Source organism: Rhodococcus sp. 1163 (assembly GCF_002091985.1).
GTDB lineage: Bacteria > Actinomycetota > Actinomycetes > Mycobacteriales > Mycobacteriaceae > Rhodococcoides.
The window spans coordinates 1-57671 of the sequence record NZ_MKKX01000030.1; the positions used below are offsets into that span (position 1 = coordinate 1).

Annotated in this window: 48 protein-coding genes (1 of these 48 running past the window's edge); 30 read left to right on the forward strand and 18 right to left on the reverse strand. The window is 63.4% G+C overall.

The genetic code is table 11. From position 1 onward, the window contains the following. Window positions 1-44: 44 nt before the first annotated feature. Together BJD99_RS12200 and BJD99_RS12205 are read left to right on the forward strand one after the other, a co-directional pair. Entirely contained in the window at window positions 45-1289 is a 1245-nt protein-coding gene (locus BJD99_RS12200) for an IS4 family transposase (protein WP_084347123.1), read from the forward strand. Between the two features lie 400 nt (window positions 1290-1689). Next, entirely contained in the window at window positions 1690-3081 is a 1392-nt protein-coding gene (locus tag BJD99_RS12205) for an MFS transporter (RefSeq protein ID WP_084347124.1), read from the forward strand. A gap of 11 nt (window positions 3082-3092) precedes the next feature. On the opposite strand, the gene BJD99_RS12210 is transcribed toward BJD99_RS12205, so the two are convergent. Next, the gene (locus BJD99_RS12210) at window positions 3093-4769 is read right to left on the reverse strand and encodes a helix-turn-helix domain-containing protein (RefSeq protein ID WP_084347125.1); all 1677 of its coding nucleotides are present in this window, start codon (window positions 4767-4769) and stop codon (window positions 3093-3095) included. Window positions 4770-4963: 194 nt separating this feature from the next. Here BJD99_RS12210 and BJD99_RS12215 point away from each other — a divergent pair, with 194 nt between their 5' ends. The 9 genes from BJD99_RS12215 to BJD99_RS12255 all read left to right on the forward strand — a co-directional run bounded on the left by BJD99_RS12215 (window position 4964) and on the right by BJD99_RS12255 (window position 12621). Next, window positions 4964-5410 carry a heme-binding protein gene (locus tag BJD99_RS12215; RefSeq protein ID WP_084347126.1) on the forward strand — a complete coding sequence of 149 codons (447 nt, stop codon included), beginning with the start codon at window positions 4964-4966 and terminating at the stop codon, window positions 5408-5410. 143 nt (window positions 5411-5553) lie between these two features. After that, the gene (locus BJD99_RS12220; protein WP_084347127.1) at window positions 5554-6273 is read left to right on the forward strand and encodes a TenA family transcriptional regulator; all 720 of its coding nucleotides are present in this window, start codon (window positions 5554-5556) and stop codon (window positions 6271-6273) included. 101 nt (window positions 6274-6374) lie between these two features. Beyond that, window positions 6375-6710: a Rieske 2Fe-2S domain-containing protein gene (locus BJD99_RS12225; protein WP_084347128.1), complete on the forward strand. Its 336-nt coding sequence runs from the start codon at window positions 6375-6377 to the stop codon at window positions 6708-6710. A gap of 29 nt (window positions 6711-6739) precedes the next feature. Next, entirely contained in the window at window positions 6740-7975 is a 1236-nt protein-coding gene (locus BJD99_RS12230) for an NAD(P)/FAD-dependent oxidoreductase (RefSeq protein WP_084347232.1), read from the forward strand. Continuing rightward, window positions 7972-9417, forward strand: a complete 1446-nt coding sequence (locus BJD99_RS12235) for an aldehyde dehydrogenase family protein (RefSeq protein WP_084347129.1) — start codon at window positions 7972-7974, stop codon at window positions 9415-9417. Before BJD99_RS12230 ends, BJD99_RS12235 begins: the two co-directional genes overlap by 4 nt. 30 nt (window positions 9418-9447) lie before the next feature. Beyond that, window positions 9448-9804, forward strand: coding sequence for a non-heme iron oxygenase ferredoxin subunit (locus BJD99_RS12240; protein ID WP_084347130.1), 357 nt, complete (start codon window positions 9448-9450; stop codon window positions 9802-9804). Window position 9805: 1 nt separating this feature from the next. Next, entirely contained in the window at window positions 9806-11398 is a 1593-nt protein-coding gene (locus BJD99_RS12245) for a gamma-glutamyltransferase family protein (protein ID WP_084347131.1), read from the forward strand. Between the two features lie 7 nt (window positions 11399-11405). Continuing rightward, window positions 11406-11828 (forward strand): RidA family protein, encoded by a 423-nt coding sequence (locus BJD99_RS12250; RefSeq protein ID WP_084347233.1) that lies wholly within the window; start codon window positions 11406-11408, stop codon window positions 11826-11828. A gap of 4 nt (window positions 11829-11832) precedes the next feature. Further along, window positions 11833-12621, forward strand: a complete 789-nt coding sequence (locus tag BJD99_RS12255; protein ID WP_256895639.1) for a YoaK family protein — start codon at window positions 11833-11835, stop codon at window positions 12619-12621. On the opposite strand, the gene BJD99_RS12260 is transcribed toward BJD99_RS12255, so the two are convergent. Together BJD99_RS12260 and BJD99_RS12265 are read right to left on the reverse strand one after the other, a co-directional pair. Beyond that, window positions 12618-13052 carry a hypothetical protein gene (locus BJD99_RS12260; protein ID WP_084347132.1) on the reverse strand — a complete coding sequence of 145 codons (435 nt, stop codon included), beginning with the start codon at window positions 13050-13052 and terminating at the stop codon, window positions 12618-12620. The genes BJD99_RS12255 and BJD99_RS12260 overlap by 4 nt on opposite strands. An 83-nt stretch (window positions 13053-13135) precedes the next feature. Beyond that, complete coding sequence (locus BJD99_RS12265) at window positions 13136-13822, reverse strand: TetR/AcrR family transcriptional regulator (RefSeq protein ID WP_256895640.1); 687 nt, start codon at window positions 13820-13822, stop codon at window positions 13136-13138. Window positions 13823-13958: 136 nt separating this feature from the next. Between BJD99_RS12265 and BJD99_RS12270 the strand changes: the two genes are divergently transcribed. The 5 genes from BJD99_RS12270 to BJD99_RS12290 are packed head-to-tail and all read left to right on the forward strand — an operon-like array spanning window position 13959 to window position 20449. Further along, a complete protein-coding gene (locus BJD99_RS12270) occupies window positions 13959-15197 on the forward strand; it encodes a cytochrome P450 (protein WP_084347133.1) in 1239 nt (412 codons plus the stop codon). Continuing rightward, window positions 15194-16003 carry an SDR family oxidoreductase gene (locus BJD99_RS12275; protein WP_179142311.1) on the forward strand — a complete coding sequence of 270 codons (810 nt, stop codon included), beginning with the start codon at window positions 15194-15196 and terminating at the stop codon, window positions 16001-16003. Before BJD99_RS12270 ends, BJD99_RS12275 begins: the two co-directional genes overlap by 4 nt. After that, window positions 16000-17376, forward strand: a complete 1377-nt coding sequence (locus BJD99_RS12280) for an aldehyde dehydrogenase family protein (protein ID WP_084347135.1) — start codon at window positions 16000-16002, stop codon at window positions 17374-17376. Before BJD99_RS12275 ends, BJD99_RS12280 begins: the two co-directional genes overlap by 4 nt. Window positions 17377-17432: 56 nt before the next feature. Next, window positions 17433-18785 carry a DUF1254 domain-containing protein gene (locus BJD99_RS12285; RefSeq protein WP_084347136.1) on the forward strand — a complete coding sequence of 451 codons (1353 nt, stop codon included), beginning with the start codon at window positions 17433-17435 and terminating at the stop codon, window positions 18783-18785. A 56-nt stretch (window positions 18786-18841) separates the two neighbouring features. Beyond that, a complete protein-coding gene (locus BJD99_RS12290) occupies window positions 18842-20449 on the forward strand; it encodes an ABC transporter substrate-binding protein (RefSeq protein WP_143542135.1) in 1608 nt (535 codons plus the stop codon). A 22-nt stretch (window positions 20450-20471) separates the two neighbouring features. On the opposite strand, the gene BJD99_RS12295 is transcribed toward BJD99_RS12290, so the two are convergent. Both BJD99_RS12295 and BJD99_RS12300 read right to left on the reverse strand, forming a co-directional pair. Further along, a complete protein-coding gene (locus BJD99_RS12295) occupies window positions 20472-21329 on the reverse strand; it encodes a phytanoyl-CoA dioxygenase family protein (RefSeq protein ID WP_084347236.1) in 858 nt (285 codons plus the stop codon). A gap of 75 nt (window positions 21330-21404) precedes the next feature. Next, window positions 21405-22037 (reverse strand): TetR/AcrR family transcriptional regulator, encoded by a 633-nt coding sequence (locus BJD99_RS12300; RefSeq protein WP_179142312.1) that lies wholly within the window; start codon window positions 22035-22037, stop codon window positions 21405-21407. A gap of 282 nt (window positions 22038-22319) precedes the next feature. On the opposite strand from BJD99_RS12300, the gene BJD99_RS12305 reads away from it, so the two are divergent. Next, entirely contained in the window at window positions 22320-22652 is a 333-nt protein-coding gene (locus BJD99_RS12305; protein WP_084347139.1) for a hypothetical protein, read from the forward strand. A gap of 128 nt (window positions 22653-22780) precedes the next feature. On the opposite strand, the gene BJD99_RS12310 is transcribed toward BJD99_RS12305, so the two are convergent. Next, window positions 22781-24349 carry an AMP-binding protein gene (locus BJD99_RS12310; protein WP_084347140.1) on the reverse strand — a complete coding sequence of 523 codons (1569 nt, stop codon included), beginning with the start codon at window positions 24347-24349 and terminating at the stop codon, window positions 22781-22783. A 438-nt stretch (window positions 24350-24787) separates the two neighbouring features. Between BJD99_RS12310 and BJD99_RS12315 the strand changes: the two genes are divergently transcribed. From BJD99_RS12315 to BJD99_RS12325, 3 genes are all read left to right on the forward strand, one after another. Beyond that, the gene (locus BJD99_RS12315) at window positions 24788-26176 is read left to right on the forward strand and encodes an MFS transporter (protein WP_084347237.1); all 1389 of its coding nucleotides are present in this window, start codon (window positions 24788-24790) and stop codon (window positions 26174-26176) included. 154 nt (window positions 26177-26330) lie between these two features. Beyond that, window positions 26331-27095 (forward strand): SDR family NAD(P)-dependent oxidoreductase, encoded by a 765-nt coding sequence (locus BJD99_RS12320; RefSeq protein WP_084347141.1) that lies wholly within the window; start codon window positions 26331-26333, stop codon window positions 27093-27095. Further along, entirely contained in the window at window positions 27092-27985 is an 894-nt protein-coding gene (locus BJD99_RS12325; RefSeq protein WP_084347142.1) for an SDR family oxidoreductase, read from the forward strand. The genes BJD99_RS12320 and BJD99_RS12325 overlap by 4 nt, the downstream gene beginning before the upstream one ends. A gap of 20 nt (window positions 27986-28005) precedes the next feature. On the opposite strand, the gene BJD99_RS12330 is transcribed toward BJD99_RS12325, so the two are convergent. The 4 genes from BJD99_RS12330 to BJD99_RS12345 all read right to left on the reverse strand — a co-directional run bounded on the left by BJD99_RS12330 (window position 28006) and on the right by BJD99_RS12345 (window position 32150). Beyond that, entirely contained in the window at window positions 28006-28968 is a 963-nt protein-coding gene (locus BJD99_RS12330) for an alpha/beta hydrolase (protein WP_143542136.1), read from the reverse strand. 50 nt (window positions 28969-29018) lie between these two features. Beyond that, window positions 29019-29642 carry a TetR/AcrR family transcriptional regulator gene (locus BJD99_RS12335; RefSeq protein WP_084347143.1) on the reverse strand — a complete coding sequence of 208 codons (624 nt, stop codon included), beginning with the start codon at window positions 29640-29642 and terminating at the stop codon, window positions 29019-29021. Continuing rightward, the gene (locus tag BJD99_RS12340; protein WP_084347144.1) at window positions 29639-30967 is read right to left on the reverse strand and encodes an NAD(P)/FAD-dependent oxidoreductase; all 1329 of its coding nucleotides are present in this window, start codon (window positions 30965-30967) and stop codon (window positions 29639-29641) included. The genes BJD99_RS12335 and BJD99_RS12340 overlap by 4 nt, the downstream gene beginning before the upstream one ends. Window positions 30968-31028: 61 nt before the next feature. Continuing rightward, entirely contained in the window at window positions 31029-32150 is a 1122-nt protein-coding gene (locus tag BJD99_RS12345; protein WP_084347145.1) for a phosphotransferase family protein, read from the reverse strand. 316 nt (window positions 32151-32466) lie between these two features. Between BJD99_RS12345 and BJD99_RS12350 the strand changes: the two genes are divergently transcribed. Then, window positions 32467-33516 (forward strand): TIGR03857 family LLM class F420-dependent oxidoreductase, encoded by a 1050-nt coding sequence (locus tag BJD99_RS12350; protein ID WP_084347239.1) that lies wholly within the window; start codon window positions 32467-32469, stop codon window positions 33514-33516. Window positions 33517-33604: 88 nt separating this feature from the next. Here the strand turns inward: BJD99_RS12350 and BJD99_RS12355 are convergent, their stop codons facing one another. Further along, entirely contained in the window at window positions 33605-35377 is a 1773-nt protein-coding gene (locus BJD99_RS12355) for a DUF4012 domain-containing protein (protein WP_084347146.1), read from the reverse strand. A gap of 369 nt (window positions 35378-35746) precedes the next feature. On the opposite strand from BJD99_RS12355, the gene BJD99_RS12360 reads away from it, so the two are divergent. The 5 genes from BJD99_RS12360 (at window position 35747) to BJD99_RS12380 (ending at window position 49530) form a co-directional block, all read left to right on the forward strand. Then, the gene (locus BJD99_RS12360; protein ID WP_256895641.1) at window positions 35747-36244 is read left to right on the forward strand and encodes a sugar transferase; all 498 of its coding nucleotides are present in this window, start codon (window positions 35747-35749) and stop codon (window positions 36242-36244) included. A 255-nt stretch (window positions 36245-36499) separates the two neighbouring features. Then, the gene (locus BJD99_RS12365) at window positions 36500-46387 is read left to right on the forward strand and encodes a non-ribosomal peptide synthetase (RefSeq protein WP_256895642.1); all 9888 of its coding nucleotides are present in this window, start codon (window positions 36500-36502) and stop codon (window positions 46385-46387) included. Beyond that, window positions 46384-47289, forward strand: a complete 906-nt coding sequence (locus BJD99_RS12370; protein ID WP_084347148.1) for a cyclopropane mycolic acid synthase family methyltransferase — start codon at window positions 46384-46386, stop codon at window positions 47287-47289. The genes BJD99_RS12365 and BJD99_RS12370 overlap by 4 nt, the downstream gene beginning before the upstream one ends. Before the next feature lie 64 nt (window positions 47290-47353). After that, window positions 47354-48859 (forward strand): polysaccharide biosynthesis tyrosine autokinase, encoded by a 1506-nt coding sequence (locus tag BJD99_RS12375; protein WP_084347149.1) that lies wholly within the window; start codon window positions 47354-47356, stop codon window positions 48857-48859. Between the two features lie 8 nt (window positions 48860-48867). Next, on the forward strand, window positions 48868-49530 hold the full coding sequence (locus BJD99_RS12380; RefSeq protein WP_084347150.1) for a hypothetical protein: 663 nt from the start codon (window positions 48868-48870) through the stop codon (window positions 49528-49530). A 93-nt stretch (window positions 49531-49623) separates the two neighbouring features. On the opposite strand, the gene BJD99_RS12385 is transcribed toward BJD99_RS12380, so the two are convergent. The 6 genes from BJD99_RS12385 to BJD99_RS12405 form a co-directional block, all read right to left on the reverse strand. Continuing rightward, the gene (locus tag BJD99_RS12385; RefSeq protein ID WP_143542137.1) at window positions 49624-50193 is read right to left on the reverse strand and encodes a hypothetical protein; all 570 of its coding nucleotides are present in this window, start codon (window positions 50191-50193) and stop codon (window positions 49624-49626) included. Then, on the reverse strand, window positions 50190-50978 hold the full coding sequence (locus BJD99_RS12390; RefSeq protein ID WP_256895643.1) for a MerR family transcriptional regulator: 789 nt from the start codon (window positions 50976-50978) through the stop codon (window positions 50190-50192). The genes BJD99_RS12385 and BJD99_RS12390 overlap by 4 nt, the downstream gene beginning before the upstream one ends. A 68-nt stretch (window positions 50979-51046) precedes the next feature. Next, entirely contained in the window at window positions 51047-51196 is a 150-nt protein-coding gene (locus BJD99_RS20970) for a hypothetical protein (RefSeq protein ID WP_179142314.1), read from the reverse strand. Window positions 51197-51220: 24 nt separating this feature from the next. Then, complete coding sequence (locus tag BJD99_RS12395) at window positions 51221-51610, reverse strand: STAS domain-containing protein (protein WP_179142315.1); 390 nt, start codon at window positions 51608-51610, stop codon at window positions 51221-51223. A gap of 167 nt (window positions 51611-51777) precedes the next feature. After that, window positions 51778-52209: a PPOX class F420-dependent oxidoreductase gene (locus BJD99_RS12400; RefSeq protein ID WP_084347153.1), complete on the reverse strand. Its 432-nt coding sequence runs from the start codon at window positions 52207-52209 to the stop codon at window positions 51778-51780. 67 nt (window positions 52210-52276) lie between these two features. Then, window positions 52277-53032, reverse strand: a complete 756-nt coding sequence (locus tag BJD99_RS12405; RefSeq protein WP_084347154.1) for an IclR family transcriptional regulator — start codon at window positions 53030-53032, stop codon at window positions 52277-52279. 75 nt (window positions 53033-53107) lie between these two features. Here BJD99_RS12405 and BJD99_RS12410 point away from each other — a divergent pair, with 75 nt between their 5' ends. Together BJD99_RS12410 and dmpG are read left to right on the forward strand one after the other, a co-directional pair. Next, a complete protein-coding gene (locus tag BJD99_RS12410) occupies window positions 53108-54052 on the forward strand; it encodes an acetaldehyde dehydrogenase (acetylating) (protein ID WP_084347155.1) in 945 nt (314 codons plus the stop codon). Then, a complete protein-coding gene (dmpG, locus tag BJD99_RS12415; protein WP_084347156.1) occupies window positions 54049-55083 on the forward strand; it encodes a 4-hydroxy-2-oxovalerate aldolase in 1035 nt (344 codons plus the stop codon). The genes BJD99_RS12410 and dmpG overlap by 4 nt, the downstream gene beginning before the upstream one ends. A gap of 72 nt (window positions 55084-55155) precedes the next feature. Here the strand turns inward: dmpG and BJD99_RS12420 are convergent, their stop codons facing one another. Next, window positions 55156-55746: a TetR/AcrR family transcriptional regulator gene (locus BJD99_RS12420; RefSeq protein ID WP_084347157.1), complete on the reverse strand. Its 591-nt coding sequence runs from the start codon at window positions 55744-55746 to the stop codon at window positions 55156-55158. A 90-nt stretch (window positions 55747-55836) separates the two neighbouring features. Between BJD99_RS12420 and BJD99_RS12425 the strand changes: the two genes are divergently transcribed. Together BJD99_RS12425 and BJD99_RS12430 are read left to right on the forward strand one after the other, a co-directional pair. Further along, window positions 55837-57300 carry an NAD(P)/FAD-dependent oxidoreductase gene (locus BJD99_RS12425; protein WP_084347242.1) on the forward strand — a complete coding sequence of 488 codons (1464 nt, stop codon included), beginning with the start codon at window positions 55837-55839 and terminating at the stop codon, window positions 57298-57300. Between the two features lie 5 nt (window positions 57301-57305). Further along, window positions 57306-57671: the 5' portion of a protein-tyrosine phosphatase family protein gene (locus BJD99_RS12430; protein ID WP_084347158.1), read on the forward strand. Its footprint extends 54 nt past the window's final position; only the first 366 of its 420 coding nucleotides appear in the window; its start codon is at window positions 57306-57308; its stop codon lies beyond the right edge, outside the window.

Here is a 57671-nt window from a genome sequence, read left to right on the forward strand (position 1 = left end):
CAATACCGTTTACTTAGAATGACAGGGGTGTTATTCTTTGAGTCATGCCACGTGTGGGATGGGTGAAACCAGATGATTCTCAGCGGTTGACGGACCATATTTCGTTGGGTGTGTTGACGCGGGTGTTTCCACCGGATGTGGTCGACGAGGTGTTGGTCGAGTGTGGCCGAGTGGAGCAGCGGTCGCGATTGTTGCCGGCGCGAGTGGTGGTGTATTACGTTCTGGCACTGGGATTGTTCTCCTCCGATTCGTACGAGGAGGTCATCCGCAAGTTGGTTGCAGGTCTCGAGTGGGCCTCTGGTTGGTCGCACCAGTGGACGGTTCCGACGAAAGCGGCACTGTTTCAGGCTCGCAGACGGTTGGGGTCCGAGGCACTGAAGATGTTGTACGCCAGAGTTGCTCAACCGTTGGCTGATCGCAATGTCGCAGGCGATTTCTATCGTCGATGGCAGTTGACCAGTATCGACGGGTTGACTTTGGATGTACCCGACACCGCAGTGAATGTGGAGTATTTCGGTCGACCACCGTCCTCGCGTGGCGGTGGACGTGGTGGGGCATTCCCACAGGTTCGCGTCCTGGGACTGGCCGAGTGTGGCTCGCACGCGATCATCGACGTGGCACTGGGGCCGTACAAACAGGGCGAGCAGACCCTCGCCCAATCGGTGACCACATCGATGACAGCGGGAATGCTGGTACTGGCCGACCGCGGCTTCTTCAGCTACTCCCTGTGGAATCGATGCGCCGGGACCGGAGCCGATCTGGTGTGGCGAATGAAGTCGAACGCGATACTGCCCGTCGAGACACGCTACGCCGATGGATCTTTCGCCTCACACATCTATCCTGGCACGACCGCACGCCGCAACGACCGCGACGGTGTCGCGGTCCGCGTCATCGAATACACCCTCGGCACCACCGATCCCGATACGAGCACCGACACTGCGATCGACGACGTCGAGCAACGCACCTACCGCCTGCTGACTACGATCACCGACCCGCAGGACGCACCCGCCGACGAGGTCGCCGAACTGTATGCCCAACGATGGGAAATCGAGACCGCATTCGACGAGCTGAAAACCCACCAGCGCGGACCAAGGGTGGTCCTACGATCGAAAACCTCCGACGGCGTCCTCCAAGAAGTTTACGGACATCTCTGCGTGCACTACGCCATCAGATCTGTAATGCATTCCATAGCAGACCATTCCGGACGAGATCCAGACAGGATTTCGTTCACCCGGACCCTACGGGCCGCTCGCCGCAGCACGACGAGCCACCCGGGTTTTTCCCCCTGACACCCACACCGACGCCCACCGCCGCGTCACAGCAGAAGTCGTCCGCGAACTACTGCCCATCCGAACCCACCGAGCAAACCCCCGCGTCGTCAAACGGAAGATGTCCGTATTTCACGTCAAACACCCACACCACCGAGGCGCACCACGCATCGACCGCCGACCCCGTGTCCTCGCTGCGCAGTCCCTACCACCACCGTAAGTAAACGGTATTGAGGCTAGGTGTGCAATGTGACCGAGTTTTTTCATTCGGTCACGCTATCGTGACAAACACGTTAAGTAATCGAATAACGCCAAAATCAAATCCTTGATCTATGGTTACCCTAACCTTTGCGAAGTGTTCGAATTCGATCCATCCATGAAATATTGGAGCGATCCCTCGTCACGATAGAAACGGACACATATGAAGGATTCGAATCTCGACTTTGCCGATGGGACAACCCGATCCGAGTCCGACCTCGGCATCGGCACCAGCCCGGCACTGGCCGCGTTGCTCATCGGAACCTTCGTCGGAACCGTCAGCAACAACATCGTCAACGTTCCCCTCAACGCGATTCTTCGTGAGTACGACGCTTCCCTCGGCAGCGGCATTTTCGTCGTCGTCGGCTTCCTACTGACCTTCGCCGCGGCAATGCCGTTGGCAGGGTGGGTAGGGGATCGATTCGGCCGACGCCGCGTGTACTGCGGAGCGCTACTGGGCACCGCGGTGTGTTCACTCGGCGCCGCGTTGGCCCCGTCGTTGCCGATCCTGGTTGCCTGGCGATCGTTGGGCGGGATCGCTGCAGCCGCGTTCGCGCCGGCCGTGATGGGCCTGATCGCGTGGCTGTTCGGCCCGGCTCGTCGCGGCCGAGCCGTCGGCGCCTGGGCCGCCGTCAACGGCATCGGCCAGGCGATGGGTCCGTCGATGGGCGGGGTGATCAGCGACTGGTGGGGGTGGCGTTGGACTTTCGTGCCCCTGATTCCCATCGCCGTCATCGGATACGCGGCGACGATGAAGTGGATCCCGAAGTACCCGGGTCGGAAGATGACCCTCGACGGGTGGGCCGCAGCAGCACTGACCGTCGGTGCTGCTGTCGTCTTTCTCGGTATCACCGCAATTCCCCAGGAAAGTGTTCCGCTGTGGGCGTCGGCGGCGGTGCTGACCTTGGGCCTTGCGCTACTGGTGTTCTTCGTCTTTCGTACTCGAAGAAGCGCGAACCCTTTCGTCCCGATCCACCTGATCCTCGAATCACGCTTCCTCCGAAGCTCTCTCGCAGCCTTCGTGCAGATGTTCGCGCTCGGATCGATGCTGCTGGCCGTGCCGCTGTACCTGACCGGCGCGGGCGCGTCGACGTCGAAAGCCGGATTGTTGCTCTTCGTTCTTCCCGTCACCATGACCGTGGCGGCAACCGTGGTCGGCCGCGTCATCGACCGGGTGGGGCCCCGCATCATCATGCGTTCGGGTCTGATCGTGTTGGTGTGCAGCCAAATCGGATTGGCGGCACTACTGCGGCCGTCGTGGGAGCTTCCGGATGCGGCGTTGGCGGCGATCCTGGTGCTGGCGGGCCTCGGCATTGCGATGGTGCAAACCCCGGCTGCGGCAGGCTCCACCCGCTCCCCGGCAGGTGCAGTGGGAACGGGCCTGGGTGTGTTCAACCTGATCCGGTTCGGCGGATCCGCCGTCGGCGCAGCGTGGGTCGGGATCGCGCTGCACGCGGGCGCGTCGTCCTACGTCCTGCTGTTCGGTGTTGCCGCAGTGGTCGTTTCGGCAGGATTCGCCAGCTCGTTCGCAGGCAGCAACCCGGTCGAGTCGTGAGGGCGTGAAGTTCAGGCCCGCGGGGGTACCTCGCGGGCCACGTTCTCCCGAACCGAGGACAACAGGTCGAGCCGGAGGGCGAGCCAAACGATGAACTGCGTCTCGGGGCGGCGGATGTCCATCCCGATGATCTTCGATGCGCGGTCGAGTTTGGAGATGATGGTGTTGCGGTGGATCTGCAACCGTCGTGCCGCAGCATTGAGATTTCCGCCCGTTTCGAGATACGCGAACAGGAATTCCTCGATATCGTTCGACGCGTTGTTGGCCCGGAGCGGTTCGAGGACGTCGGCGATCAATCGGCGGCTCTCCTCGGTTCCCGACGCGGACTCGAGGACACTGAAGCCTCGGAGGTTGCGATACGCGACCGAGCCCGACAGGTTGAGCCGCGTGGCGATACCGAGCGCAACCCGCGCCTCGCGGTAGCTCTCGCCGATGTTAACCGCACCGTGGGCCACCCGGCCGTGCGCGATGGGAATCGGCCGCTTCAAACGAGATTCGAGATCACGGGAGATGGCGTCGGCGTAGTCCGAAATCTCCATGTCGCAGTCGGGCCGGATCGTCCTGATCACTACCAGCACGTCGCCGATGACCGTGACGTGCGATTGGACGTCGGGATGGGGGAGTACCAGCGCGGCGTAGCGGGCGAGCCGCATCAGGCTGGCGCTCGGGCCGTCCTGCGATCGTGAGATCAAACCCGGCGCGACGAACACCATGTAGTCCAGGTCCAGGTCGATATCGTGCAGCGCCGCCCGCGTCCGAAGATCGAGTTCGTTGGCGAAATTATGGTGCACGAGGGCCTGAACGAAGTCGCCACGCGCACGTTCCTCTGCCTCGTCGACACTGCGTTGACGCAGCATCTCCGTCCCGATGATGGTGCCGGCCTGTTCCACGACCACCGAGTACTGAGCAATATCGTGCCTGCGCGCCTTGTCCGCTTCGACGAGGACGACGATCCACCCCTCGTGCCGACCGGCGAGATGCATCGCCCCGGCAACGGCCACCGCGTAGGGCGAGTCCGTCAGCTCCACCACGCGCACATCGTGCCCATCGTGGCCAACGTGCACCTGCTTTTCACCCCGGGCGGGGAGCGCCTTCGCTAGATGGTCCAGCAAGGCAACCTCATTGGGTGACGTCGTGTCCTCGAACCCGGACGTGGCGATGAGCATCCCTCGAACATCGAGCGCCAACGCATGATTGGAGGTGAGCTTGGATATCTCGCGGATCAGCATCGGCAAGCCCGCCCCGCGGTGCAACAGGGTCACCAACGAGCGGTGCACCATCACCCCGTACCGCATGACGTGCGCCTGTTGGGTCAATGCTCGCTCGGCGAGAAGCCGGTTCATCGCCGTGAAGCCGACGGGAAAGCCGATCTCGAACACCGGCACGTCGTCCGGCCCTCGACAGTTCTCCGGTGCGGCACCATCGATGATGAGAATCGCTGCGCCCCTTGCGGCGAGCGAACGCCAATCGCCGCGGTAACTCGCCAGTGTCTCCGGACGTACATAGACAGCCACGTCGACGAGGGAGTCGGGGCGACTCATCACCTCATCCCACGGCAGACACCAGGTGACCGGCCGATCGAGGTGATCTGCGCCCGACAGCAGGCGCCCATTGGCAAAGAGCGGTTCCTCGAGGAGACCTCGAACCGACAACCGTTCGCTTTCGGCATGATCGCCAGGATCGTTCAAGGTGACTCCCTTTCGGTCTTGGCCCGAATGCGCAGGTTCGAAGCAGTATGACCGACATAGTAACCATGCGGCACGTGCACAATGACCCGATTCGACCCTTCCGGATAGTCACTATGTCCAGGGCCTTCTGGCGTCGACGCTGGTAGAAATCCGTACTACAACCTCCACAGCACCCGAACCGAGGAGACGCTCACATGCATCGAATTCACCGAATCACCCTCGACGACGCCCTCCCCATCCTCGCCGCCGGGCGAGCCAAGGCCGACGAGCTCGGCGTCAAGCAGACGCTGTGCGTCGTCGACGACGGTGCCAATGTCATCGCGCTGCACCGCTTGCCCGGTGCCCGCATCACCGGCGTCGACATCGCCATCGCCAAGGCCTTCACCGCAGCCGGCCACGAGCGGGCCACGCACCTGTTCAACGAGGAACCCGACGGCCCTGCACTTCCCGGTAACGAGGCCTTCGGCATCTCACACATGCTCCCCGGCAAGTTCGCGATCTTCGTCGGCGGATTCCCGCTCTCGTTCGAGGGACAGATCGTCGGAGGCGTAGGAATCAGTGGAGGAAACGGCAAGCAGGACAAAGCTGTTGGCGCCGCGATGCTCGCAGAGTTCGACGCGTTGACCGCTGCCTACGTCTGACTCTGGACACACTGCACACGAAATCGATTGATATCGAGTCGTTTTGACCGTGGCTCGATCTCCGCGACCTCGATAGCGTCGCAACGAGGCTCGAACGCGAAGAGCTATCACCCCGCACATCGCATCAGAAAACGAGGCATCTCATGACCGAACTTTTGAACCGCGACGATTTCCGCGCCGCGCTCGAGAACGCCATCAAGGGCCGCGAAGCATCCAACGCCTCCTTCAGCAAGGCATGGGCCGAGGGCAAGCTCGAGAAGAAGCACTTCGCTCGCTGGGCGGAGAACCACTACCACTACGTGGGGCCGTTCGCCGACTACCTCGCCAACATCTACTCCAACACCCCGGACGGGTTCACCGGCGCAAAAGATTTCACGCTGCAGAACATGTACGAGGAAGAACTGGCAGATATTCGGCACACCGACCTGCTCATCAAGTTCGCCGAGGCATGCGGCACCACCAAGGAGCGGGTCGAGGACCCGTCCAACATGAGTGCCATCACTCGTGGCCTGCAGTCGTGGTGCTACGCGGTCTCTCAGCGTGAGCACTTCGTCGTGGCAACGGCGGCACTGGTCGTCGGGCTCGAATCCCAGGTGCCGAGCATCTACAAGAAGCAGATCGTTCCGCTTCGTGAGGTCTACGGCTTCACCGAGGACGAGATCGAGTTCTTCGAACTCCACATCACCTCCGATGTGGTGCACGGCGAGCGCGGATACCAGATCGTGCTCGACCACGCCGACACCGTCCCACTGCAGCAACGTTGCCTGCAGCTGGTCCGGTGGGGTGCCGAGATGCGCTTCTCCTACACCAAGGGCCTCTACGACACCTATGTTGCGCCGGACCTGGAACTGGCCAACGCCTGATTCTCGCGCCGAGGCGGGGCAGCCCGAACACCCCCCCCAATTTTTCGGGCTGCCCCGCCGCGCACGTGGATCTTTCTTCCCGACAAAGAAAAGGACCGACAGTGGAGACCACCTGGACACTGGCAACCACGGTGCGCGCGCTCGGCAGCCGCAAGAAGCTGCGCGTCGAGATCGGTGACACAGCTGTGGCGCTCTTCCAAGCCGACGGCAAAGTGTATGCCTTCCAAGACATGTGCGTGCATCAAGATCGCTCGCTGACCAAAGGCACTCTGCTGCACGGTCGCGTGATCTGCCCCGGACACCAATGGGCATTCGACCTCGAGACCGGCTACGAGGAAGACCAAGACCTCTGCCAGCCGACATACCCCGTGAAGATCGAGAACGACGAGATCTACGTCGACCTCACTCGAAGCCCCACCTTTACACCGGCCACCTGAAGCTTCACCGAAGAGAGCGAGTGATCGCCATGCCGCCCAACACCATCGTCACCATCGGTGCCGGTCAGACCGCAGCCGTCGCGGCACGCACGCTCCGGCGACGAGGATTCGACGGACGCATCGTCCTGATCGGCGACGAAACCCACGCGCCGTACCAGCGGCCACCACTGTCGAAGGAGTTCCTCGCCGGACAGTGCGACGCAGAATCGCTGATGCTGCTCCCCGAAGCCTGGCGCGAGAAGAACGACATCGAACTGGTGACCGGGACGGCCGCAGCCCGAATCGACTCCGCAGCCGGCGCCGTGGAACTGACGAGCGGGCGGGTCATCGCAGCCGATTCGGTGCTGATCGCCACCGGCGGCCGCCCCCGCACCATGGCAGTCGAAGGCACCGAACCCGAACGCGTCCACTACCTCCGAACGATCGACGATGCGCAACGACTCGCCGAGAACCTCCGGCCGGGCACTCGCCTCACTCTCATCGGTGGCGGATTCATCGGACTCGAAATAGCCTCCACCGCAGTCCAACTCGGTGCCGCAGTCACCGTCCTCGAAGCCGGCCCGCTGCCGCTGGCCCGACTCCTCGGCGACCGCATCGCCCAGGTATGCGCAGACCTGCAGCGCAGCAACGGAATCGACGTACGCACCTCGGCAACGGTAGAGAACATCGTCACCGACGCCACCGGGGTACGCGTCCGGCTGACCGGCGGCGAAGTCATCTCCTCCGACCTGGCGGTCATCGGCATCGGCATCGAACCCAACACCGCAGTGGCAGAAGCCTCCGGGCTGACCGTCCAACAGGGCATCGTCGTCGACGCCCAAGGCCGCACCACGATCCCGTCCATCTACGCCGCAGGCGATGTGGCCGCACGATTCTCCGACCGAGCCGGCCGCCACCTGCGCGTCGAACACTTCGACAACGCCAGCAAGCAAGGCGCAGCCACCGCGAATGCGATGCTCGGCAGGCTCGGCGTCGTCGACCCGGCCCACTGGTTCTGGTCCGACCAATTCGGCGTCAACGTGCAGTTCACCGGAACACCCGAGCACACCGAACTCGTCGTCCGCGGAGACCTCGACGACGGCGAGTTCACCGCGTTCTACCTCGACAACGGCATCCTTCGCGGCGCATGCGCATTCGACCGCGGTGAAGACATCGGCGCCGCCCGCGAACTCATCGGGCGCGCAGTGGACCCCGCAGCATTGGCAGACCCCGACATCGAACTGTTCGACCTGATGGTCGACGACGAAGAGATGGTGAACACGTGACGATCCACGGACAGAACTACATCGACGGTCACTGGGTTCCGGCGAACTCCGGCGCCACATTCGAGCGACGCAACCCCGCCGACCGAGCCGAGGTCATCGGCATCTTCCCGCTATCGGACGCCTCCGACGTCGACGCAGCCGTGACCTCCCTCGCTCAGGCGGCTCCAGCGTGGGCGGCGACCGCGCCCGAGCGTCGCGCAGCCATTCTCGAGGCCACCGCCGCACACCTGGAGCAGCACGCCGAAACCCTGATCGACGAACTCGTCAGAGAAGAAGGCAAAACGGTGGCCGAGGCGACGATGGAGGTCACCCGTACACCGATGAACTTCCGCTACTACGCAGCCGAGGCGCTCCGCACGACCGGCTCCACCTATCCCTCACCAGGGGAGGGGCTGGTGATGACGCTGCGCGAACCCGTCGGGATCGTCGGGGCGATCACGCCGTGGAACTTCCCACTCAACATCCCCTCCCGCAAGCTGGGGCCCGCCCTCGCCGCCGGCAACGTCGTCCTCTTCAAGCCCTCGGAGCTGACGCCGTTGATGGGGCAGCGGCTCGTGGAAGCGCTACTCGCCGCTGGGTTGCCGGCCAACGCAATTGCCCTCGTTCAGGGTGACGGCGCAGCAGGATCAGCAGTCACCTCAGACGATCGCGTCGACGCCATCACCTTCACCGGCTCCACGCAGGTCGGGCGCATCATCCACGCAGCAGTCGGGCCGTCGCGGCGCAGTCAGCTGGAAATGGGCGGCAAGAACCCGGTCGTAGTACTGGGTGACGCGGACCTCGACAAGGCTGCCGCACTCATCGTCAAGGGCGCCTTCGGACTTTCCGGGCAGGCCTGCACCGGCACCAGCCGGGTCCTCGCCGTCGACGCGGTGCACGACGCACTGCTCGACAAAGTGGTCGAACTGGCCGCGAAGATCGTCGTCGGGCCGGGCATCGACAAGTCCAGCGGCATGGGCGCTCTCGCAAGCGAAGACCAGTACCGCAAGGTACTCGACTACATCCGCATCGGCATCGACGAAGGCGCCGAACTCATCACCGGCGGCAAGAGCCTCGACGACGGCGGGGCCGGATACTTCGTCGCCCCGACCGTATTCGCCGGTGGCACAGTCGATATGCGCATCGCGGTCGAGGAAATCTTCGGGCCGGTGTTGCTGTTCATTCGTGCCGACGACTTCGAGCACGCCCTCGAACTCGCCAACGACACCGAATTCGGGCTCAGCTCCGCGATCGTCACCTCCGACATCGGGCGCGCGCTGGCATTCGCGCGCCGCTCACGCACCGGGCTCATCAAGATCAACCAGCCCACGACCGGCATGAACATGAACGTTCCGTTCGGCGGCTACAAGGCCTCCAGTACGCAGACGAACAAGGAACAAGCAGGCGAATCCATGATGGCCTTCTACCAATCCGAAAAGACCGTGTACCTCGCCGGATCCTGAACCACCCCACTTACCCGAGAAGAGATCACCATGGAGTTCAACCGAGTAGCCCGCTCCGGACAGGTCACCGAAGGCATCGTCCGCCGATTCTTCAGTGGTGACCGCGAATTCGCAGTAGCGAGGCTCAACGGCAAGGCCTACGCGACGTCGAACTACTGCACCCATTTGGACTGCTTGCTGTCCTCGGGCAAACTCGTCGACGACGGCATCGGATGCTCCTGCCACGGAAGCGTATTCGACCTCGAAACCGGTGAACCCGTCAGCCCGCCCGCCACCGAACCGATCAAGACCTACCCCGTCGAGGAACGCGACGGCGAAATCTTCGTCGGCGTGGACCCCGATGACCTCGACTCGATTCCGCGTCGACGAGCCAACAGGGGCGTCTGAGATGGGTACGCGTGCCTCGACGCTGTCCACCGACGGCATGGTCTCCTCCTCGCACCCGGCCGCCAGCGTCATCGGAGCCCGCGTACTCGCCGACGGCGGCAACGCGATAGACGCCACCCTCGCGATGGCCGCGATGACCTGGCTGACCTTGCCAGGCCAGTGCGGTATCGGCGGCGACGCCTTTGCCGTGGTCCGCGAACCGAACGGGGACGTCTACACCGTCAACGGCAGCGGATTCGGGCCCGACGGCGGCGACGAAAACTTCTACCGGTCCGGCGGGCACAGCAAGATTCCGCTCGACGGAGCCCTCGGAGTCGCCGTGCCCGGTGCCCCCGCCGCATTGGCAGCGCTGCACCGCCGCGGCGCGAGCCGTTCACTCGCCGAACTGTGGGAACCCGCCGCGCGAGCAGCAGAAAAGGGACTGCCCTGCTCGGCGAAAACCCGATCCGACGTCACCGAGGCAGTCGACGCCATCGCCAAGGACCCGAGCCTGAGCACGGTGTACCTACCAGGCGGTGCCGTCCCGCATGTGGGACAACAACTTCCGCAAGCCGACCTTGCGCGCACCATTCGGAAGATGGCAACCGACCCGGCATGGTTCTATACCGGAGCATTCGCCGAACAAGCCGTCGCACTGCTGACGGCCGGCGGAGCACCGTTCAGCGGGGACGAGTGGGTCGCGTCCTCGGAAGCCCTGGTGGCGCCATCGATCACGATGAACTACGGCGGGGCCGTCGTGCATCAGACACCGCTGCCGACGCCCGGCTGGATGGTCCTACAACAAGCGGCACTGTGCGATCGCAGTGTCGGATTCGAACCCTGGATGTCGACCACCGCGATCGACCGCATGGCCCGCACCGCACGGATGTCCTTCGAGGATCGATTTGCCCAGTGCGGCAGTGGAAACGACGCCTGGCGATCCCTGCTGACCGAAGAAGCGGTGACCATCGCTCGCAAGAAGCTGGATGCAGCAGTGCCGACGGCGCGAACGTTCGACGTGAACGACGGCGACACCACCTCCACCGTCGTCGTCGATTCCGAGGGGCGTGCCGTCAGTTTCATCCACTCGCTGGCATTCACCTTCGGCGCCAAAATTTCGGTCCCCGGTACCGGCGTGGTGCTCAACAACCGATTCGGCCGCGGGGCTTACCTGATTCCGCGGCACCCCAATTCCGCCCAGCCGCGCCGGCGACCCCTGCACACACTGAACGCATGGATCGTCACCGATTCGGAGAAGAACCTGCTGCACGTCGGCAACACCCCCGGTGGGGACGGGCAAGTGCAATGGAACATGCAGCTGCTTTCGCACCTCATCGATCACGGCCTGGACCCGGCGGAAGCGGTTGCCGCGCCGCGCTTCACCGTCTTCCCCGGCAGCGACTCCGACGTCGTCGGGCTCGAATCGGAACTGCGTTGCGAGGACCGGATCGATCCCCGCACGTTGGACGAACTCGAACGCCTGGGCCACCGAATCCGCAGACAATCTGCTTGGGGCGGCGGCGGGAGCGCGCAGGTGATCTCGATGGACAACGACCGCGGGCTGCTCCTCGGTGCCGCCGACCCGCGCCAGGAAGGGATCGCGCTCAGTGCCTGACAACCCGATGTTCCCCGCCCCACAGCCACAAGGCCGATACGTCGCCGCGACCGTGCACGACGGCATCGCCTACAGCGCCGGCATGACCCCGCGCGTCAACGGGGAATTGACCATCACCGGCACCGTCGGGCTGGACGTAAGCGTCGAGCAAGCGCGGACCGCTGCCGCCCTCGCCGCACGCAACGCGGTGCTCGCCATCGACGCCGCCATCGACGGGGTCATCATCCGATGCCTGAAGATGACCGTATTCGTCCGCAGTACAATCGAATTCACCCAGCACACCGCCGTCGCCGACGGTGCATCAGCAGCCCTGGCGGAGCTGTTCGGAGACGACTACCTCCCGGCCCGCAGCGCCGTCGGAGTCCCGTCGTTGCCCTCCGGATCTCCCGTGGAGATCGAACTGACCGCAGCAGTGAGCAGAAAGTCCTAAAGTAGTGGACTTCCTGTGGGCAGCCCTGGCGAACGACGACACCGAGCAACGAAAGCAGATAGATATGGAATTGCAGAAGATGCCGTCACGTGTGTCGGGTCTGCGTGTGCCGGTCGGGGGAGATTCGGTCGGGCTGTGGTTGATGTTGGCCCTCACCTTCGTCACCGGTGTCGTCGACGCGGTCGGCTTCCTCGGACTCGACCGCGTGTTCACCGGGAACATGACGGGCAACATCGTCATCCTCGGCATGGGTATCGCCGGAGCCGACGAGTTGCCGGTACTCGGACCGGGAGTTGCCCTGGTGGCCTTCGCTGCCGGCGCCTTCCTATCGGGCCTACTGCTCCGAAACACCGCACCCGGTTGGCAACCGCGCACCACCACGCTGCTCGGCATCGGTGGAGTAGTCCTCGCCGTGTTGGTCGGGGTCTTCCTCGTACTGGGCGAGGACCCGGCCCCGAACGTGAAAGTCGTCATCGCAGCGTGCATCGCCACCGTCATGGGCGAACAGGCCGCGGTCGCGCGCCGGTTGGCGATCAAGGACATGACCACAGTCGTCGTCACCTCCACCCTCACCTCTCTGGCCGGTGAAACCTTCGTCGTGGGCGGCTGGCGAGCAGTGTGGAATCGACGGTTCGGCGCCATCGTGATCATCTTCCTCGGAGCCGTCGTCGGCGCCCTCCTGCTACGCGTCCACATCGCGGTGCCGCTGTCGATAGCGGCAGTGCTGACTTTGGCCGTCGCGGCCCTCGGGCATCGGCATCTGCACGCTGCGCCTGGATCTGCACAGCGCTAAGGGCACAGATCCTGCCGAGTCTCGTTCCAGAACGGGAACAGCTGCGCACGGGTGGCGTCAGGGTGATCGCGTTGGGCCAGGTCTTCGAATTCCAGGACGGTCGTTCCCGCGGTCCGGGCAACTCCGCACGCCTGCAGACTCAGTTTCGCGGAATCCACGAACCCGATATCGGCGGCGTAGGGCCCCAATACGCCAGAGTCGACGAAGGATTCGAGTCCTTTACCCCACATGTTGTACTCGGTTTGAAGGTCGAAATCGCACGGCTCCCCGAACAACGAGCTGCACGTCGTCGGCTGGCCCTGGATCACGAACGATTCATCGGCGAGCGCGGGCGACGTGGTGTCCCGGGCCGACTTGATCACCGCGAACAAGACGATGAAGATCACCGCGAAAAAGCCGAGGAAAATCAGCACGTTCAGGATGCGTTTCATCTGCAATCACCCGTCCCACCGTGGACATTTCGAGACCGAGTCTTCATCCTGCCGGATCGGGGCTCTGGCGCGTGTGGCAACGGTCAATCGAGCGTTTCGGCGTGCACCCGTGGCCAGTTCTCGGGCCAGTGTCCAGGCTCTGGCACTACGGCGAAATATGCGGCGGTGGCCATATCGAGCAGGTTCACGATGAAGCAGTCCAGGTCAAGCCTTCCTGGGGCGTCAGCAGGCATTCTGGTGCGCGCAGCGAATGCGGCAATGACAAATTTGGTGATCAGCCGAACACGTTCGTCGAGCACATCTGGGGGGATGTCGGGAAGGCTGCGGCGGATCTGGTTCATGGCGCTGGCGCTCGACGGGATGTAGCGGGATTCGGGCATGCTGCCTGGCTCCTCGTACACGCGGGCCATGATCTGGATGAATCGACGGCCCCGTTCCGAGCTGAGCTTCTCCGCATAGGGGATGGAGAGGGCGGCGATCGCGTCCCGCACGGCAGCGGGCGAGGACTGATCGCCGCCGCATAGCTGCTGGGTGCATTCGTCTACCCGCTGCCGGACATCCGCCATATGAGCAGCCACGATCTGCTCGAGCAAACCTTCGCGGGAGCCGAAGTAGTAGTGCACCGCGGAGTCGTTCCGCACGCCCGCGAGCGCGTTCAGCTCGCGCAGACGCACACCATTGGGACGATTGTCCGCAAACAGGGTTTCGCCCGCCCGCATCAGTCGCTCACGCGCCGAATCGGTCTCGGCACTCAGTGGAGGGATGCTCATGGTTGACAGCCTAACGAACTCCGTTACTATGACGTACATCACCCAGTTAACGAAACTCGTTAACATATCCGGATTAGTTCGGGTCGGTGCCTGGTGCGCACTGATCGGTCTACCAATCTGCCCGTGAGGATTCGATATGAACCTGCCGAAGGGGATCGACGTCACCGATCCCACGCTGTACGACAACGGGATTCCCCACCAGCTTTTCGCTGAGTTGAGGAACAACCATCCGGTGTGGTGGAACGAGCAACCCAGCGGTATCGGCGGCTTCGAGGACGAGGGCTACTGGGTTGTCTCCACGCACGCCCTGGTCCAGGAGGTATCCCGGGACAGCGACCTGTACTCCTCATGGGAGAACACCGCCATCGCTCGCTACTCCGACCATGTTCCACGCGCAGCCATCGATGCCAATCGCGGAATCATGTTGAACATGGATGCGCCGGAGCACACTGCGCTTCGGAAGATCATTGCCCGAGGCTTCACCCCCCGAGCTGTCGCCAAGCTGCGCGATGCGCTGTCCGCGCGCGCCAACAAGATCGTTGCCGACGCACTGGCCGATGGCACTGGAGAGTTCGTCGCAGATATCGCGGCCGAGCTTCCGCTGCAAGCGATCACAGAACTCATCGGAATTCCTCAGGAGCAGCGCCACAAGGTCTTCGAATGGTCCAACATTATGACCGGCCGCGATGATCCGGACATCATCGGCGATCCCGTCGCCGCGATCGGCCAGGTCATGCAGTACTCGATGGGTCTGGCGGCGGACCGGCGGGAATGCCCGGCAGAGGACATCGCGACCGCGCTGGTCCGCGCGCAGGACGAGGACGGTGCGCTCACCGACTTGGAATTCGGCTACTTCGTGGTGCTGCTGATGGTCGCCGGCAGCGAGACCACCCGAAACGCCATCACCCACGGCATGATGGCTTTTCAGGACAACCCCGAGCAGTGGGAGCGGTTCCGCCGCGAGCGGCCCAAGACTGCCATCGACGAGATCATTCGGTGGTCCAGTCCAGTGTTTTCCTTCCAGCGCACCGCCACCCGGGATACCGAATTGGGTGGGCAGTCCATCGGCAAGGGCGATCGCCTACTGATGCTCTATGCCTCGGCCAACTACGACGAGGCCGTTTTCGACAATCCCCACACCTTCGATATCGGCCGCGACCCGAATCCGCACCTGGGTTTCGGTGGCACCGGCGCGCACTACTGCATCGGGGCAAATCTCGCTCGGATGGAGATCGAGTTGATCTACGACGCTATCGCCGAACAGATGCCGGATATCAGCGTGATCGGTCCTCCGCGCCGGCTGAACTCCTCGTTCATCAACAGTGTGAAATCGCTGCCGGTGAGCTACGGGAAATGCCCGGTACAGCCGAAATGACCGCGCCACACGAGCGCACGGCAGTGGTCACCGGCTGTGCAACAGGCATTGGCGCCGCAACCGCGGCAAAGTTGGCCGCGTCGGGGGTACGAGTGATCGGCGTCGATATCGCCGACGCGGATGCGGCCACGATGCCAGGGGTAGCCACTTTCATCCAGGCCGATCTGTCGACACGAGATGGTGTGCGCGAGGTCGCCGATGCCATCGACGAGCCAATCGACATCCTGGTCAACAACGCGGGGGTGGCTGCAACCCGCCCGTGGCGGCAGGTGCTTGCGGTCAACGCACTGGCACCGCGGGATCTGACGCGGTTGCTGCTACCCAAGTTTCGCGAGTCGGCCGCCGTGGTCACCACGGCATCCCAGGCCGGCTTCGCCTGGCGAACCAACTATGCGAGCGCCAAAGCATTCCTGGCACAGGAGGATTGGGATCAGGCATACGCCATGTTCGACTCCCACCCGAACATCCAGGACGCCTGCTACCAAATATCGAAGGAAGCCGCAGTGGTGAACATGCTCGCTACCGCCACCGCGAACCGTGCCACCGGACTGCGGGCCAACACGGTCTCGCCCGGAACGGTTCAAACCCCACTGCTGGCGGATTTCACCGAAGCAATGGGCGCGGACGCGATTGCCGGTGCCCGGGACTGGTCCGGCCGCCACGCCGATCCGGGCGAGATTGCAGACGCCATCGTCTTCCTGTCCTCAGCGTCCGCCAGCTGGATCAACGGCGTGGACCTACCCGTCGACGGCGGCTACGGCGCACAGATCTTCACCTTGACGAATCCCCTGGGAGACAACACATGACACATGGAATCGGATCCGTCTTGACCTCGGTCAACCCGGCCACCCTCGAGATCGTGGCTGAGACCACCATCTCGACCCCAGCCGATATCGAGAAAAGAATGGCCGCGGCAACCGCCGCCTTGCCCACGTGGCGACGCAGCCTTCCCGCCCGGCAGGACCTGGCCCGACTCATCACCGGGCAAATCCACGCACACGCCGACGCGTTGGCCGAGTTGCTTACCGGCGAGCAAGGGAAACCGCTGGCCGAGGCAAAGCAGGAGATCTGGATCGCCGCCGAGGCTTTCCGCGCGGCCGCGGATGTGGAGTGGGAGACCAGCCGTACCCAGCAGGTGCTCGGTGGGCACCACGCCACCGTGGTGCACGCTCCGTACGGCGTTGTCGCCGCGATCGTGCCCTGGAACTTTCCTATCTATCTGGCAGCAGCCAAGATTGCACCGGCGTTGATTGCCGGAAACACCGTCATCGTCAAGCCTGCGGAGACAGTATCGAGGGTGGTCACCGAGTTCGTCGAGATTCTGTCCTCCGTCCTTCCCGAGGGTGTGATCGGGTTGGTGGCCGGCGGGCCCAGCGTCGGGCAGTCATTGGTGACGGACCGCAGGGTGCGCAAGGTGTCGTTCACCGGATCGACGCAGATCGGCCGGGAAATCATCCGTCAGTCCGCGGAAGCCGTTACGCCACTGACGCTCGAACTCGGTGGCAACGACCCCGCGATCCTGCTCGCGGACGCCGACATTGCGCAGGCCGCGGAGCGGCTCGCTGCTGGGGCGTTCATGAATGCGGGCCAGATGTGCATCGCACCCAAGCGCGTCTACGTTCCGCGCGCACAGCACAGTGATTTCACCGAAGCACTCGCAGTACACGTGCGGCAGCGTGTCGTCGGCGACGGCCTGGAATCCGGCACCACAATGGGTCCGCTCCACACCCGGGCGCAGCGCGACTTCGTCGAGAAGCTGATCGTGGACGCGATCGCGGGTGGGGCGCGCGTAGTCACGGGTGGTCCGTCCGCTGCGAAAAGTGAACTGCCCGGCCACTTCCTGGCGCCCACCGTGCTGACGGACCTCGGTGACGATGCCGATGTAGTCAGGCTCGAGCAATTCGGTCCAGTGCTGCCGATCATCGCCTACGACAACCTCGACGAAGTCCTCACGCGTATCGACGGCCAGGAGTTCGGTCTCGGTGCGTCGGTGTGGTCCGCCGACACGGACCGGGCACGGCAGGTGGCCGAGGGTATCGAGGCGGGCACCGTGTGGATCAACAAGCACAACGCCCTCGACGTGAACGTGCCGTTCGGCGGGGTCAAGGCCAGCGGCTTCGGCCGCGAGGGCGGTCGTGCCGGGATCGACGATTTCCTCATCACCCGTGTCATCAATTGATCGATCGACCGCTATCGAACGTCCAATCATTCTTACCTCGAAATGGAGCACTCTTCATGGCTGTTGAAAATATGTCCAGCGACGCTGCCCAGGATCTCGAAGATGCATATGTGTACGCCTACCCCTTGGTGTTGATGGACACCATCCGCGCGATGGTCACCAACACCGAGACCCCCACCGCAGATCGCGCGCCGCTCAACCAGTTGTTCCACTCCAGAGATTTGGCGACCCCCGCCCTCCACAGCCTCACCCGGCCGAACGTGGACACGTTGTACTCCCAGGCCTATCTTGACCTGGGAGAAGAGCCTTACCTGCTGTTCAAGCCGGAAACCGACCGGTACTGCTCGATTCAACCGTTCGATGGCTACTCGAACACCCCGGCGGTGCTCGGCACCGGGGGCGTCGGCGGAAACGACGCGGTCACCTACGCATTGATCGGTCCACGATTCGACGGTGCGCTGCCGGAAAATGTCATCCCTGTCCCGGTGTCGACCGACTTCGTCTGGCTGCTCCTGCGCGTCCGGTGCTTCGGGCCGCCGGACCTGGAGGAGCCGCGCAAAATCCAAGACTCGATGGACCTGTATCCGCTCTCGCAGCACGGCGAAGAACACACCTACCCACGCGGGAGTTACACGCCTGATCTCGACTATGTACCCGTCCAACATCTTCAGAAGATGGACGCGTGCGAGTACTTCGATCGCTTCAACAGCCTGGTAGCCAGCAACCCGGGTGCCCCAGAAGACCAGCCGGCCTTGGACCGATTCGCCGCACTGGGCATCGGCGCTGGATTGACATTCGATCCAGCCTCCCTTCCGAAATCCGTCCAAGAACGAGCCGGTCAGCTGCCTGGTTTCATGGGCAGTAGCAAGGTCAACGAGAGCCGCCGAATGACGGCGATCGATGGTTGGATCTACCTGGACGAGTCCATCGGAAATTTCGGCACCAAATACCTGTACCGCGCCAGAATTGCGCACGGCGGATTCGCCAACCCCGTCGATGTCACGGCCTATCCGTCAACGCAGGTGGACTCGGGCGGAGAGCCACTCACCGGCACAAAGACCTACAACCTTCATTTCGAGCCCGGCCAGTTGCCGCCATACGGTGACTGGGGCTGGTGGTCCCTCACCGCGTACTCCGCATCCGGACAGTTGTTCGACAACGAACTCGATCGCTATGCAATCGATGACAGTCAGGATCTGACGCTCAACGATGATGGCTCACTGGATCTTTGGATCAGTGCGACAAATCCGGGGCGCGGTCGTGAGCGCAACTGGCTGCCTGTCCGTCCAGAGAATTTCGGAATCACCCTGCGCATCTACTTCCCACACGTCAGCGTCAACACTCATGACTGGATGCCGCCCAAGGTGACGGTAGTTCCCAGCACCGAGCCGCAAGCGGTAACGCAGTGAACCGAAAAATTTTGTGGCGCGGACACCGGCTGCCACACCTGAGTACTGGAGGACCGGTGACGGAACGCGCACTATCTACTACGCCTCGACTGAGCAGTGCCATCGTGCTCGCAGCAGCGACCGCACTCTTGTTGAGTTCATGCGCGTCGAGTGAAGAGTCAGCTGCAGGCGACGCGTTGGCCGGCGTGAGCGGGCCGGTCGGAACCCAGACTGATGCCGGCGAACCCGTAAGCGGTGGCACCTTGTCGTTCGGCTCGCTGGCACTACCCGCAACCCTGGACCCCGCACGCACCATGGCGACCGGTTCGACAGGTGGCACCGAGATGGCGGCAATCTACGACGTGCTCGTGCGCTTCGACGGTCAAGGCGGCGAGTTCGAGCCCCAACTCGCCGAGGACCTCACCGTCAGCGAAGACGGTAAGACGTGGACGTTGACCTTGCGGGACGGGGTGACCTTCAGCAACGGCGAAAGCCTTGACGCCGAAGCGGTTCGGTGGAGCATCGATCGGTACGTCGCCAATCGTGGTCCCGACTCGCAGCTGTGGAAGAACGCTGTCTCGTCGATATCGGCACCCGACGACTCGACCGTGATCTTCGAACTGTCCACTCCCTGGGCCACATTCCCGAACATGTTGGCCATGGGCCCGGGCATGATAGTGGCCGCGCAGTCCGATCAAGCGGAGAACTTCACCCCGATCGGGGCCGGACCCTTCGTGCTGGAATCGAACAAGCCGAACGAGCAGATTCAGCTCGAACGACGCGAGGGCTATTGGGGTGGTGACGCGAAACTCGACGGCGTACGTTTCCTCCCCTCGGCAGGCGGACAACAACAGTTGGACATGTTCAACACCGGACAGCTCGAGATGTTCTTCACGGTCGAGGCACACATCGTGGCTGACGTCGTCGAGGCCGGTAACCCCGGCTATCTGAATGTGATGAACGCCGGCAACGACGTGTTGATCAACAACGCCGATGGCCGCCCTGGGTCGGACCTGAGGGTGCGGCAGGCACTGATCAAAGCCGTCGACCCGGTCGCATTCGACGAGCGGACTCAGGACGGGATCGGCCGTCCGAGCGTCGCGCTGTTCTCGGAGGCTTCTCGCTGGAGCACAGGTGCCCCAGCCTCGAAATACGACCCGGAAGGCGCTCGCTCGCTGCTCGCGGAAGCCAAAGCCGATGGCTACGACGGTAAGATCACGTTCACAACGCGCCAGGCACCAGAGGCGCAGGCCCGGGCACTCGCGATCCAGGCGATGCTCAACTCCGTCGGATTCGACGCAGAGGTGGAGTTCTTGAATTCCACCACCGACATCATCCGAGTAATCAACGTCGAGAAGAACTACGACCTGGGCCAGTCCGCCCTCAGCATCCGCGATTCGGCCCCATTCCTCAAGCTCTACTCCGTCTTCCACAGTGACTCGACGGGGAATGCCTCCGGGTACGCGAACCCCGAGATGGATGAGTTGCTGGCCACACTGCAAAGGGCGAGTACGCAGGAGGAGATTCAATCAGCCATCGACGAAATCGAGTCGCTGGCCGCCGAAACGGTACCTACTCTGCCGCTGGCAGCGCAGGACAATCTGGTGGTCTGGCAGCCTGAAGTTCAGGGCGCATCGCACAGTTTCGCCGACATCATGCTTCTCGACGAGGTCTGGCTCTCCTGAGTATCAGCGCCTAGGTGGGCACTCAGAGCTTTCCCGCGGCGATCAGTTCGACCGGATCGGAAAGATCGACCGTGCCGAGGTAGCCGCCGCGCTGCGCGATCGCATCATGCACGCCGAATCCCAGAAGATTCTGCGACTCGCGCGGCAAGGCGCGCACCTGCTCCATCGGTATCGACAGGACCTGGTTCTCCTCGGTCCGCAGCCATCCCACGCAGTAGCTGATGTGCAACCCGCGACGCCACTGATCGGCGGTGGTGTTCGCGCCGGCAGCGTGGATGGTCGAGCCAAGATAAATGATCCCCGAGCCCGCCTTCATCACCGCAGGAATCGCCTCGGCGTCAGTCGGCTGGCGCTGCGGATCCCACAAGTGACTGCCTGGGATCACCCGGGTGGCACCGTTCTCCGCAGTGAAGTCCCGCAGCGCCACCACAGACGCCAATTGAAGGGTCGGCCGCGGCTTGGGTACATGGACCCAAACGGCTTCGTCGCGGTGCAGCTGTTGGGCAGTCCCTCCGGGGCCGCGATTGAGTACCTGGCCGAGATTGAGCTGATAGGCCGCGCAGTTCGGTAGTAACACCGCGTCGCACACTCCGCGATAAATCGGGTGGGTGAGCACCTCGGTGGCAAAAACCGTGGACTTTGCCGCCAGCCCAGCCAGGTGCTCAGTGTGTTCGCCGAAAAAGTCCGCCACCACGGCATTGACGAACCCACGCTCCGCGCCCTGCGCTCTCTCACTCAGATGGCAGTCGAGTTCGGCATTGAAACGGGTGAGGAGATCCTGGTCCAGCAGGTCTTCGACAATCACGACGCCATGCTCCTGCAGAGCGTCGGTGATTGCCTGCATCGACTCCGAGGCGTGAAGGCGGGGCGGCTGCGTCATGATCGGCACTCCTTATATGTACGAGACGTTCAAGTAGCGTGCACCAGAATTGCAGGGGCCGGTGCAGCGATCGGCTCAGGGATTTCCGGCAGTGGACCCGATTGGGCTCGGCTTCGGCATCAGTGCGTTGAGGTAGAACTCGACGCATTCGACCGACAGGTCGGCCAGTGTGTACTCGGCGGTGGGGCGGAACCATCGTCCGGTAAGCCACAGGCCATCTTTGATCAGTTCGTATGCAACGTTCGGGGCGATCGATCGCCGGTAGACGCCTTCACTGATTCCGCGTTCGAGCGAGGCTATCCACAGTCTGTGGTTGCTTGCCGCCAGAGACCGGATCTGCTGGTGACCGTCGAGTTGTCGGATAGTGCTCTCTTCGTTGCGGCAAATTTGTGGCGAGTGCGGATCCTCGTCGATCAGTGTCAGGGACCTACGAATCAGCTCACCGAGTTCGAGCTCCGGAGGCAGTGACCGGTCGACAACCCGATGAAATTCGGTATTCATCGCCCGTAAGTGGCCGATGACGATCTCCTCCAGGAGCGACTCCTTCGAGGGCACGTATTGGTAGAGGCTGCTGGGAAGTACGCCGATGCTGCTTGCGATCATGCGCATCGACGTACCTGCCAAGCCGTTCTCGGCGAACAGAGTCGTTGCAGTGTGTAACACCTGCTGTTTCCGCTGTTCGGCGTTGACTGTGGCATTCGTCGGCATGATCCCCCCATTACCTGTCGAGTACCCCGAAAGACTGGCCATGATCGCTGCCGTGCTGCCAGTTGGTCGGGTCTTGCTGCGTAGGCCACTGTGGCCTGGTCGGGCGGCACAGTGGGTTCATCCACGTTGCCGCAGTTGCAGCTTATCGACCTTGCCGGAGGTGTCGCGGGGGAGTGCAGCTTTGTCGATCGGACCTGCAGCGAGGGGCTGGTTCGTAACGCCGCCAGTGTAATAGGACGATGACGGAGTAGTCCGGATCCCCGCGAAGGAAGGCACTCCCATATGAAACGCAAACTACTGCTCGCTTTCGCGGCAAGTGCGATGGCCGCGAGTGTAAGTGCAGCATTGCCGGCGACCGCCACAGCACAAGACATCGGTCTGAACGAGTTGCCATGCAGCGCCGAGTTCGTCCAACCCTGGGGGCCTGGCGCGTGGGCACCACCCCAGAAAGTCGTGTTCAGCCCGTTCGGAACCAAAGACATTCACTGCACTTACTTCCACGGGTTCGTTGCCGCGTACCAGGTCGACCCATGGGGCAACAAGCATCACCTCAACACGGTAAACCTTGGGCCATGGAGCAACTACACCTATTTCTGGGATCCGGCGACTTTCTGATAGCAGGTTCTATGCCGTCGAAGCCGAGAAGCACGCTGAACCCCTGACCCACGTTCGCGAATCTGCGTACCCCGCAAGATGAAGCATGATCTCGGTCGCGTTGCAGTTGGTCGGCAGGGCACATGGGGTCATCCACGTTGCCGCAGTTGCAGCTTATCGACCTTGCCGGAGGTGTTGCGGGGGAGTGCATCGACAACTTCGATGTAGTGGGGGATCTTGAACTTCGCCAGCAGCGCGTTGCATTGTGCGCGTATCCGTTCGTCGATGCTCGCGTCGCTGATGGAGGTGCAGACAAAAGCTTTGCCTACTTCACCCATACGAGTGTCGTGCACGCCGATCACGGCGCACTCGCGAACGCCGGGGACGGCAAGAATAGCCTGCTCTACTTCCGCGGGATAGACGTTGAAGCCGCCGGTTATGAACATGTCCTTGATGCGGTCGGTGATAGCGATGTTGCCTTCGGGGCTGATTGTGGCAATGTCGCCGGTGTGCAGCCAACCTTCGCTGTCGATTGCTGCAGCGGTCGCGTGCGGGTCGTCGAGATACGAGCGCATCACCAAGCGACCGCGAACGAGCAGTTCACCCGTGTGGTCCAGCTTGACCTGCATTCCGTCGATCGGGCGTCCGCACGTGGTGGCGACCGTGTGCGGTGAATCCTCGGGGCGGGTGGAGCACACGTAGCCACTGGTCTCGGTCAGACCGTAGGCGGTGAGGACGATGTCGACACCGAGTTGGTCCTGTAAGCGTTCGACGAGTGTGACCGGCACTGTCGTCGCGCCGGTGACAGCCACCCGAAGGTGTGTCAGGTCCCGAGTGCGGTGCAGTTCGGTGTCGAGTATCGACTGGAAGATCGTGGGAGCACCGGCGAGGACGGAGACCCGGTGCTTTTCGGCAAGATCGATCACGTTGTCGACGCGGAACACGGACTGCGGCACCATGCGTACCCCGTGATAGAGGCAGGCGATGAAGCCGGCCTTGTATCCGAAAGTGTGGAAAAAGGGACTCAGCAGCATGTAACAATCCTCGGGGTGGAGGGTGGCGATCGTGCCCCAGATTCGGCCGACGTGCACCGTCTGATCGTGGGTGGCGAGGACGCCTTTGCTCTTTCCCGTTGTGCCAGAGGTGAAAAGGATGTCGGCGATGTCGTCGGTGTGCACCAGCTTGGACGCGTCGTCGGCGGAGGCCAGCAGCGCGGGCGTGGCGGTGTCGAGAAAATCCAACCAGCTGGTGGACAAAGTACTCGACTGCACAGGCGCCTCATAGGGGACCTCGATGATTGTTTTCACTGATCCCGGAGCGCCGTCACACTGTGCGAGAAGCTCTGGCAGACGGCGCTTTCCGAGGAAGTCACCGACAATTACGAGTGTCCCAGCACTGGAGCGGACAATGATGTCCAATGCCTCGCCATCGGTGTATCGAGTATTGATCGGGACCACGATCGCACCGATGTACTGGGCGCCGAGTGCGCTGATGATCCAGTGATGCGTGTTGGGCGCCCAAATGGCAACGCAGTCGCCATGGCGGACACCGCGCCCATGCAGTGCGGCCGCGAAGTGCCGGACCGAGTCGAGTAGACCGTCCCAGGTCAACTGCGTCGGCCAGGCGGTCTGCTCATCGGATATCGCGACCTGTTCGCCCCAGGCCTGGGCTGCTGCGCGCAGCAAAGTGGGGATTGTCGTGCGTTCATTGGCCTCCATGTGCTTCTCCTGTCGTGTAACGAGGCCCACCAGCGGTGGACGGGTGTGTGTCTGTCCTACCAAGCAACAGAGTCCAAAGTGCCTTCAGTGAATCAAAGTAGCAAACGCTTGTTCTTCACCGACTACGATCGAGGATTTCTCACAGTCGGACTGGTGGATAGAATCGTTCCGGGTCTTTAACCTGGTTATATCTGCGAATTTCGACTACTCGCAGCCTTCTGTCCTCGACGAAGTGAGCGCTTGACGTGATCGCGGTCATATAGCTATCGTTCCCACCAAGCGAATGCTTGGTTTTATGTTCTGTCCAATACGCGCTGGCTACATGGACGCCACAAAGATCACTCCTCGATGTCGGCTACCGGCCGGTCAGAGGTTGCGATTCCGCGGCGTCCAGAGGCAAGTCTTGGCCCTATGGGCCTGCAAAAGGAGTGGATCCAGATGGATAGCAATGAGGTCGGCGGGCGCGTTCACGATCTTCCGGACGACACCTCGAAGGCGCAGCTACGCAAGGTCGCACTGTCGTCTCTGTTGGGCACCGCCCTCGAGTATTACGATTTCCTGCTGTACAGCACGATGGCAGCCCTTGTGTTCGGTGATGTGTTCTTTCCTGGGGAAAGCTCGGTGGTCTCCACCATTGCCGCTTTCGGCACACTGGCCGTGGGTTACGTTGCGCGTCCGCTGGGCGGAATCCTGTTCGGACACTTCGGTGATCGGTTCGGTCGCAAGCACATTCTCATCGTGACGATGGGGCTCATGGGCGTTGCGAGCTTCCTCATCGGACTGTTGCCCAGTTACGCCGCGATCGGCGTGACGGCTCCGATTCTGCTCGTCCTCCTGCGCATCTTGCAGGGTCTGGCAGTCGGAGGCGAATGGGGCGGTGCCGCACTGATGGTCGTCGAACATGCCGATGCAGAGAACCGCGGAAAGTGGGCCGGCATCATGAATTTGGGCTCACCGATCGGGTTCTTGATGTCGACGGTCGCCGTCGCGATCGTCTCGCTACTGCCCGACGAAAGCCTGCAATCGTGGGGTTGGCGAATCCCGTTCCTGCTCAGCGCACTGCTGGTCGTCGTGGGACTCTATGTCCGGACGCGGGTCACGGAAAGCCCAGTGTTCCAACAAGCAGCCGAACGCGCCGAAACCGAAAACGCCGTACGCACCCCACTGAGCCGACTGATCCGCAGTCCTCGCCCCGTAATACTGGCATGTGCCGCAGGTATTGCTCCCTTCGCACTCACCGCACTCATGACCTCACACATCATCGCGTATGCGACGGGCATCGGGTACGACAAGTCGAAAGTGATCCAGGTACTCATACTCCTGTCCGTGGTCGCGCTTGTCGCCATCCCGTTGGCATCCACGCTGTCGGACCGAATCGGCCGTCGTACGGTCGTGTTCATCGGCGCTACAGGCGCAATCATCTTCGCGTTCCCGCTCTACATGCTGATCAACACCGGTTCCATCGCACTGATGGCAGCAGGGCTGGTCTTCGCGCAAATCTTGCAGAACATGATGTTTGCGCCCCTCGTCCCGCTGCTGTCGGAGATGTTCGGTACCACCGTCCGCTACACGGGCGCTTCCCTCGGATACCAGGGCGCCAGCCTCATCGGTGCAGGCTTCACCCCACTGATCGCCAGCGTCCTGCTCGCCGGATTCGGCGGTTCCAGCGTCCCGTTGAGCCTGATCATCATCATCACCGCGGGCGTATCGATCGGGGCACTGGCCATGATCAAAGAGACTCGAGGGCGCGACCTCACCACGATCGACGTCGAATCCAGCCCTGCAACCCCGGTGTCGACTTCAGCGCGCAGTGACCTCACACGGTAGTGACACCGACGGATTGCGTTGGTCGGCAGCGGTAGAAACGCAGGCTTGACGAATCGCTTCGATAAGAACAGAGGTGTCGAGGGGGGTGACAGCGATCACTCCAGGAGCTAAGTTGACACACGTCAACAAGTTTCGACGCATGTCAGGAGTGCGCATGTCCCCCTCATCCGAGACCGCCGAGCCCGCTGTCGCCAAGACCACGGTGGTGATCGGTGCCGCCTCCGGTATCGGTGCCGCGATCACCGAGCATCTGCGTGCACAGGGCCATCACGTCATTGGCGCCGATCTGGTGAGCAGTGAGTCGATACTCCCGGTGGACGTCGCCGACGAGGCAACGGTGCAGGCACTATTCGAGAAAATCATCGTCGAACACGGCTCGTTCACCGGCCTGGTGAACTGTGCCGGCACGAGCACTCTTTCGCCCGTCGTCAACCACGATTCGGCCGAGTTTCGGCGCATTCTGGAGATCTCTTTGGTCGGCGCGTTCCATGTGCTCAAGCACGCCGGAAGCCGCGTCGCCGACGGTGGATCGTTGGTCACCCTGGCCTCGCTCAACGGGACCCAACCCGGATCGGGGCTGGCGGCCTACTGCACGGCCAAGGCCGGGCTCCTGATGCTCTCGAAGGTGACGGCTCTGGAGTTGGCTCCGCGGCAGATCCGGGTCAACACGGTCTCTCCCGGTCTCGTCGTCACGCCGTTGACCTCGCCGGCCATGGAGATCCCCGGTGTGCGTGAGGACTACGTCGAGAACACGCCGCTCGGACGCACCGGGACGGGACTGGAAATCGCGGCCGCCTGTGAGTACCTGCTGTCCGACGGTGCGGCGTGGACGACAGGTGAGGACATGCAGGTCAATGGCGGTGCACACTTGAAGCGCTACCCGGACCTACTGGGTCTGATCGAGAAGGCCTTCGGATGAACCGCACTGGGTCTGCGGGCGCGGACGGCGCCAATCCCTACCGGGGCCGCTTTGTCGGGCGCGCCGCGCTGGTGACCGGGGCAGGGTCCGGTATCGGGGCCGCGTTGGCCGCAGCGCTGGTCGAGGCCGGCGCGTATGTCGTCTGCACCGACCTCGACCAGGTGGCTGCGCGACGCACTGCTGCGGCACTGGGACCGCGGGCTCGTGCCGAGGCGCTCGACGTCACCGACCCCGAGCAGGTCCTGGCAGCCGTGGACCGGGTGGTCGCCGAGCACGGTCGGATCGACATGATCTTCAACAACGCCGGCATCAGCTTCGGCGGCGAGACCGAGCACCTGACCCTGGCCCAGTGGAATCAGATCATCGACGTGAACCTGCGTGGCGTGGTGCATGGCATCCATGCGGCCTACCCGAAGATGATCGCCCAGGGCAATGGTCACATCGTCAACACGGCCTCGGCTGGTGGCCTGATGGCAGCCGGTCTGATCACCAGCTACGTCGCCACGAAGCACGCAGTGGTCGGACTCTCGCTCGCGCTGCGCACCGAGGCGGCGGCCAAGGGCGTGGGTGTCACCGTTATCTGTCCGGGAGCAGTCGATACCCCGATCTTGGACAAGGGCTCGATCGACGACTTCGTGGGCCGGGACTACTACCTCAAGGGGCAGCGTATCGAGACCCCGCACTCACCGGCGAAGCTGGCCGATGAGGTGCTGGCGGCCGTCGCCGGGAACAAGGCGATCCTGGTCGCGCCGCGCTCGGCTCGCCTGGCATGGCGGTTCAACCGGCTCGCACCGGGACTGATGCAACGCTCGTCGATATTGTTCGTGGCTCGACAGCGCAAGTGGCAGGCTCAACGAGCCCGCAAGGCGGGGAAGGCTGCCGCTCGCTGACCTGACGCGGAAGTGACGCCTCAGTTCGCTCGAGGGGTCAGGTGACGCGTCACGAAGTGCACCGCATGTTCGACGGCAGGCCCGTGAAAAGGCTTGCCCGGGAACAGGTCGAAGTGGTCGCCCGGGTAGTGACGCACTTCGGCGCGGCCCGCGAAGGCTGCCAGTGCCGCCGCACGCGGGGGTGCTGACCGGTCGAAGTCGGCGATCTGAACCAGCAGCGGGACCTTGATCTTCGCAGCGGCCTGGGCGGGCGCTCTGGTGCCGAGTTCCAGGCCGACGTCGGCGCGTACTTCGTTGCGCCAGGACGGACCTGCGATCGAGTGGAAGTCCTCATAAGCACCGGACAAGGTGAGCGCACCGGGCTGCCCCGGCTTGCCGACGACCGGCAGCATCGTGGGCTTGCCGACGTTGGCCCGCACGCGCGCAGCAATTCCCGTCGCAGTGGCCTTGAGCAGGGTCAACGGGCCGTGCGCTGCAAGGGCGTGCCGCATGGCGGCCAGGCCGTCGACCATCGGCACCACCGCGATGACGGCCGCAATATCGTTGCGGTCAGCAGCCACCTGGAGTACGTGGCCGCCGGCCAGTGAGACGCCCCATAGGACGATCCGCTGCGGATCGACGCCGGGGAGCTGCGCGGCAGCGTCGACCGCCGCCTGCCAGTCCTCGACCTGACCTGCCAAGGACACGGTCTGTCGCTCGTCGCCGCCGCTGGTGCCGAAACCGCGGTAGTCGAAGGTGAAGGCGTCCAACCCCGCTGCGGCGAATGCCTCGGCGAAGCCGTCGAGGCCCGAGTCCCGGGTGCCACCCAAGCCATGGGCCAACACGACGACCGGGCGACCTGACGCCGTTGCCAACGCGTCACTGCGAGCCGAGAAGTGGGTGCCCTCGCACCGTGTACCCGCCACTGTGAAGCCGACGGTGCTCGATACCGTGCTGCTCGATGCTGTAGCAGGCAGGGTCATGGTGTTGTCGTTCTCATTCATACCTGGCTCCAAAGGTGTTGAACGGGAGTCGAATTACAGGGGATCGCGACTCAGGGAAGGGGTTGGGTGCCGTAGATGGAGCGCACCCAGATACTGGTGACCACCTCGACATGCAGGTCATGATCGGGGCACGAGCCCATCACTCGACGTTCCATATTGCGGTCGTTGACGTCCAGCAGAACCGCAGCCAACGCTCGTGCGTCGACTCCGTCCGTCGCCCGGCCGGCAGCGCGTTCGGCTTCGATCATGTCGGCTACGGCCTCTTCGAACGAGACCCGATCGGCCTCCCACATCGTGCGGATGGACGGGTTGGTGGCTCGGGCCTCCAGCACTGCACGGTAGAGATGCTCGTGCCGCTCGGTCACGGTGAACAGATGCGAGACGGCTTTACCGATGCGCTCGGTCGGGTCGCGAGAGACGTCGGTCAACCAGGCTCCGGCCTCGGCCGCTTCCTCGTAGATGACTTCCATCAGTGCGCCGACCGCCGCGGCCTTGTTCTCGAAATAGAAGTAGAACGCTGAGCGAGTGACTCCGGCCCGACGGGACAGGTCGGCAACGTTGATCGACTCGACACTGTCCACCTCCCGCAGTGAATCGTCGAGTGCCGCCAGCAGCGCACTTCGGCGCGCGTCTCCTTTCGACAGGCTCCTCTGAGCAGCGATCCGAGCGTTCATCGGCAAACCCGAGCCCGCCCGGTCGGCAGTTCCTTCGTTCGCAATTGGTGCTCGTAGACGAAGTAGTCCAATTGCTGAGTGTGACGCGCAGTCGGAAGCATGTGCCCCAGGTACAGAGCCTCGTCCTCTGCAATGACCCGCTTCATCTCCTCGACCGAAGGGAGCGCGTACTGGCCGACCAGGTATGCGCCGAGGATCCGGGTCTGGGCTTCCACGAACGGGAACAGGGTCGGGGTGGACTGGGCGAATCCGATGAACGCCAGGTCGTCGATGCCGGGGGAGAACATCCGCTTGTACAAGCTGATGTGATTTCCCTTGGCCGAGAAGAACTCCGGATCGAAGAACGGGAACGTGATGTTGTATCCGGTGGCGTAGATGATCACGTCGAAGTCGGCACTGGTGCCGTCCTCGAAATGCACGGTCTTGCCGTCCAGACGCTTCAGATTGCCCTTGGCGGTCAGATCGCCCGATCCCAGACGCAGCGGCAATTCCACCGACTGGGTGGGGTGTGCCTCCATGAATTTGTGGTTCGGCTCCGGCAACCCCATGTCCGAGGGATACCCGTTCTGCATGGGCGCCACCTTGGCGATGACCTTGCGTTGCCACTTCAGCGGGATGTGCGGCGAGGTCTTGAAACCCATGTCCGCGGGCTTTCCCCTGATGTATTTGGGCACGATCCACGCACTCGAGCGAGTCGAGATCACGACGTCGTTGTCGAGGGTGCGACTGGACAGTTCGACGGCGATGTCAGCCGCCGAATTACCGATACCGACCACCAGAATTCGCTTGCCGCGCAGGTGCAATGGCTGTTCTGGATCAATGTAGAGGTGCGAGTGGATGCTCTCCCCGGTGAACTCACCTTCGAACTCCGGCAACCGAGCGTCCCAGTGGTGACCGTTGCCGACCACCAGAAAGTCGAACTCACGAGTCGAACCATCTTGCAGGTCCAGTTCCCATCCGCCACCGGGCTTGCGACGCGCACTGCGAACGCCGTTGGAGAACTCGATGTTCTTCTTCAGGTCGAAGGCCTCGGCGTAATCCTCCAGATACTCCTTGACCAGTGTGTGGTGCGGGAAGTCCGGGTAGCTCTCGGGCATCGGGAAGTCCCGGAACGACAGTTGGTATTTGGAGGTGTCGATATGCAAAGACTTGTAGGCGCTCGACATGCCGTTCGGGTTTCCGAAGGCCCAGTTGCCACCGATGCGATCGGACATCTCGAAGCAGGTGTGCGGAACGCCGTAGTCGTCGAGCATCTTGCTGGCGGTGAGTCCGGAGATTCCTGCACCGATGATCGCAGTGGTGGGCTTATCGAACTTCGTGGTCATGATCGACTCGCTTACTTCAAGGGGGTGACAGCGGTCACTTTAGGTGCTAATTTGACGGACGTCAAGAATTTTGAGCCGACCCGGGTGTCCGGCCGGTCACGCTCTCCTCTGCTACCAACTTCAGAGTGTCGAGATCCCGGATTGCCTGGCAACCACGCTCGATCATGGACACGAACATGTCGTCACCGCGAGAGGAGTCGACTGCGAAAGCGCATCCGAGCGAGGGCATCAGCAATGCTTGAATCATTCCGAACCTGTAATCATGCCAGCAACTTTCGAGGTCGAACCCGTCGATCTCGTACCCGCTCAGCGCGGCGTGATAAGTATCCACGACGTTGCGCTCGATGGACCTGCGCAGCTCGGTTCGAACGCTGGTGCCCATGAAATAGGCGAGATCCCGAGCGGGTAGCCCGACACTCAGGGTCTGCCAATCCACGACCGAAATCTCATCGTTGTCGGGGTGAAAAAGTATGTTGTCGAGACGGTAGTCACCATGAAGCAAACTGAAGCGTCCGAAGTCCGCCAGCAGCCATGGGGTCACCAGGCTCATTGCTGCGGTGAGGGTTTCGACGTCCGCACTGCTGAGTCGTGCCGCCAGCTTCTCGGCGGTGAGGCCCGCACTCATGACACAGACGTCGCCCAATCCCTTTGCGCCCGCAGCGTCGAGCGATATCATGGCAAGCCCATCGAATGTAAGCCATTCCGGAGCATTCCACGTCGGGCCGTGCAGGCCGGCGATTGCAGCACCGGCAAGCTTCGCTTCCCGTTCGCTACAGCCCGCGATCTGATCCCCCTGCTCTTTGGGCGCTTGATCTGCCAGCAGGAGTGCATAGTTCAACGAATCTTCGGTAATTTCGCAATGAAACGACCGAGGCACGGGGATCTGCACTTGGTCGGCTACCGACGCATAGAAGGCGCACTCGCTTCGGTAGCCGAGAGCTACCCGTGCGCGACTCTCGTCGTCCTCGACGGGCAACTTGATGACGAACGTGGTCGGCAATCCGGCGGGGTTGGCCGAATAAGTTGCCGAGATTCGGTACGTAGCACCGGTCTGACCTGTGCCGATGGGATCGACGATGACATCGCTTACCTGTATTTCCTCCCCCTTTGGGGCGAGCACGCCGGTGAGCCAGGTGCTGGTTACCTCGTCTGGAAAACGGGGGATCGATACGGGTGTGCTCACTGTGGGTCCCTTCCACGGAACTGGCTCTAGGTGTCTACTGGGCGCACTGGCGTGAATCGCAACCGGCGCATGGGGTTTGGTGTGGCATTTGACGCTCGTCAATTAAGTTAGATGAGCATCGGCCAATAGGCAAGGGTGTCTTTGTTGCCCGACGGCGCACGTCCGGAAGAGCCGGACAGGAAGCACGGGGCCGGAAGGGTCTTGCGTACGAGACCCGGGGCAACTAGCTTAATTGACGACCGTCAAATCCATTGGTCGAGCGGCATGAATCCTGTGGATGGCCCGCGTCGCCTATTCCAGAATCGGAGAATCTCACATGGCGTCGAACGCACGAGTCCTGGACGAACTGGGCTACTACCTACTGGCGGGTGCCGGGAGCGACGGGCCCGCGACGCTGATGGACGAGGCCCGGCTCGGCGAGGACATGGGATTCGGGACCGCCTGGATCTCCGAACGCTGGAATGTGAAGGAAGCGTCGTCACTGTCCGGCGCTGCCTGCGCGGTCACCGATCGAATGCGCATCGGTACCGCAGCGACCAATCACAACACCCGGCACCCACTGATCACCGCATCGTGGGCGACGACTCTGCACCGACTCTCGGGTGGGAGGTTCACGCTCGGGATCGGGCGCGGCATCGCGGCAATGGGCAGTGCATTCGGGGTGCCGTCGGTGACCACGGCGATGATGGAGGACTGGGCCCAGATCACCCGACGGTTGTGGCATGGTGAAGTCATCGTCAATCATGATGGGCCGCTGGGAAAATGGCCGGTATTGTTTCTGGATTCAGATTTCGACGAGGACATTCGCTTGGCGATCGTCGCGTTCGGCCCCAACACTTTGAAATTGGGCGGCCGAGAATTCGACGACGTCATTCTGCACACGTACTTCACTCCCCAGACACTCCAACGTGCGGTGAAGACCGTGAAGACGGCGGCCGAGCAGGCCGGGCGAGACCCGGACAGCGTCAGAGTGTGGTCGTGCTTGGCGACGGTAGGCGATCACCTGCCCGAGGAATTACGCGTGAAGAAGACCGTAGCTCGGTTGGCGACGTATCTGCAGGGCTACGGCGACCTCCTGGTCAAGACGAACGATTGGGATCCTGCTGTGCTGCAGCGTTTTCGCGCAGACTCGGTGGTGACCTCGATCGCCGGGGGTATCGACAGCAAAGCCACGACAGATCAGCTGGAACACATCGCGACACTGTTGCCCGAGGAGTGGCTGGAACCATCGGCAACCGGGACGGCAGGACAGTGCGTCGACCGGATTCGCAAGGAGTTCGACTACGGCGCAGATGCGGTGATCCTGCATGGCGCAACGCCGCAGGAGCTGGCGCCGATCGTGGAGGTCTACCGCGAAACCTGCTGATGAACGAGCTATGCCGGCTCGATGGGGTGAACCATCGGCCGGCATAGCCCGCGCAATCTACAGCTCCGGGGCCGTCAGTGCTCCACTATCAGCATTGGGGAAGATCGATGCTGATAGTAGGAGTGTCCACCAACGGCTGGACCGGAACCGTAGCTTCACCGGAAACGGAAGGCTCCTCCAGTTCCCAAGTGACAGTTGAGGATTCACCGGGCGGAATCGTGACGTACGCAGCCTGGACGGGCCGACCCAGCTCGGTACCCTTCTGGACCGAGAAGGCGTTGACGCCGTCGACCTTCATGCCGGTGATCTTGGCGCCCTGCGTCCCGTACAGGTAGGCGATCGACTCGTTGGTGCCGTACGGGACACCGGGCTGGAACGTGCTGGCCACGTACTGGGTCAGTCCGTCCGAAACCACGGTGTTGGTCAGTGTCGCCGTGACCGTCGACTTCCGGGTCGGGCCGGTGCAGGATTCCGCGGTGTACGAGATATCGCGAGTGAGGTAGTAGTCGAGTTTGTTTCCGCCTGCGTTGTTGACGATCACGTTGGCATACGGGGCAGGATCGTCTGGGAGCGCATGGCCGACCTTCGTGCCCTCCAGGGTTTCCTGTTCGGCGGGATCTGCGCTCCACACCGAGATGCGTCCCTCACTGCCTGCCCGGCCGACCGCGTCGAGCAACTTGCGGGTCGGCGCGACACCGGTCGTCATCTTCGACACGACAGCCTGCGAGATTTCCTGCAGGTAGTTCTTGCGTGCCAGCTGATCTTCGCCGAAGCGAGCGTACGCAGTGGACAGCGTCACCTCGACGACGTTGTCACCGGAAATGACTTCACCGTCGGCGAGGGTGACCGGGCCGGTGGCGTCGAGAATGTAGCCCAGAGCAATCGGATCGGTAGCGATGGCGCCGTCGAGCTTCTCCCCGGTCTGCTCGGCCCACATCGAAGACCAGATCTGGCCGGCGTACGGAAAGTGCGGGCTCGCATTGGAATTGCGGAAGTCGGTCGTGGTGTTACGCGGACCCCACAGTGCGTTGTACTCGGGGCCCAGATCGATCGGCTGCTCCGCGAACTCCAGCTCGCGGTTGCTGCCGAGGGTATCTACCCGGGCAGTTCCGTTGTCGGCGCGCACAATTCCGAATCCGCCGAGTAGACCACCCGTGCCGCGCGCCTCGGCGTTGGTCTGGAAGGCGAGAAAGTAGGAGCGGGGACCGTCGGCGCCCATCATCGAAGGAACGATGCGGCTCGCGGTGTAAGTATTGGTCAGCAAGCCAGACAGATCGTGGGTCTGATTCTCGAGCTGCACACGGGCGTCGTCGACGACTCCGAGATAGGCCGGCGCCTCGATCGCCTGAGCCTGCGCGTAGAGGTCCTGTGCCGCTGCAGAAGTCTCGGCGAGGATCGGCTCGGCTTCGGTAAGCGACTGCAAGTTCACTCGGCCGCCGCCCTCGATCACGTTGTCGGGGGAGATGCTCGCACTCGCCTGCGCAGCAGGCTCCAGAACATCGACGGCGAGGCCGCGGACGACATCGGTGATCTCGACGATCGTCTCGAGCGGACTGCCGAGCACTGGGATTGCTGCAGCGATCGTGAACGGCAGCGAAGACGCTGCGTTCTGCGCCTTGTCCGCGGACTCGCTCGCCTCGGCGGCAGCGGCCTGCGCCCCCGACACATCGCCGTCGAGCAGGGCGTTCTTCGCGGAGTTCGCGGCGTCCCGCGTCGTCTCCAAATTGGACTTCGCCGTCAAGGCCTCGTACGCCAGCCACGCCAGGAAGGCGAGAACGATGACCAGAACGATGCCGACACCCAACAGGACGGGGCGCTTGTTCTTGCGCGACGGCGGGCGGGTGTCGGTGCCAGAGGTCATGTCGACGGGGCTCCTGTTGCTAGGGATGGTTCGAGTGAAGGGCGCGGGTATTGCCGAAAAGAAGATATTCACGCCCGTGGGAAGACTAGTGCGTCGACGTCGGCAGCGGGCATCGAGGTGGTGTGGTAATTCGATTGAATGATTGTCGATGTCGGTAATTAATACGATCGTGTAAATCAACGACTTGTAGGCGCCGAGATCGTAACGTAATCGCAGTTACTCACGATAACAATCGGTCGGTCTCGGGGAGAAGTGTCTGGTTCGGAGAGGGGAGTCGGGAGAGTGATCCGCTGTAGTTCGGGAGGGTGCGGTTCGGACCCCTCGATACCACAACAGGGCGGATCGGCAGGGCCCTCGCGGCTCGATCCGGTGCAATCTGCGACCAAAGTCATATTCGACAGAGTGGTGGCCGCCACAATCCTGGTAGTGCTGGCGCCGGTATTCCTCGGATGCGTGATTTCGACCAGTGGCGCCGAAGGTGAGCCCACGTTCGCGTCCACGACGCGGATCGGTCGTCGAGGCGTCCGTTTTCAGCTCCTGAGCTTCAGAACACGCCCTGAGCAGCGCCTCGGCGTACTCCTGACGAAGCTGGGCATGGATCATCTGCCCGAGCTGATCAACGTTCTTCGGGGTGACATGAGCATGGTCGGGCCGCGACCCGCCGCGGATCGGCCCGGCATTCCCGATGTGGAAGTCCCCGTTGACTGCCGTCCAGGAATCACCGGGCTGTGGATGCTGGCGCCCCGCGCGGACATCTCCGGACCGGACGCGGAGATGCTCGATCGCGGCTATGTGGACTCGTGGTCACTCGCCCGCGACATCCGCATCCTGTACCGGACAGTCGCCGCAGTACGGTACCGCCCCTGAACGGCTGGAAATATTCAGGGAAATAACCAGAAACAAGCGGAATGGCGCTTTTCAATACACGTCACCTAGTTTTCACCGAAATGTACTGCGCCCGCAACGGTTAATATCACGGAAGTCGCATTGGATAAGTAGAGCAAATACCTCCGGTCCACTAGTTTGTAAATGGGCGCTACTGATCGACGTTGCTTCAGCAACGTTCTTCCGGAGTGAAGATTGTGCCGCCGGCGCAAAGGACTGTGAGGAGGGGTAGCAGAAGTGTCGTCAGTGGAAGGTGCCCCCAGCGGGATCGACTTGTTCCCGCTGTCGCCCGCCCAGCTCAATATCTACTTCGCGCAGAAGCTGGCGCCGGGGGTTCCGTTCACCATCGCCCAGTTCGTGGAGATCCGTGGCGATATCGACCCCGCCACGTTGATCCGAGCTACCGACATCGCGTGCCGCGAGCTCGAATCGCCTGGCGTGCGCTTGGGTGAGGACGACGGGCAGCCCTATCAATGGGTCGACCTCAACGTTCCCTACGCCATGATTTACCGCGACCTTCGCGACGAGAGCGACCCCGTCGGCTACGCCCACCGCTACATGGACGAGCAATACCGAAAGCCCGTCGACTTGGTCCGCGATCAGCTGATCGCCTCGGAGATCATGCAGGTCGGCGACGCACACTACTTCTGGTACAGCCGAGCTCACCACGTCGTCATGGACGGCTTGGGTGCAATCTCCGTTCAGGAGCGCACCGCCGCCGCGTACACGGCCCTGCTGACCGGCGCCGACGTTCCCAAGACCCGCGCCGTCGGTGTCCGGGCGATCTACGACTACGAAACCGCCTACGTCGGTTCCACGCGCTACGAAGCCGACCGCGAATACTGGGTCGGCAGGCTAGACGGTCACGCCGATGCGCCACGTCTGGCAGGCACCTCGCATTCCGGTGCGGCCGTGCCCAGCGCCGTCTCGATCAGCGTCGGCGCAGTGCTCGACGACGAGCTGACCGACGCAATGGCCGCGCTCGCCCAGCGCTACAACTCTTCCGACGTCCCCGTCGTGCTCGCGACGTTCGCGCTGTACCTCGCGCGGATGACCGGCACCGACGACGTCATGCTCAGCCTCCCCGTCTCGGGTCGAGCGACCACCAAACTGCGTGACTCCTCCGGGATGATGTCCAACATCGTGCCGCTGCGCATCGGCGTCGACCCAGACGTCACCATCGAGGAACTACTGCGCCGCATCCAGGTCGAGCTCACCGGCGCGCTGCGGCATCAGCGGTTCCGCGTCGAGGACATGCAGCGTGAAACCGACGGCGGGTTCGAGGGCAGTACCTCCGCGGGCCGTGGAGCTTTCGGCCCGACCGTGAACATCATGATGTACGACAGCACAATTCGGCTCGGCAACGTCATCGGCGAATACCGTGTGCTCTCCAGCGGCCCGATCGACGACATGATGGTCAACGTCTACCCGGGGGTCGCCGGCGCCAGCACCCGCGTCGACTTCCTCGGTAACCCGGCGATTTACAGCACCGAGGAGCTGAGCACGCACCATCAGCGGTTCCTCGCGCTGCTGCGTACCGTGCTCGCAGCACCGGACGGGTTGCCGCTTGCGGACCTGAAAGTGCTTTCGCCTGCCGAAGAGGAAGCCCTGCTCGCAGTGGACTCGCAGGGTCCACGGCCTGTTCTGCTGCCCGAGTTGCTGCGGGACTCCGCCGTGGTCCGCTACGCCGGGCAGGAGCTCACGGGCATCGAATTCGTCTCTCGTGCAGACCATATCGCGGGACAGCTTGCGCCCTTCCTCACCTCACCCGAGACGCGAATCGCAATCGCGTTAGACCGCTCGATGCACTCCGTGCTGGCGTTGTGGTCCGTATCGGTAGCGGGCGCATCGTTCGTGCCCGTCGACCCGCACGATCCGACCGACCGCCTGACCTCCATGCTCGGCGGCATCGGAGTGCGCGTCGGCATCACCGGACGCGCACTGCTCGGCACGCTCCCCAGCACAGTCGAGTGGCTGGCCATCGAAGACCTTCTGGGCGCCGAAACCCTGCCCTTCGACGCTCACCAGGTTCACCTCGACAACGAGGCCTACGTCATCCATACCTCCGGTTCGACCGGAAAGCCCAAGGCCGTCAGCCTCGCTCACCGCGGGCTCGCGCAACTCGCAACAGCGGTAGTGGATCGGTACTCGGTCTCACCGGACGCGCGGGTACTGCACCTGGCGTCACCGGTGTTCGACGCGTCCATCCAGGAAATCCTGGCCGCCTTCGCTGCCGGTGCCACGCTGGTCATCGCACCCGCCGACGTGTACGCGGGGCCCGCGCTCGCAGACCTCCTGGCCGAAGAACGCATCACGCACCTCATCACCTCCCCGACCGTCCTCGCGACGCTCGAACCGCTCGACGTCAAAGGCCTCGAGGTATTCGACGTGGGCGGTGAGGCTTGCTCGCCCGCGCTCCGCGACCGGTTCGCCGACGCCGGACCCGACATGCTCGACGCCTACGGCCCGACCGAGGCAACCGTCCTCGCCACACTCTCCGCACCCATGGCCGTCGGGAAACGGATCACCATCGGTGGCCCACTGCCCGGTGTCCGCGCACTGGTACTGGACAGCCGATTGCGGCCCGTCCCGTACGGCGGAATCGGCGAGCTCTACCTCGGCGGTGACTCTCTCGCGCGAGGATACGACGGGCAACCCGGCGTCACCGCGAGCCGTTTCGTGGCCGATCCAGCTGCACCCGGTCGAAGGCTCTATCGCACAGGCGATCTGGTGCGTTGGTCGATCTTCGGCACGTCACTCGAATACCTGGGCCGCGCCGATCAGCAGCTCCAACTACACGGCCGTCGCCTCGAACTCGGGGAAATCGAATCGGTCGCACTGCAGCTGACGGGCGTCGACGCCGTTGCCGTCGACGTTCGTGAAGACCACCTCGTCGCGTACGTCGTCGGTGAGTCCGCATTCTTGAGTGCGCACCTGCGCGGCGCGCTTCCGGCGTGGATGGTTCCGGACCGCATCGTCGAACTCGAAGCGCTACCCCTCTCGGCGAGCGGCAAGCTCGACCGTCGGGCACTACCCGACCCGGCACCGACCACGGTCACCGAATACGTTGCCCCGCAATCCGATACCGAACGCGCCGTCGCTGCGGTGTTCGCCGAAGTACTGGACGTACCGATCGTCGGCCGCACCCACTCGTTCTTCGAGCTCGGTGGCGATTCGCTGAGCGCGACGCGAGTGGTGGCCAGGCTCGGCTCCGCGGTCACGCTGCCGGTCCTGTTCGACGCGCCGACCGTCGCCGCGATCGCGGATGCCATCGATTCGGCTGTCGATCAGCGAGATTCGCTCGATCTGCTCGACACCGTCATGCCCGAGCGGGTGCCGCTGTCCTACTCGCAGCAGCGGATGTGGTTTCTCAACCAATTCGATTCGGCCTCGCCCGCATACAACATGCCGGTGGCCGTGCAGTTGCCTTCGGGTGGAGACTCGGGCCTCGTCATCGCTGCGCTGCGTGACGTGCTCGAACGCCACGAATCGCTGCGCACCTACTTCCCCGACGACGGCAACGGCCCGCGCCAGGTGGTGCTGCCCACAGCCGGTGTTCTGCCCGTGATCCTCACCAGCGAAGTAGGACCCGACCAGCTCGACGACGCGATCACTGAGCTGGCATCGAAGGGTTTCGACGTCGCTGCCGAGGTCCCCATCCGCGCCTCGCTACTCGCCGTCTCCTCGCATGAGGGTTCGCCAGAGGCGACGGTTGTCGTCATCGTCATGCATCACATCTCGGTCGACGGGTGGTCGATCGATCCACTCGTCCGCGACTTCACCGTCGCCTACGCCGCGCGCACCGCCGGGCATGCCCCCACATGGCCGCGTCTGCAAGCTCAGTACAGCGAATACGCAGTGTGGAACAGAGCTGTCGTCGACGCCGCCGCCGAGGACCAATTACGTTATTGGACAATCGCACTCGATGCTCTCGATCGGCCCAGTGCAGAGCTGCCGACCGATCGCCCGCGCCCGGCCGTGCAGTCGATGCAGACTGCCGGCGTCCCTGTCGCCATCGGCACCGAAGTGCACGCCCGGATTCGTGCTCTCGCCCTCGGTGAGAACGCGACGACGTTCATGGTCGTCCATGCCGCACTTGCCCTGACTTTGAGTCGCTTCAGTGATTGCGACCGCACCGTCCTGGGTTCGCCCTCGGCCGGTCGCGGGCACGCAGCGCTCGACGACATGGTCGGAATGTTCGTCGGCACCGTGCCCTTGGCGGTCGAGGTGGACCGCGACGGCACCTTCACCGAACTCCTCGAGAGTGTTCGGCACGCAGATCTCGACGCGTTCGCACACTCCGACCTGCCGTTCGAGCGGATCGTCGACGCACTGACCACCGATCGATCCCTCGACCGTCACCCACTGTTCCAAGTGATGCTGGGATTCGACAATGCCCGCCACCAGTCGATCGAGGACCTCCCGGTCACCGTGCTGCCCATCTCCACACACACCTCCGAATTCGACCTCAACGTCGTCGTCACCGAAACTGCCGACGGTATCGCGGGCGATATCGAATACGCGATCGACCTGTACGACCGGGCGACCGTCGAACGCTTCGCCGCAGCCTTCGTGAGCGTTCTCGAAGCCGTCGTGGAGAACCCGTCCGTCGTGGTGGGGGATATCGAACTCGCCTCTCTGCCTCCGCAACCCGAGCGCGATGCGACGGGAACGCTCCTGGACGTGCTGGCAATCGAGACGGCAGACCGGATTGCTGTGGACGGTGAATCGACGCTGACCTACCGCGAACTGGACGCCCGATCCAACAGGTTGGCGCGCCTGCTGATCGACCGCGGCGCCGCACCCGAGAGCACCGTGGCGCTCTCGCTCGTACGGTCCGCGGAGTACATCGTGGCCCTGTGGGCAGTGGTGAAGTCCGGCGCTGCGTTCCTGCCGGTCGATCCGAGCTACCCGGCGCTGCGACGCGAGCAGATCCTCACCGGCACCCAGCTGGGCTTCGGCGGTGTCGAAGAGGGCATCAATTGGCTCGACGAATCGGCTGCCGAGAATTTCGACGACAGCGCATTGGTCGACGCCGACCGCGCCGCAGCGGTGCACCCGGCCCACCCCGCCTACGTCATCCACACCTCGGGATCCACCGGCATACCGAAACCCGTGACGGTGACGCATGCGGCTGTGTATGCACTTGCACAGCAGGTAGTTTCGCGCTACGACGTTACCGCTTCGTCGCGGGTGCTGCACGGATACTCGACGAACTTCGACGCCGCCGTGCTGGAACTGGTGCTGGCCTTCGGAGCAGACGCCACCATGGTCATCGCACCCACCGAGATACTCGACGGGGACGAGATGGCTCGGTTCCTCGCTACCCACTCCGTCACCCACTACCTGTCCACACCGGCCGTGCTCGCCACCGTCCCCCCGGTTACCGGTGTCACCACCGTGGCGGTCGGCGGAGACGTGCTCGGAAGCGCAGTGGTCGACGCCTGGGCACCCGGACGGCGAATGCTCAACGCGTACGGCCCTTCCGAGGCCACCGTCGTCGCGACGCTGACCGACCCGCTCGACGCCGGGGACCGCGTCACCATCGGCACACCGCTGCCACACGTGTACGCGCTCGTGCTCGACACTCGCCTACAGCAGGTCCCGGTCGGTGGCGTCGGCGAGCTGTACCTCGGTGGCATCTCGATTGCGCGCGGTTACCGCGCCCACGCCGCGCTGACCGCGGAGCGCTTCGTCGCAGGCCCCGGTGGACAGCGGCTCTATCGGACCGGCGACCTCGTACGCCGCCAGGAGTCCGGTGTTCTCGACTACCGTGGCCGCGGCGACTCCCAAGTCCAATTGCGCGGGGTACGCGTCGAACTCGGCGACGTCGAATCCGCCCTCACCGCCCATCCTTCGGTTCAGAGCGCGGTCGCCGACGTCCGCGACGGCCGAATCGTGGCCTGGGTGGTCGGGGCCGACCAGCGCGAACTCACGCCGTGGCTACTCGAACGGCTTCCGCTGTCGATGGTGCCCGCCGTGATCGTCGCAGTCGATCGCATCCCGGTCACCGCCAACGGCAAGGTCGACCTCTCCGCACTGGTCGCGCCTGCCCCGGTAACCGGAGACCTCTCGACAGCTCGAACGCTGGCCGAGGAAGTCATCCTCGGGATCTTCGCCGACGCCCTCGACGTCGTAGATCCGTCTGCCGACGCCAATTTCTTCGTGCTCGGCGGTGATTCACTCAGTGCCACACGCGCAACCTCGCGCATCGGCGCCGCACTGGGCACCCACGTTCCGGTTCGGACACTGTTCGAAGCGCCGAGTGCCCGCGCCCTCGCTGCGGCAATCGACATGCTGTCCGAGGCATACGTCAGCCCGCCCGCGCTGGTTCATCGGGCGCAGGCACACGATCACGGCGCCCTGTCTCCCGCCGAGCGACGGGTGTGGCTGCAGAACCGGTTCGACCCCACCTCGGCCGCCTACAACATCGCGTTCGCATTGCCGCTACCCGCGGACACCGACCTCGCGGTACTACGCGCCGCAATCGTCGACGTGCTCGACCGGCACCTACCGTTGCGCACCGTCTACCCGTCCACCCCGGACGGCCCGGTCGCCATGCTGCTCGACGCCGAGATCGTGGTCTCCTCGATCGACGATCGCCACGCCGACGCGAAACTGCTGGCCGAAACCGGATTCGACCTGACCGTCGAGCCACCCGTGCGGCTCAACGTCGTACACGATGTCGTATGCAGGGGCGGTGAGGTGTCGTTGGTGGTCGTCGCCCATCACATCGCCGTCGACGGGCTCTCGCTCGCCCCGTTGACCCGCGACGTCTCGATTGCGCTGACCGCAAGGCGGGCCGGGGCGCAACCCGAATTCGCCGCGCTGACAGTAGATTACGCCGACTACCGCCTGTGGCAGCAGGATGTGCTGGACTCGGTCGCAGCCGAACAGCTCGCCTATTGGCGGCGCACCCTCGCCGGGCTGCCGGACTACCTAGAGCTGCCGACCGGCACCCCGAACTCCTTCGAGAACGCGGCACCCATCGCGTTCGAACTCGACGCTGCCACGCTCGCCGACCTCCGCGGCCTCGCGAACCGTGTGGGCGCAACACTGTTCGTGGTGATCCACGCTGCCTTGGCCGCCGTGCTCGCCGAAGCCAGCGGCACCGCCGACATCGCCATCGGCACCCCGGTATCGGGACGCTCCGAACCCGCGCTCGACGACCTGGTCGGCATGTTCGTCGGCACCATCGTGCTCCGGACCGAGGTGGCACCGAACAAGACATTCGAGCAGTTCGTCACCGACGTCCGCGACCGCGACCTCGACGCATTCGCGCACTCGGCCGTCCCCTTCGACTGGGTCGTCGAGGCCGTGGAACCGGCCAGAGCCATCGACTCCCACCCACTGTTCCAGGTGCTCCTCGCCGTCGGCGCGCTGGAGATCCCGACCTTCGAACTCGGCACCGGTGAAGTATCGCCGCAGCGAATCGACATCTCCGAGAACCAGTTCGACCTCGAAGTCGTCATCGAGCACACCGCCGAAGGTCTGAGTGGACAACTCGGTTACTCCGGCGAACGCTTCGAACGCTCCGTGTGCGTCGCCCTCGCCGAACGCCTGGAGTCGGTACTCCGACTCGTCGCGGCACGCCCGGACATCGAACTCGGCAGCCTCGATTTTCTCGCGGCCCGCTCGAACGTCCTCTCGCACAACGACGGTGCCGAAGATCGCTACACCCTCGGCACCCTCGTGCGCCGGGCCGCCGAGACCTGGCCGGACGCAACAGCCGTCGTCGACGGCGGCGAATCACTGACGTACACCGAACTGGACCGTCGCTCGAATATGCTGATGGACAGCATCATCGCCGAAGGCGCGGGACCGGGAACGCTGGTTGCCGTCGCACTGCCGCGGTCCGCCGATCTCGTAGCGGCACTATGGGCCGTCGCCAAGAGCGGTGCAGGCTACCTGCCGATCGACCCGAACCATCCGGCCGCGCGCATCGAGGAAATCCTCGAACACGCCCAGCCCGTCACCGGCATCACCAGGGCGTCCCTCGCTCCCGACGGAGGACGATGGGTGACGGTCGACAACCTTTCCGAACCAGCCACGCTTCGCTCGAATGTCGAAAACACCGCATATCTCGACGACACCGCATATGTCATCTACACCTCGGGTTCGACGGGTGCCCCCAAGGGCGTGCGCGTGACACACCGGGGAATCGCGGATCTGGTGCAGAGCCAACGCGAAACGTTCGGAGTCGAGACCGAATCCCGGGTACTGCAGTTCGCATCCCCAGGTTTCGACGCCTCGATCTTCGAAATGCTCCTCGCATTCGGAGTCGGCGCAGCCGTGGTCGTCGTGCCCGCCGAGGTCTACGCGGGCCGTGAACTCGAAAAGTTCATCACCAGCACCGCCGTCACACACGTGTGCCTGACCCCGACCGTCCTGCAGATCACCGACCCGGCGGCCACACCGACCGTCGACGTCGTCATCATGGCCGGCGAAGCAGCCAATACCGAACTGGTGCAACGCTGGTCGCACAGCAGCACCGTGTTCAACGCCTACGGACCGACCGAGGCCACGGTCATGGGAACCTGCACGCCCGCACTGAAACACCTCGCCGCGGTGACCATCGGCGGACCGGTGCGCGGGTTCGACGCCGTCGTCCTCGACGCACGGCTGCGGCCCGTACCGGACAACGTGGTGGGGGAGCTGTACCTCGGTGGCCCAGGGCTGGCCGAAGGATACCTGTCCCAGCCCGGACTCACCGCAAGCCGCTTCGTACCGAACATGCTGGGCCACAAAGGAACACGCCTCTACCGAACCGGCGACCTCGTCCGGTGGGTGGAGCACCGGAACTTGCGCGAACTCGAATACCTCGGACGCGTCGACTCGCAGGTCAAGATCCGTGGCCATCGCGTCGAACTCGCAGAGGTGGAAGCAGCGCTGCTGCGGCATCCCGACGTCGAACAGGCCTGTGTGGTCGGGCACGATCACTCGTTGGCCGCCTACATCGCCGGCGACACCGATGCCGGCTCGGTCCGCGAATTCCTCACGCGCACAATCCCTTCCTACATGGTTCCTGGCTCGGTCACCGTCGTGGACACGCTCCCGATGTCGATCTCCGGGAAGATCGACGCGCGAGCGCTACCCGAGCCCACGCTGGCGACCGTCGTGCATCTTGCGCCGTCGACCCCGCTGGAGTGGAGCGTGCGGGCGTCGTTCGCGGAGGTTCTCGAGATCGACGCCGACCGCATCGGCGTCGACGACAACTTCTTCGACCTCGGCGGGCACTCACTGTCCGTGGTGCGCGTGATGGACAACCTCGGCGACGAACTCGGACGTCCGGTACCTGTCAGCTGGCTGTTGACGCACCCGACAGCGGCGTCGTTGGCGGCGAAGCTGGACGGACTCGGCGACGCCGGCGACGACGTTTTCGATGTCGTACTGCCACTGCGAGTCGAGGGCGAAGGAGAGCCACTGTTCTGCATCCACCCCGCCATCGGCATCGCGTGGAGCTACCTGTCCTTGCTCTCGGTCACCGACCGACCGCTCTACGGACTCCAGGTTCCCGGCATCGCCAGCGGTGAACCCTCGCCTGCCTCCATCGACGCGTTCGCGGCCCGATACGTGCGGGAGATCCGCGCAGTTCAGCCCACCGGGCCCTACCACCTGCTCGGGTGGTCGCTCGGTGGAGTGATCGCGCATGCCGTCGCGACCGTCCTGCAGAGCTCGGGGGAGGAAGTCGCGCTACTCGCACTGCTCGACCCGCAGCTGAGCGTGCCTACCGACACCACTGCCGACGCCGTCGACTTCGGTGTCGAGGATCTGGCGCGCCAACTGGGAGTCACCGGGTCCTCGTTCGAGGAAATCGTGACGCAATTGCGTTACACACGAAGCGAACTCGGATTCCTTACCAGCGACCATCTCCGCAGAATGTATGCCCCGGTAGTGGCAGCTCCGCGGTGGGTGGCAGCACACCGACCCCGAATATACGACGGTGACGTCGTGTACTTTGCGGCCCGTGAATCTCACGGTTCGCACCAATGGGAACAGTACGTCGGCGGCCATCTCTCGGTCATCCGCATCGATGCTGAACACGAAGACCTGCTGGGTGAAGCAAGCGCCCACACCATAGGCCGAGCAATCGGCACCACCTCGGTCGCGGAAGGCGTGGCGTGACGAACCGATCCAGCACTGTCAAGAAGCTCGAGCCTTATGTCGACAATGTGCAGGCGCATTACGACCTGTCCGACGAGTTCTTCGAGCTGTTCCTCGACCCGAGCATGACCTACAGCTGTGCGTACTTCGAGCGCGAAGATATGACGCTCGAGCAAGCACAGCTGGCGAAAATCGATCTCGCGCTGGGCAAGCTGGACTTGCAGCCCGGGATGACATTGCTCGACGTCGGATGCGGTTGGGGCTCGTTGGCCAAGCGTGCAGTGGAGAAGTACGACGTCGACGTCATCGGTTTGACGTTGAGTCGAAACCAATACGACCACGCGCGTAAAACTGTGGCGGACCTGTCGAGTGCACGCACGGTGGACATCCGTCTGCAGGGCTGGGAAGAGTTCGACGAGCCCGTCGACCGCATCGTCAGCATCGGCGCATTCGAACACTTTCGGCGTCAGCGATATTCGGCGTTCTTCGATAAGTGCCGCTCGGTTCTCCCCGCCGACGGCCGGATGCTGCTGCACACCATCGTGATGCGCCCGCTCGCGGAAGTCATCGCCAGCGGGGTGGAGTTCACCCGCGACGACGCACACTTCGTGCGTTTCATCATGCGCGAGATATTTCCCGGCGGACAGTTGGCGCTGTCGGACATGGTGACCAAGAAGTCCACCGAGGCCGGATTCCGCGTAGAGCGCGAGCATGCGCTCGGACCGCACTACGCACGCACACTGGACGAATGGACCGACCGGCTCGTCGCTGCGCGGCCGCAAGCAATCGCCCTGTCCTCGGAAGAGAACTACGACAGGTACATCCACTACCTCACCGGATGCTCATCGCGCTTCAAAGACGGGCGCATCGACGTCGTGCAATTCACTCTTGCGCCGGAAGTGGTGCCCGTACGAACCGAGTGAGCCTGCGTACCAAGACATGAAGCCATAAATTTTAAAGCTCGACCGAAAATATTAGGGAGCCCAAGTGGAAATCCAGGACTACCTCCAGATCCTGCGAACGCGGTGGATGATCATCGTCGTCACCGTTGCCGTCGCCATCCTGGGCGCACTAGCGGCCTCACTTCTCACCACGCCGACTTACCAGTCGTGCAGTCGAGTCTTCGTCTCCACCTCCGGTGGGTCGACAGTGAGCGAAAGCTACCAGGGCAACCTCTTCGCGCAGCAGCGCGTGTCGTCGTACTCCGAGCTCGTCACCGGAGAGACGTTGGCCGCCCGCACGATCGACGAACTCGGCTTGAACATCACGCCCGCCGAATTGGCCGCCAAGGTCACCGCGACATCGACGCCGGACACCGTCCTGCTCGACACCTGCGTCGTCGACACCAACCCCGGAACCGCACGCGACGTCGCGAACTCGCTGGGCAACCAGTTGACCATCCTCGTCCGTGAGCTCGAGACTCCCGAAGACGGCGGCGCGCCTGCCTCCGGTGTCCGGTTGGTCGAGCAGGCCAAGGAATCCGCTGAACCGGTCAGCCCGAAGACAACTCGTAACCTTGCCCTCGGAGCCGCAGTGGGCCTGCTCCTCGGCATCGCGCTCGCAGTCCTTCGCGACCGCCTCGACAACACCATCAAGACTCGTAAGAAGCTCGAAGCTGCCTCCAACACAGCACTTGTCGGCACCATTCCTTACGACAAGGCGTTCAAGGAATCCGCGATCGTCTCCTTCGGTGCAACACACTCGGTGAGCGCCGAAGGCTTCCGCGAACTGCGTACCAACCTGCAGTTCCTCGAAGTCGACCATCCGCCGCGCGTCATCGTCGTTACCAGTGCAGTGCCCGCCGAAGGAAAGACGACCGTTGCGGTCAACCTCGCGCTCGCTCTCGCCGAAGCAGGCCACCGCGTCGTGCTCGTCGAAGGCGATCTACGACGCCCCCGCGTGTCGAAGTACCTCGGACTCATCGGTTCGGTCGGCCTGTCGACCGTCCTCGCCGGGCAAGCAGACATCACCGATGTCCTCCAGCCCAGCAGCTACGAAGGACTCGACGTCCTCGCATCGGGACCGCTGCCGCCGAACCCGTCGGAACTGCTCGGATCGGAAGCATCACGTCGCGTCATCGAAGAACTGCGTTCACGCTTCGACTACGTGATCATCGACGGTGCACCACTTCTGCCGGTCACCGACTCCGCACTGCTCACCACCCACAGTGACGGTGCGCTGATCGTCGCCCGCTTCGGGCACACCAGCGAAAACGAAGTATCCCGGGCCGTCGGCAATCTCGAGACCATCGGCGCCCACGTTCTCGGCGCGGTCTTCACGATGATGCCCCTCAGCCGCAAGGGCGGCGAAGGCTACTCGTACTACTACGAGACCGACAAAACCATCGCACGCCAGACGCCGAGCCCGGTCACTCCGGGAACAGTCTCTACGCAGTGGTCGCCGCCCGAAGGACCAAGTGTGCCCGTCTCGACGCAGAAGGCCGACGTCTCGGCTCCCGCCACCGTCACTTCGGGCCGGCGGCACCGAGAATGAGACGTGCGATGGCCGCAGGAGCGGTGGCTGCTGCGGCCATCGCGTTCGGCACAGGAGCACTCGTCGGGCCGAGCGCCGTCGCAGCACCAGGGGCGATCGTCGGGCCGGGGACGGGATACATCACCACCGGCGGCCTCGACGATCTGACCGCATGCTCCTTCGCCGCAGTCGGATACGACGCGGCGGGCACCCTCGTCGGTCTGACGGCGGGGCACTGCATCCTCTCGCCCGGCCTGCCGGTCACGCTCATCGGTAACCCCGGAGCCGGGCCCGTCGGAACGACCGTCGCCTCGCACTGGGGTCCCGACTACGGAGTCATCGCACTCGACCCCGCAAAAGTGATCCCAGTGTCCTCGGCAGGAGGCGTCACCGTCACCGGCATCGGACAAGCAGTTCCGGGACAACCCGTTTGCAAAACCGGAGTAGCCAGCGGCGTCACCTGCGGCACAATCCGCGAAGTCCGCGGATCCGACCTCGTGACCGATACCCCGACAGTGTGGGCAGACTCAGGAAGCGCACTGGTCAGCGGAACCACCCTCGTCGGCATCGCCAGCCACGCCGACGGAGTGCCCCTGCTGAGCCCCACCGTCTACGCATCGGCTCTCGACTCGGTGAACATGCTCGGTGCACGCGGCGGAACAGGCGCGGGCTTCCGGCCGATCGGTTCCTGAACACGCTGTACCTGTGGTGCTGGGCATGGTGTTCCAGTTGCGTCCGATATGCGCGGGATTCCGCCCGTAGAAGGCGCAAGTGGAACACCATGCTCAAGTGCGGGGTGCCTCGGCCTTCATCAGGGCCACGAAGTCCGCCGGGTCGTCGAGACACAGACTGACGTGGCTGACCGAACCTGCCTGTCGATACTTGGGAATAAGCGCAGGCAACTGTGCGTCGACCTGTCTTCGGAGAGTGATGTCGACCGAGGTGCCATTCGCGTTGGGGAGAAACAGGCGCCCGTCACGAAGGGTCGGCGTGGTCTCGGAGAATCGGCGAATCAACGCTACGGACGCAATGTCGTTGCGGCACAGCGACAACACCGTGTACCCAGACTGACGCAGCACGAGGTGTGTGTCGGTCACATAGTGGGGGTGCACACGATGGATTGCTATCGAGCCCAATAGTGCCACCAACGACCAGATCGACACGACCGCGACAAGTAGTCGGAGCCATGGCCACGGCAGAATCAGGTGCAAGACCACTAGTTCGACAAGCGTTGCCACACCGAAAGCGGCGGGTATCGCGAGGGTGCCCTGGTGTGCAACGAGCGGAACCGCATGCTGCGGAACGTCGGTGTGTCCCCGAACCCACCTCCACAACGACAAGTAAGCGCGCATCATCGACCCTCGTGCGGACCGGCTGTCCACCGCCGCTGAACACGAGCAACAACCTCGCGCTGCGCAGGGTCTTCGATGATGTCCTCGAGTGTCATCGCGGGACGGTTATCGGGTGAATCCTCCGGCAAACCCGCGAACCCGTCGGGGTAGAGCGAAATCAGGCTCTGGGCAACATGATCGATCTCGGCTTCTACCGACGCAGGATCGCGTCCTTCCAGCCCCGTCCATTCCGATATCGCCGACAAATATGAGCTTCGGCGTGCGTCGTCAGCGAGCATGGACACATACGAGGACAGCAACTCATCCGGTGCACGACCCGAGATGGCAAGCAGTTCGAGCATGTCGCGTTCACGTCGAAGGCTGTCGGCCAGAGCCTGATCCGCGGAGTTGTCGATCGCGCTGTCCAGAGCTTCGGCAAGATCGGTCGGGAGTGCAGACAACTCAGTTCCCGATGCGGCGCGTTCGAGCATCACGACCAGCCGAGCATGTCGGGCAGCGAGCTTGGCCTGTTCAGCTTCGATCCCGTCGATCAAGGCAGTGAGATCCTCGACGGCATCACTCTTGTCCTCGCAGCCGGCGCTGACCGACAGCACCGTATCCACGGACCCGAGGGGTACCCCGGCGTCGGCGAGCCAACGAATCCTCATCAAGCGAATCAGATCTTCGAGGCGATACTCCCGGTAACCATTCGGCAGTCTCGGGGGCTCATCCATCAACCCCAGGCGGTGGTAATGCCGCACGGTACGGGGGGTGGTCTCGGCGGCCTCTGCCAACTGACTGATTCTCACGCCATCAGTGTCGACTATGACGCTGCGTCAAGGTCAAGGATTTCGCGGCCGCAATCCCTGCGGGCGGGTTACAAGATCCGGTGCGGTGAGCGATCCGAGGACGGGCGGGATCGGTCGGCGTCGACGAACATCTGCAGAAACGACGTCGGTCTGGACTCTTCGTTGTCCGATGACCCGTGACCGATGTCGAGGGTGCGGGGGAGATCGTGATCTGTCATGGTGGCCTCCTGATTCGGCTGAACTTATCGGGGGAGAAGTGAGGACGGACGATGGTCGACGAGAAGTGCAGCAGCACCGAGGGATTCGATGACCATCCGCGCCGGGCGGGTGGGGGCGAACACACGCACGCTGCCGTCGGACGCCAATGCAGAGGTGATGACAGCATTGACCGCACCGGAGTACATGAACGACACCGCGGACAGGTCGATCAGCACATCCGCACCCGAGGCAGTGAGCTGGCCGAGGTTGTGGGTCAATGCCGTTCGCGAAGACATGTCGAGATCGCCGGATACTCGCAGTACGGCGTAGGAATCCGAGTAGGACTCCACTTCGATCGAGTACCGCGGTGTCTGAACTGTCGAATCCGAGACGCGATCTTCCAATACCTGGCGGGCGATGTCGGTAACAGTCATCTTTCGGCACCTTCCCTCGACGTTGCGTGTTCTACATAGCAACCCTGTCAGGGCAAGATCTCTCCGCTGGAACCTCGCGGTCACGATACGGCCACCGAGAAGTAACGAACCAGTAACGACGTGCTGGTTGTGGCGGCTGAAATGCGCCGACGCCCGTGGCTTCCCGGTCAGCCGATGGATTGTCCGTACACGCGCTCGACTGCGATCTTCAAAAGAACTCGACGGTCGGAGACCATCGTCGCGCGATATTCCTCCCAGTTCGGGTGCTCACCGGAGGCCGCTCGGTAGTAGTCGACCAAGGCGTCCACCTCGTCGCCGTGTGGATCGGTCCCCGGGCCCACCAACGTCGCGGTGCCCTCGGCCGTCGCCCACGACCGCCCGTCAGAGCTGGTCACCTCCAGCGTCGCCCGAGGATCGCGTCGTAGATTGTTGGTCTTGGCGCGGCCATCCGTCACCGAGATGAGCATTTCCCCGGACGCCCGGTCGTAGAGCGGCGTGACTGGCGACAGCTGCGGTCGACCGTCGGACTTGATCGTCGCAAGAACCCCGAGCCTGCTCGACGCGAGGAGCTCGTGCGGATCGAACTGCGCTTCGGTCATGAACGAACCCCCGGCTGGTATGGACTCATCTGTACTTCGAGCGTAGACCGCAGAGTGGTAGCCCGCCTCAGTTTCCCCGAGCGGTCGACCCACGGGAGAGGACTCGACTCAGGGACAGTGCGGCCGTACGCACGGCAGGGGCGAGCAACTCGGGCCTGAACTGCGCCTTCGGGACGGACACCGACAGTGCTGCAACCGGTTTGCCTGCCATCGTGACAGGAGCTGCCACGCAACACCCGCCGATCGCGGACTCTTCACGCTCGGATGCGACGCCGGTGCGTCGAACCGAATCGATTTCGAGTGCAAGCCTTTTGGGGTCGGTGATCGAATTCGGAGTACAACGCCGCAGCGGCTGGGCAAGCACCTCTGCCACCACGTCCGGGTCCTCGGATGCGAGCAGCGCCTTACCCACCGCCGTACACGTCAACGGCAGCCGTCCGCCGGTGTGCGAGGGAAACGGCATCGCCGAGCGGCCGTGAATCTTCTCCACGTAGACCGCGTCGAACCGATCTCTGACGGCGAGGTGAACCGTCTGCTCGGTCACGGCGAAGAGATCTTGCATGAACGGGAGCGCCGCCGATCGAAGGCTGTGTTTGATGGCGACACGCTCACCGAGTTCGAACAGTGCCATTCCGAGCTCGAATTTGCTCCCGGTCCGCGTGAGCCAGCCGAGGTCCGCCAGGCTCACCAGCACGCGGTGGGTGGTGGATCTGGGCAGACCCGTCCGAGCACAGACCTCGGCGAGAGAAAGTGCCGTTCCACCGGGAAACGAGTACAGCACCAGAGCCGACCTCTCCAACAATGACGACCTGTCCCGTTCCATGGGACAGATCCTATGCACCGGAGCGGAGCGTGGATAGCGTCGATACCAACATCGGACACGCGAAGGCGGGCATATATGAGCACGAAAGTTGCGGTCATCGGATCGGGCAACATCGGTACCGATCTGGTGATCAAGTTGAAAAGGATCGCCAAGAACGTCGAGATTGCCGTACTGGTGGGCATCGACCCCAATTCCGACGGACTGGCTCGCGCCAGGCGGTTGGGAGTCTCCACCGTCGATTCGGGTGTGCAGGGATTGATCGATCACCCCGATTTCGCCGACATCGAGATCATCTTCGACTCCACGTCCGCCCAGGCGCACATAGCGAACGAGGCAGCACTGCGGCCCTACGGCAAGCGCCTGATCGACCTGACGCCTGCCGCCATCGGCCCATTTGTGGTGCCCGCAGTCAACCTCGACGAGCACCTCGACGCACCGATCGTGAACATGGTGACGTGTGGCGGACAGGCGACCATCCCGATCGTCGCCGCGATTTCCTCGGTCACCGACGTGCACTACGCAGAGATCGTGGCATCGATCGCGTCGAAGTCCGCTGGACCCGGAACACGAGCCAACATCGACGAGTTCACCGAAACCACCTCGGAGGCAATCGAGAAGGTCGGCGGAGCTGCGCACGGTAAGGCGATCATCGTCCTCAACCCCGCCGAGCCGCCGCTGATCATGCGCGACACGGTGCTGGCGCTGGTATCGAACCCTGATCAGGACAAGATCCGTCAGTCGATTCTGGACATGGTCGCGAAGGTTTCGGCATATGTGCCCGGCTACCGGCTCAAGCAGGAAGTCCAGTTCACCCAGCTCGACGACGCGGAATCCGTCGCAACCCTTACCGGTGGCGTCGAAAAGGGCCCAGGCCTGTGGAAGGTGTCGGTGTTCCTCGAGGTCGAAGGCGCCGCTCACTACCTGCCCGCATACGCAGGAAATCTGGACATCATGACCTCCGCTGCTCTTCAGGTCGCGGAGAAGCTGGCTGAGAACAAGACTCTGGAGGCTGCACGATGACTCGCCCCAACGCAAACGACGGCGCCGCGCTCTACATCCAAGATGTGACGCTGCGCGACGGGATGCACGCGATGCGTCACCGGATCACCCCGGAAAACGTCGCCCGGATCGCAAGTGCCCTGGACAGTGCAGGCGTCGACGCCATCGAGGTCACCCACGGTGACGGCCTCGCCGGCCACAGCCTCACCTACGGGCCGGGCAGCAACACCGACTGGGAATGGATCGAAGCCGCAGCCGAGGTCGTTCATCGTGCAAAGCTGACGACGCTGCTGCTCCCAGGCGTGGGCACCGTGAAGGAACTCGAGCATGCATTCAAGCTCGGAGTCACCTCCGTCCGCGTCGCGACACACTGCACCGAGGCCGACGTCTCGGCACAGCACATCGGCAAGGCACGCGAACTGGGCATGGACGTGTCCGGCTTCCTGATGATGTCACACCTGGCTGAGCCTGCGAAGCTCGCCGAGCAGGCCAAGCTGATGGAATCCTATGGGGCGCATTGCGTTTACGTCACCGACTCCGGTGGCCGTCTGACGATGGACGGTGTACGAGCACGAGTGCGCGCATACCGCGACGTCCTCGACCCGGAAACCCAGATCGGCATCCACGCCCACCAGAACCTGTCGCTGTCGGTAGCGAACTCGGTTGTGGCGGTAGAGGAAGGCGTCATGCGTGTCGACGCTTCGCTCGCCGGTCACGGCGCCGGTGCAGGTAACTGCCCGATCGAGCCGTTCGTCGCCGTCGCTGACCTCAACGGTTGGAAGCACGGCTGCGATCTGTTCGGCTTGCAGGATGCCGCTGACGACATCGTGCGTCCGCTCCAGGACCGGCCGGTCCAGGTCGACCGCGAGACGTTGACCCTCGGCTACGCGGGCGTCTACTCGAGCTTCCTGCGTCACGCCGAGTCCGCTGCCAAGCAGTACGGACTCGACACTCGTGCGATCCTGCTCGCCGTCGGCGAACGCGGACTCGTCGGCGGTCAGGAAGACCTGATCACCGATATCGCACTGGATTTGGCTGCCGCTCGCAAGTAGTCTTCACGCAACAAGTACCCCGGGTGTGGTCCGCTACGACAGGGAACCGCACCCGGGGTTTCTGCTTTTCGGTCAGGTGGCGATCACGTGTCTGACGATCGTGTGTACGAGGTCTTCGATGGAGATATCGGGATCGAAGGCTCGTTGAACCCCGATCCCCAGACAGAGGCCCACGACGATGTCGGCAGACTTCTCGGGAGTATCGGCCAACTCGACGTCGAGTCTGCGAGCGAAGTCGGCCAACATATAGGCCGCCGCGGCGCGAAGTTGGCGGTTGGACTCCCTGATCTCTTCCTCGATCACGGGATTTACGCGGCCACGCGCGCCGAACTCCATTTCCAGTAGCGCCCAACGGCGGTCGCCGATCGCGTGCTCGCACCACTGGCGAACGGCCGACTCGAACGTATCGACGCTGGTGATGCTCACGGTGAGTTGGGCAGCCTCGGTCAGCTTGTGTGCGCGGATCCCCCGAATGACGTCGCGGCAGAGTTCGTCTTTCCCGCCGAAGTTCGAATAGACGGCGCCCTTCGAGTATCCGGCTTCCTCCGCGATCCGGTCGACGGAGGTATCCGCGTAGCCGCGGTCGAGGAAGTGTTCGGTTGCGACGTCCAGCAGGGCCGCCCGCGTTCTCTCCCGAGACTCCTCGCGGGTCAGTCGCGCCATGCCTTCGCCTCCTTCGATTGACTTTCGGATACCGATGGTATTTCAATGCTCATGGTACTTGAACTGTCTCGAACCGAGGAGCACATGCGAATGACCCACACTCTCGACGGTGAGTACGACGCCGTCATCGTCGGCGCAGGTATGTCCGGCATCGCCGCCTATCGAGCGCTGCGCGAGGAGGGTGTGCAGAGCATTCTGATCATCGAACGAGCCGCCGAGTTCGGTGGCACCTGGCGCGAGAACACCTACCCCGGATGCGAATGCGACGTGCCGTCGCCGATCTACTCATACACCGATGCCCACAACGCCGACTGGTCGAAACTCTATGCAAACCAACAGGAAATTCAGCGCTACCTCGTCGACACCGCCGAGCACTGGGGCGTGCGCGACGCCGTACGGTTCGGCGTCACCTTCCTCGGCGCGCACTGGGACGACGCGAACGGCCAGTGGAAGATCCGAACCGATGCCGGAGATGTCACGGCAACTCTCGCGATCGGCGCAGCCGGACCGTGGAGCACACCGTCCGTTCCCGATCTCCCCGGCGCGGCCGACTTCGGCGGTGTCACCTTCCACTCCGCACGCTGGCGACACGACGTCGACCTGTCCGGCAAACGCGTCGTCGTCATCGGAACAGGCGCATCCGCAGTGCAATTCGTGCCCGAGATCGTCGACGCCGCCGAACACGTGACGATCTATCAGCGCACGCCGCAGTGGGTACTCCCGAAGCCGAACTACCATCAGCCCACAGCATTCCGTTGGCTACTGCGACGCAGTCCCGCAGTCGCTCGCATCCAGCGCGCCGTCATCTACCGCATCCTCGAACTCGTCGCGTTCGGAACCCGGCACAGCAGAGCAATGAAAATTGCCCACACCATCGGCCGTTGGCAGATCAAACGTCAGATCAGTGATGCCGATCTTCGTGAGATCGTCACTCCCGAATACGTTTTCGGATGCAAACGTCCACTGTTCGCCAACACCTGGTATCCGACACTCGACCGCGCCGACGTCACAGTGCGCCCGAGCGGCGTCGCCCGCCTCACCGAAACCGGAGTCATCGGAACCGACGGCATCGAAGTGCCCGCCGACGTCATCATCTACGGCACCGGCTTCCACATCACGGATATGCCTCTGGCAGAACAAGTATTCGACGCAGACGGGCTGAGCCTGAGCGACCACTGGCGCGGCAGCCCCAAGGCCTACCTCGGAACCACCACCCACGGCTTCCCCAACTTCGCGATCCTGCTGGGCCCAGGACTGGGGACCCTGGCGTCCGCCTTCACCGTCACCGAAACGCAGCTGGGTCTGATCAGGTCCCTCGTGCGCACCACCCGCGAACTCGGTGCGAAAGTATTCGACACCCGTGCCGATGCCGAACAGACCTACAACAACGACCGAACGGACGCCCTCGCCACGACCGTCTACAACATCGGCGGTTGCACCAGCTACTTCATCGACAAAACCGGCACCAACAGCTTCAGCTGGCCCTGGTCCACAGATACCATGCGTCGACGCCTGCGCACCGCCGACCCCGCCGCATACGAATTCACCAGGTAGATCCGATGTGGGACGAGGACGCAGCCGGAGTCATGCCACTGCCGTCGGGACGCCTGATTCGGGGGAGGGGGCTGCGCACAGCGCTGCCGGCCGGACCGCAACCCGAGTTCGGTATCTACCTGACGGGTCGCGACCCGGAACCGTTCGATTGGCCGAGCCGGTGGGTTCGATGGCCCGACTTCTGGCTCCCACTCGACCGAACGCAGTTTGCTGCAGCTCTCGAAGAAGCACTCCACCGAGCGGACGGCGAGCGGGTCGAGATTGCCTGCGGCGGCGGTTACGGCCGAACGGGGACGGCGCTCGCATGTGCAGTCGTGCTCGACGGAATCCCGAACGTCGACGCCGTCCGGTACGTGCGTGACCAGTACTCG

Bases quoted from the DNA above. Each gene is read 5' to 3' on its own strand.
- BJD99_RS12200 (WP_084347123.1), top strand. From the start codon at position 45: ATGCCACGTGTGGGATGGGTGAAACCAGATGATTCTCAGCGGTTGACG.
- BJD99_RS12205 (WP_084347124.1), top strand. From the start codon at position 1,690: ATGAAGGATTCGAATCTCGACTTTGCCGATGGGACAACCCGATCCGAG.
- BJD99_RS12215 (WP_084347126.1), top strand. From the start codon at position 4,964: ATGCATCGAATTCACCGAATCACCCTCGACGACGCCCTCCCCATCCTC.
- BJD99_RS12220 (WP_084347127.1), top strand. From the start codon at position 5,554: ATGACCGAACTTTTGAACCGCGACGATTTCCGCGCCGCGCTCGAGAAC.
- BJD99_RS12230 (WP_084347232.1), top strand. From the start codon at position 6,740: ATGCCGCCCAACACCATCGTCACCATCGGTGCCGGTCAGACCGCAGCC.
- BJD99_RS12240 (WP_084347130.1), top strand. From the start codon at position 9,448: ATGGAGTTCAACCGAGTAGCCCGCTCCGGACAGGTCACCGAAGGCATC.
- BJD99_RS12245 (WP_084347131.1), top strand. From the start codon at position 9,806: ATGGGTACGCGTGCCTCGACGCTGTCCACCGACGGCATGGTCTCCTCC.
- BJD99_RS12250 (WP_084347233.1), top strand. From the start codon at position 11,406: ATGTTCCCCGCCCCACAGCCACAAGGCCGATACGTCGCCGCGACCGTG.
- BJD99_RS12260 (WP_084347132.1), bottom strand. From the start codon at position 13,052: ATGAAACGCATCCTGAACGTGCTGATTTTCCTCGGCTTTTTCGCGGTG.
- BJD99_RS12265 (WP_256895640.1), bottom strand. From the start codon at position 13,822: ATGAGCATCCCTCCACTGAGTGCCGAGACCGATTCGGCGCGTGAGCGA.
- BJD99_RS12270 (WP_084347133.1), top strand. From the start codon at position 13,959: ATGAACCTGCCGAAGGGGATCGACGTCACCGATCCCACGCTGTACGAC.
- BJD99_RS12275 (WP_179142311.1), top strand. From the start codon at position 15,194: ATGACCGCGCCACACGAGCGCACGGCAGTGGTCACCGGCTGTGCAACA.
- BJD99_RS12280 (WP_084347135.1), top strand. From the start codon at position 16,000: ATGACACATGGAATCGGATCCGTCTTGACCTCGGTCAACCCGGCCACC.
- BJD99_RS12285 (WP_084347136.1), top strand. From the start codon at position 17,433: ATGGCTGTTGAAAATATGTCCAGCGACGCTGCCCAGGATCTCGAAGAT.
- BJD99_RS12295 (WP_084347236.1), bottom strand. From the start codon at position 21,329: ATGACGCAGCCGCCCCGCCTTCACGCCTCGGAGTCGATGCAGGCAATC.
- BJD99_RS12300 (WP_179142312.1), bottom strand. From the start codon at position 22,037: ATGCCGACGAATGCCACAGTCAACGCCGAACAGCGGAAACAGCAGGTG.
- BJD99_RS12305 (WP_084347139.1), top strand. From the start codon at position 22,320: ATGAAACGCAAACTACTGCTCGCTTTCGCGGCAAGTGCGATGGCCGCG.
- BJD99_RS12310 (WP_084347140.1), bottom strand. From the start codon at position 24,349: ATGGAGGCCAATGAACGCACGACAATCCCCACTTTGCTGCGCGCAGCA.
- BJD99_RS12315 (WP_084347237.1), top strand. From the start codon at position 24,788: ATGGATAGCAATGAGGTCGGCGGGCGCGTTCACGATCTTCCGGACGAC.
- BJD99_RS12320 (WP_084347141.1), top strand. From the start codon at position 26,331: ATGTCCCCCTCATCCGAGACCGCCGAGCCCGCTGTCGCCAAGACCACG.
- BJD99_RS12325 (WP_084347142.1), top strand. From the start codon at position 27,092: ATGAACCGCACTGGGTCTGCGGGCGCGGACGGCGCCAATCCCTACCGG.
- BJD99_RS12330 (WP_143542136.1), bottom strand. From the start codon at position 28,968: ATGAATGAGAACGACAACACCATGACCCTGCCTGCTACAGCATCGAGC.
- BJD99_RS12335 (WP_084347143.1), bottom strand. From the start codon at position 29,642: ATGAACGCTCGGATCGCTGCTCAGAGGAGCCTGTCGAAAGGAGACGCG.
- BJD99_RS12340 (WP_084347144.1), bottom strand. From the start codon at position 30,967: ATGACCACGAAGTTCGATAAGCCCACCACTGCGATCATCGGTGCAGGA.
- BJD99_RS12350 (WP_084347239.1), top strand. From the start codon at position 32,467: ATGGCGTCGAACGCACGAGTCCTGGACGAACTGGGCTACTACCTACTG.
- BJD99_RS12355 (WP_084347146.1), bottom strand. From the start codon at position 35,377: ATGACCTCTGGCACCGACACCCGCCCGCCGTCGCGCAAGAACAAGCGC.
- BJD99_RS12380 (WP_084347150.1), top strand. From the start codon at position 48,868: ATGGCCGCAGGAGCGGTGGCTGCTGCGGCCATCGCGTTCGGCACAGGA.
- BJD99_RS12385 (WP_143542137.1), bottom strand. From the start codon at position 50,193: ATGATGCGCGCTTACTTGTCGTTGTGGAGGTGGGTTCGGGGACACACC.
- BJD99_RS20970 (WP_179142314.1), bottom strand. From the start codon at position 51,196: ATGACAGATCACGATCTCCCCCGCACCCTCGACATCGGTCACGGGTCA.
- BJD99_RS12395 (WP_179142315.1), bottom strand. From the start codon at position 51,610: ATGACTGTTACCGACATCGCCCGCCAGGTATTGGAAGATCGCGTCTCG.
- BJD99_RS12400 (WP_084347153.1), bottom strand. From the start codon at position 52,209: ATGACCGAAGCGCAGTTCGATCCGCACGAGCTCCTCGCGTCGAGCAGG.
- BJD99_RS12405 (WP_084347154.1), bottom strand. From the start codon at position 53,032: ATGGAACGGGACAGGTCGTCATTGTTGGAGAGGTCGGCTCTGGTGCTG.
- BJD99_RS12410 (WP_084347155.1), top strand. From the start codon at position 53,108: ATGAGCACGAAAGTTGCGGTCATCGGATCGGGCAACATCGGTACCGAT.
- dmpG (WP_084347156.1), top strand. From the start codon at position 54,049: ATGACTCGCCCCAACGCAAACGACGGCGCCGCGCTCTACATCCAAGAT.
- BJD99_RS12420 (WP_084347157.1), bottom strand. From the start codon at position 55,746: ATGGCGCGACTGACCCGCGAGGAGTCTCGGGAGAGAACGCGGGCGGCC.
- BJD99_RS12425 (WP_084347242.1), top strand. From the start codon at position 55,837: ATGACCCACACTCTCGACGGTGAGTACGACGCCGTCATCGTCGGCGCA.